Origin of the sequence: Gilliamella sp. CG13, assembly GCF_046635805.1 — a bacterium.
GTDB classification, from domain to species: Bacteria; Pseudomonadota; Gammaproteobacteria; order Enterobacterales; family Orbaceae; genus Gilliamella; species Gilliamella apicola_I.
The window spans coordinates 1-57,671 of the sequence record NZ_JBIDFM010000009.1; the positions used below are offsets into that span (position 1 = coordinate 1).

Here is a 57,671-nt window from a genome sequence, read left to right on the forward strand (position 1 = left end):
AGCCCTAATCGAAGGATGGCAACAATACTACTGTCAGGTCATTGCACCTCAAAATAACACACTGTTTATGTGTAATAAATAAATTACGCATCACCCTTTATTTAATATTAAATAATATAAGGCGTTATGATGATTACATCCTAATGATTAACGCAGTTTTATAACGTTATATCAAACTAGTTTTATACAATCACAATTGTTTTTACTTCGATTGGGTTAAAAAATTTTTAACCTACTTAATCCCTGTTTATGTGATTTAACAATGGATAATGTGAACAATCAATTCAACTAGATTTATCAATTTATTACAAATAATAAATCAACAACAGCATGGTTTTTATATTATCACCTTATCGTTAAACCCTATCTTCTTTTTTATGGAGTCATTATGCCAATCACGACTGTTTCTAAGCTTGAAATGACTGAAGTTAGACGTTTGATAGCGGAAATTCTGTCTTTACCTGAAACAATTATATTTGAGGAGGATAACATACCCGATGTCTCTCGTTTAGATAAATTCATCACTGTTCTTAATATGTCTCAAACCGAGATAGGCAAAGAAATTTTATATTACGGTGAAGATGAAGAAGAAGTGATATCGACACTAAAAGAAGCAACAATTACCGTCAAAGCATACGGTAAAGATGCCTATGAACAGCTATGCAAATTAACAGAATCAATGCAGTTCACGCCTGTTTGGCAAAAGTTAAAGAAATTAAGAATGGGGTATCTTCGATGCTCCGATATTGAAAACGTATCTACAACTTCTGCAGACAAAACCGTTCAACATGCACAAGTAGATCTTATTTTTTCCATCAATCCAATCGTTAAAACCAGCGTTAAACGCGGTGATAGCGTTAATTTTACATTCGAGGTTACTAAATGAGTTTACCATTAAGTCAAGTCGTAGATGCAACTCTACAACAATCGCCAAGAGGGGCACAAAAACGTGACCTAAGCGTTGTGGCTATTTTTACAAAAGATATGTGTGAAGAATTCAGCAATAAAGATACTCGTTATGTTGTTGTTTCAGATGCAACAACAGTTGCAAATTTATTTGGCACTGATTCTGATGCATATCAAGCTGCTTGCGCATTATTCTCTGCTCAACCTAAACCGAAAACGGCATTGATTGCTAAATATATGCAAGAGGGGGTTACCACTAAAGCGTTGAGTTCAAAAATTAATGGCTCTGCTTTAGCTGTCAGCTATATTCAATTTAAGAGTATTAAAGATGGTTATTTTTCTTTTTACTTTGGTGATGCTAAACATCAAATTACTGCTCTGGATTTTAGCAATGTATCAAGTATGAATGATGTTGCAACGGTAATCAACAATAAATTAAAAGATTTAAGTGTTTCAATCATTTATGATGCGGTTGGTAATCGATTTATTTTAGTTGCCGGAAAAGAAGGTAAAGGCGACAACTTTGGTTATGTATTTGATGCTCAATTGGATGGCACCTATATTGGTAAATTCACACACTTAGTTGATGGCAAAGCTTCATTAATCAAAGGTGAGGATGCAACAACTTATCGAAAAGAGTCACCAGCAGAAGCTTTAACAGCTTTGCAAAATCAGTATCAAAATTGGTATGGTGTGTATTTTGCAAATACTATTACAGATAGTGAATTAGTGGAAGCGCATGATTGGGTTGTTGCTCAAGGGGTTGAAAATGCCAAAGTATTAGCCTATACCGAAACTCGAGAAAAAAATATTGAATACAGTGATGATAATGTTTTAAAAACATTGTCAAAACGAAATAGCGGACGCTTGATGGTTCAATATAACAACAAAGGGAATAACCATGCTGCTGCTGAACTTATGGGCATTGCGTTAACCACCGTATGGACAGGTATTAATACCGCTAAAACAGTCAAATTTAAACAAGAAGCTAGTGTTACATCAGACGACAAAATCACTGTCAATGAAGCGATGAAATGTCGTCGTTTAGGTATCAATTTTTATACAGATTATGCTGGTGTTAATATGCTTGCAGAAGGCGTTATGGTTGGTGGGACATTCATTGATGAAACCACAGGACTAGATGCATTCATTAATGCAATTCAAGTACAAGCATTTAATGCGTTACAAGGTGAACCGACTAAAATTCCACAAACTGATAAAGGACAACAACGCTTAATCAGCAAGTTAAAAATTATTGGTGAGCAATTTGTCAATAACGGTTTTCTTGGCATGGGTAAATGGTCGCTTGGCGATATTGGTGAGCTGAAATTTGGCGATACGGTGAATGGATACTATTTCTATTCAGATTCTTTTGATACGCAAGACACGGCTGATCGTGAAGCGCGCAAAATGATGCCAATTAATTGCGCATTGAAACTTGCTGGTGCAGGTCACAGCGTTGATATTATTGTTCAATTTAATCGATAAGGATACACGATGTCTAATAAATCTTTTTCTTTAGAAGATGCTGTCTTAACAATAGATGGCTATGAAATAACAGGTTATGAAAATGCTCAAGATTCCATTAGTATTGCACCCATAGGCGATGATGGTGATATCACTTATGGTATCAATGGTGAAGGGGTGTTTGTTAACACTTGCAATAAAGGTGCTACTGTCACGATTAAAACATTACAGCACACTGAAACTAACGAAGTATTAAATCAATTACGACAAGCCCAAATTAATAATCCTACAAAAGCTAAAGGTAAGTTAATTACCTATAAAGATTTGCGTAATGGTGATGAATTTTTATTGACTGGATGTTGGTTTACCACGCCACCAACTATTGCACGTGGTACAGCTCACAATGGTTTAACATGGACACTTAAAGCAACGAAAGCTGAATTTAACATCAAAGGAGGTCAATAATGGAAAACAAAGATTATACTTTAGATAATGTTGTTTATACCTTTAAACAAGCAGATTTTTACAAAGCCAATAAATATCTCAAAAAACTCACAGCCCTCTTAAAGGGCTGTTTTTCTGTCGGTGATACTACATCAGGATTTGATATTGGACAGTTAGCTTCGAATATTGGTACTGAGCAATTTGAAGAAATTGAGCGATTTATCCTCGATTATGTCACAGCCACAGATGAAGCTGGAAAAAAGATACTATTCCAAAATCCAAGAGAAGCCAGTGAATTTTTTAATGCGCATAGAAGTCATTATTACCAAATCATCATTGAAGGATTGAAGTTCCATTTTTTGGCTTTTTTACCAAGTGGCCTATTATCCAATCTAAATACGCTCAGCTTGGAGGAGATAGCCAAGAAAGCGATATAGATTGGTTTATGTGGAGTGTTATTGTCAACAATTATGCAACACTCCACGAATTAAAAACTGTATATTCACTTGATGATGTTATCGATATGCACCATGTGATAGCAGAAGTTAGATTGGCTGAAAAGCCAAAGGAGAATTAAAGTGCATCTAGAGCAATATTTGATAAAAATTGGTGTTGATATCTCACAGGTAAACAATCTAACTAAAGTCACGACTTTTTTAGAAATCAGTGCAATGAAGTTATCTAACATTGGCAAAGTTATAAATACTACACTTAATAATGCGATTAACGATGCGAGTCAATCTAATGAAAAAGCGGCTGAGTCATCTGAAAAAGCTAAATCTAAATTTGATATTTTAAAACAAGCTTTAACAAGTATTACGGCTGCAGCCAAAAACTATGGGGAAAAAATGATTAGCGCTTTTAACAGCGCTATTGATAAAGCAGAAGAACTTGCTGGCAAAAAAAATCTCTTATTTTCGATTTCGAAAAGTGAACTGGCACAAGTAAAGAAATATAAGATCGAACTTGAGAAATCCGGTCTTGCGATTGATAGCATAAAAACAAAAATTGCTTTAGGATTATTACCAAGGGTAACTGATCTTGTAATAAGCTTTAATAAATGGCTCAAAGCTAACAAGGAATTGATTGCCAAAGGTATCAACGTTGTAATTAGTGTTGTTTCGAATTTTATTCAAGTTATAAAACATGCTTTTGAATTTATCGATATGATAATTTCTAAGACCATTGGTTGGGAAAATGCCATAATAGCCTTGAGTGTTGCTTGGGCAGTCTTAAATCGTGCTATGCTGTTTAGTCCGATTGGGCTAGTCATCGGTTTGATAGCTGGATTATTGTTGATCATTGATGATTTTATGGTTTTCTTAAAAGGTGGTAAGAGTCAATTTGCTCCATTTTGGCAAGCCTGTATCGACAACATCAAAAATGCAATAACTTGGTGGCAAAATTTAGATAAAAACTGGAAAAGTATTATTTTTGCCGTATTGGGCTATTTGCTTTTATTAGGCGGAAAAATAGCGTGGGTATCAGCTAAAGCTAAATTAATTACCTCAATCTCCAATGCTATTCTAAGTATTGGTAATGCTCTCAAAACGCTTGGAAATTTAGTTAAAATTATTAAAACAATTGGCAGTGCAATAAAAACACTGACGTCTATCATGATAGCTAATCCTATTCTGGCTATTATTACTGCTATCGCTTTGGCTGCTTATCTTATTTACGATAATTGGGATTTTCTTGTTTCCTTTTTTTCTGATTTTTGGAATAAAGTTACTAATTTCTTTAAAAATGGTATAAAAGATATACTCATGTACTTTGGTATGAGTGAAGAAAATGCCGAGAAAACGGTCAATGCAATAGGCGCTACCTTTGACGCAATTTTAGACTTAATTACGGCACCATTTAAGGCTGCTTGGGAATTGGTTAAAAGCTTATTTACAATTTGGACGGATGATAGCACTTCAACAACTGAGAAAATTGGTCAAACCTTTGAAGCAATAACTGATTTTATTACAGCGCCATTTAAAGCTGCTTGGGAATTTATAAAAGGATTATTTGAGATTTGGGGTGTTGATGTCACTTCTTTTATCGATAATTTAGGAAAAACGTTTTCTGGTATTCTTGACAGTATTACGCAACCTTTTAAAGATGGTTTGAAATGGATTGAAGACAAGTTTTTTGCTGTCATCGATAAGATGAAAAGTAAAATAAAAGGTGTACTTTCTTTTTTTGGTTTTGGTAGTGATAAAGATGAACAAGCTCAAGAAGAAAATCTTAAAGCCACGAATTATTCCGCAACCCAAAATCTTGCACTCGTGAGTACAGATGTAGCAAAAGCTGGAGGTTTATCTGCATTAAATAAAAACGTCAATAATAACAGTGAAATAATAATTCATAATACAATGAATGTAACTACACCTCAGAATGGTCTCGATCAAGTTTGCAATCTTGTCGACAATGCTGCGAGACGGATCAATGATAATACAGTTACAGCGATGGGGTCTAACTGATGTTTCAATCTATTTTAAACAAATCATCAAAAAATAGTGGGTTAATTGTTACTGACAATTTTGTGTTCAGTTTAGATATTAATACTGTCGAACAGCATACATCAAAATTAAAAGTCACAGAAAATCCCATTGAAAATGGGGCTAATATTGCCGATCATGCAGTTTTAGAACCAAAAGAGATTTCAATAAATGGTCTTATTGTAGGATATGAAAAAAACACTTTCTCGATTGACCATTTTTTAGGAATAGATTTATTCAATTACCCTTTGCCGATGCCAATCAAAACTTTTGCAGCACAAGCGGAAAACATGGTAAATCGTTTTGCATCACATTTTCAAACAAGCGCTGAAAGGTTGAATCAAGTCGTTGCCGATTTTCTACCTGAATATCAGTCTCCTATTATAAATAGCTTATTTTCAGATCGTATTGCAGACGCTTACGAAAAATTGCTGGCAATTCAACGGAGTGGTGAACCTGTTATCCTGCAAACTAATGCTAAGCAATATAATAATATGGTTCTAAGTTCTGTGGGTTTGACTCAACAAAAAAATACTTATGGTGAGTTTTCCTTAACGTTTCGAGAAATTTTTATCGTCGAAACGCAAATTGCAAGTGGTCTAAATCAAACGGTTAAAAAACAGAATCTTGGTAAAACACAACCACAGAAAATCGAAGAACTAAAATCTGTTCTTTATAAGATTTTTAGTTGGTTTATTAAGTAATGTAGATAACTTCAAAGCTAAAAAAGTGATTAGTTGTTGGTAAATAAAGAAAATTTGAGAGATTAAGTATGTATATAATTCAGACAACTTATGATGATGTGCTAGAACAAACCTTTACATTATACGATATGAATTTACGATTAACATTAAGATTCAATACGGTATTAGTCGGCTACCAATTTGATTTGTTTGATATTAACAATAATCAATATATTACAACCAATAAAGGACTGTCTGTAGGCAGTCCAGCGCTTATTGAATTTGACCTTCCTTTTGTTTTAGTCCTTTATGACAAATCAGGATTAGGAATTAATGCAATAACGAAAAATGACTTACATAATCGAATGCAATTATTAATTATGACAAAGGATGAATATCGTGAGACAATTCGGGCGAGTTTTAGAACTGAAAATAGGCAATCGTAAAGAAAGTATTGTATTGAACAATCTTAGAGTCACTTTCTCGGTCAACAAAACACTTACTTCCGATCCTAACACCGCTGAAATTTCAATATACAACCTCAACGATTCAAATCGTAATTTAATCAGCACGAAACAATATGATTATGTAGAATTATATGTTAGTTATCAGGATGATGTCTTACGGATGATTTTTTGTGGTGATATTTTAACGGTGGAAAATCAACTTTCCGAGCTGGATATTATCACGACCCTAAGGTGTGCTGATGGTCACAAAGCTTTTACAGAAAAAGTTATTATCAAAACATTAGAAAAAGGACAAACTGACAATGATTTTTTTAATGAAGCGTTAAAAAGTTTTGGTTTAAAAAAAGGCAATGTTAATCTTCCTAATAATAAAGCACTTCCTCGCGGAAAAGTTTTCATGTGTGATACTCGCGAACTTATGCACCAAATAGCAAATAATAATGATGCCGATTGGTCTATCCAAGATGACGAACTGATTGTTATCCCCAAAAATAAGGCTATTTCAAATCATGAAGGATTTGTTATTTCAAGAACGACGGGCATGATAGGAACGCCTAAAAAGACAGATAAAGGGTTAGAAATAACAACATTATGTAATCCGCATTATAAGATAGGTGCATTAATTCGAGTTGAATCTAAACTCACAGAACTTAATGGAGACTATAAAATTAATGCGTTACAACATAGTGGGGATCTATATGGAAATAACTGGCAAAGCAAATTACAGTGTATTTTTGGTAACTTCGAAAAAATTTGATTTGTTATCAATTTAGATATAGGATGAGCATCCCAATATAATTTATAAAAGGATGGAAAAATGAAAAAATTACTTGTACTTTTAATGTCTATAACTTTATTAACTGCTTGTGGCGATAAAAAGATTGATGCTTCAACACCTGAAAAATATCAAGAATCATTAGCTGAAGTTGTAAAAGACCTTAACTTCAGTGAAGCGCAATCTTTTACAGCAGCTTTGAGTAAAATTAATATGCAGGCGGCTACCGAAGCAAATTACGATAATAAGAAAATGGAAGAAATCATGAAGCAAAAACTTGATGGTAAAACTGTTTCCGAAGTGATTAAACTTGCTGAGCAAATTAATTAAACCTATTAATGCAATCAAATGAATATTCTTGATTAATATCTAAAAAAGATTGCAATTTTTGGGATCTGGTCATTTTTATTGTTATTGTACCATTGTTTAGATGTTTTAAGTAAAGCTTAGTAAAAACAAAGTTAAACGCTTAATCGAATCAAACATTTTACTGTAATATTAAAGTTAGCAGATATACGCTAACGTTCCCGAAGCTAAAGATTGCAATCTCAACGTAATTTTTTTATTTCCATTCGTTTCAAATATTTTCTAATCTATCAAATCAAAATTAAATTTCTGATATATTTCTATAAAACAATAAGTTATTTTAATTAAAATAATCATTATATCAGTCAATACTAGACAATTACTCTGTAACCAACAATAAATTAACCACCTGCCAAAGGTGGTTTTTTATTGGCTTAAATTCGTAGGTAAATTATGGTTGATACGCTATACCAAGCAATTGAAAATCAAATTAAACGTGCCCAATCAAATATTTATACGGCATTGCCTGCAAAGGTGATCAGTTTTGATGGTCATACAGTGCAATGTAAACCGATGATTAATAGAGTATTAGCAAATGGGGAAGAGATATCGATTCCGCCATTGGTTGATGTTCCTGCACAATTTCCTCACGCCGGCGGTTTTTGTATTACGGTGCCTATCAAAGCAGGTGATGAAGGTCTGGTGGTCTTTTCCAGTCGTTGCATTGATGGCTGGTTTGCATCGGGCGAAGCATCAAAACCGCTTGATAATCGTATGAATGACTTAAGCGATGGTTTTTTTATCGTTGGTTGTAACAGTGTACCTAACAAAATTCCAGATTTTTATCATGATGGCGTATCGATGCAAACAGATGACGGGCAAACTCATATTCGATTAACGGAAGGAACAATCTATATCAAAGGCAATATTGTACATGAAGGAAATAAGCAACAGTTTGGAAACTATGACCAAATTGGTAGTTTCAATCAATCTAATGGCAATACAATTAGTGCCGGCATAATCACTGCACAAGATGTCATAACAAACAAAGGAATTAGTTTGAATACTCATAGACATACAGGTGTGAAAAGCGGCGATGACACGACAGGAGAGCCAACATGAAAGTAAGAGAGCTAGACAATAATCATGATTGGACATTTGGGCAAGGTTTGGCTAATTATTTACATCAGTCAGATGCAATAGCCCAGTGTGTAAAAACTAAATTATTATCCTTAAAAAAAGATTGGTTTTTGGATCGCAATGACGGTATTGCCTGGTTTGATTATCTTGCTAAAAACCCAAATACTAAACAGTTGGAAATTGATATAAAAAAACAAATTTTCAACATTGAAGGTGTGATTAGTATTGATGAGTTCGATATTTTATTGGATAGCGAGACGCGTGAGTTTCTCATTCAAATTACCTACACAGATAAATTCAACAATTCTAATGAGGCTTCATTTAATGTTACAGATAACAGATAAAGGAATTGTTATTGATGATTTTGACACAATTAAAAATCGTTTAATAACAAGTTTTAAATCGATTTATGGTGAAAATGTCAATTTAGATAGTGATACGCCAGATGGGCAATTGCTCGGTTTATTTTCTCAGGAATTATCGAACATACATCAAGCAGTATCATTTATTATTCAGATGTTAGACCCTTATCAAGCGACTGGGCAGTGGTTGGAACAACGGGCAATGTATGCAGGATTAACCAGAATAACCGCATCATATTCATACATCGATGAAGTCATTTTTAATGGAATGCCAAACACATTGATTCCTCAAAACGCTATTTATGTTGATAAAAACAAAAATAAATGGGTAACAACTGAGCCAATAAAATTAAATGATTTAGGTAGTGCTCGTTCAAAATTTAGGTCGCTAGAGTTAGGTCATTATACCGTTAACGCAATGGATGAATTTACACCGAGCACTATTATCATCGGCATAGATAAAATTACTGCCAACACCCAAAGCTATGGCGGAGTTGATGAAGAAACTGATGCTCAACTATTAAAACGCTTTATGTTATCTCATTCAATCAATAATTATGATGATCGCCAAGGCATACAGTCTGCATTAATGAATATAACCGGTGTGACTAAATGCGTAGTATATGAAAACTATACGAATAAAACGGATGAAAAGGGAGTGCCTGCTCATTCATTTAATGCCGTGATCCTTGGTGGCGATGATGAACAAATAGCAGAGGTGATCACTAAAAAGAAAATTGGCGGTTGTGGACTATTTGGAAAAATTGAGACGATGTATTTATTAGATGAAATACCTCGAAAAGTTTACTTTGATAGACCAAGAAAAGTCGATATCAATGTCTCAATGACAATTGGTCGTTACAAATCTTTTAATGATATCAATTCAGAACAGATTAAAGCTAATTTAAAAAGTCTTGATTTTGGAATTGGTGAAAATGTGTATGCATCCCGTATTATTTCAAGCATTAACTTAGTTGACGGATTTTATATTAAAGAACTCGCTGTAAACAGTGCCAACATTGTCAATATCGATTATCGAGAGTATGCACAGATAACGCATATTGAGGTGCTAATAGATGAATAGAGAAAAATTCCTCATTTGGCAATATCGTACAAAACCCAAGGCATTAGGTACTATCAAAGCTATCAATAAAGAGACAGGTAACACGTTTAACAATGTCATTCAAATTGCTGATGTTCTCAGCATCAACGACGCGACAGGTTATGCACTTGATTTGATTGGTCGTCATGTTGGCGTCTCGCGCGTGTTACCGTCTGCTATCACCAAAGAATATTTTGGATGGTTAGAAGATAACACAGCATTATCATTTGATATTGGTGAATTTTATCGACATGGCGACGCTTTAACGGCATCTGTTGTATTAAATGATAGCGATTATCGTTTCTTTATTAAGGCAAAAATTACTAAAAATTATCAAAGTGGTGAAATATCAAACATTGTAAAATCAATTAAATTCGTGATTGGCAAACATGGAAATATTATTGATTCCCAAAATATGACAATGAACGTATTAGTTAACAGTGATCAACTCAATTCACTTACTTTGTATGCAATTAGTAAAATGGATATTTTAGCCCGACCTGTTGGTGTTATGTATCAATATATTGTTCTAATTAATAATGAACCGTTTGGATTTTCGCATGACAATGCATCATTCGGTTTTAATTTAGGCAAATTTGTTCGACTTCAAGAAATAGGAACTATTCAATGATTATACAAAAAAAACCAGATTATTTAATCTTTGCAGATTCAGCAAAAAAAGGGGAAGTTACGGATTTTCCTGATGTAAGTCGAGGCTGGGGAATCACCATCGATCAAACCGCATCAAAACCCCCACTTGAATGGATGAATGGCGCATTTAACCGTATTGATAAAAATATGCTGTATTTGCTGCAACAAGGCGTTCCGGAATGGAACGAACAAGTTTTGTATCCCGCTAATGCTATCATTAAATACAATGGTATCCTGTATACAGCGATTGTTAGTAATGATAATGCCCGCCCTTCAACAAACACAACTAAATGGAAAAAAACACAGGATGAAATTCCTAATGCTAGTATTACACAAAATGGTATTGTTAAGCTTAACTCTTCAGTAAACAGTACATCAGAAATAGAGGCTGCCACACCCAAAGCTATAAACTCTGCATATAATCATGCATCTAATGCTCATCAACGTATCACAGAAGTGCATGATATTGTGCACAATATAACTGATAAATTTAAGAATAACGAATTTGAAACAGAAGTATGGTCTCCAGATAAACGCTTCTTATTTGTGGTGCGTAATGACGGGATTGTTGGGATGTATAGCACATTAAAAAATGATTTTTCATGGTTTTTTAATCATGATGGAGCTTGTGTTGCATATATTGAAGCCCATAGAGTTGTCGGATTAGATAAGTTTGTAAATGATAGAGTAATACCTGTTGGAGTTCCATTACCATGGCCACATGAATATCCTCCATTTGGGTATTTTGCATGTAATGGTTCACAATTTGACAAGAATCAATTTCCGCTTTTAGCTGCAGCCTATCCATCTGGATTTTTGCCTGACTTACGAGGGCTATTTATTCGAGGTAAAGACAGTGGTCGAGGGCTCGATCCTAATCGTGTGATACTGAGCTTTCAGGATGACGCAATTAGAAATATTTGGGGAGCTGTATGGCCAATTTCTGAAACTTTTGGACAAAATGGCGCATCTGGTGCTGGTGCATTTAGTCCTTTTGAACATATTGCTAACGGCACACCAACTAAGGTAGATTGGGGAAATGCAGGAGGATTCAATTTTGATGCTTCACGTGTTGTTCCCGTTGCTCATGAAAACCGTCCTCGCAATATCGCATTTGAATATATAGTTAAAGCTGCTTAATTTAGGAGATGTATAATGAAATATAAATTACAACCAGAATCAGTAATTTTGGATAATAACGGGATTACAACAATCGCTGGGTGGACTGTTGTTTACAATGTCGATGCCAATACAGGAGAATTTCTTTCTGCTACTTATCAATATTTACCAGTAGGTGTTGGTTTACCTGCTTTTTCATATATTGATGCACCGAAAAGTGTTAATAATGAAAAAGCGATCGTTCGTCAAGGTAATAAATGGTCATATCCAAATGATTATCGAGGTCAAAAAATTTATTCTACTGAAACAGGTGTTGAATCGATAATGCAAAATATTGGGGAAATTCCAAACAATTACACGATGCTTAAACCTGAAAGTGAATTTGACGTATGGGATGGAAAAAACTGGCGACTTGATCACGATAAAAAGCATCAATATGAAGTCAAAAAAACAACAATTCGAAAGAACCAATTGATTGATGAAGCAACCAATCAGATCAGTTATTTACAAGATGCCGTAGATTCCCAAATTGCTACTGAACTAGAAATCATATCTTTAGCAGAATGGAAAAAATATCGGGTATTACTTAATCGAATAAATACTGATCTAGCGCCTGATATCACATTCCCTGAAAAGCCTAATAAATAAATTTAATCATTCAGGATAATTGTATTTATAGAAAATAATGCAGTTATCCTGAATTCCCTCAGCAATTTCTACCAAGTTCAATTTTCCATTTCTAATCGTTTTACCTATCGTAATTTCTCTTTCATACACGAAATATATCTTAATTATGTCCTCATTATAATAATCGACAAGATAGTAACATCACTCTTTTAACTCCATACTAATATATCTATAAACTATATATTACTTATTTACTAAATAATTCCATATTTTTAATCTAAGATTCAAAGTGAAAAAGTGTAGTAAAAAACGAGTTAAATTTTTTTATATCAAATTATTTGCAATACTATTTTAACAATTTAAAATAAACTAAAATGTGAACTCTTGATAAACCTTTTCGAATAAGGCTTTAGAATGGTACGCCCGGGTGGACTCGAACCACTGACCCCCACCATGTCAAGGTGATGCTCTAACCAACTGAGCTACGGGCGTAATTTTGAAACACGCAAATATTAGCTTTCAAATTGATTACAAGCAAGTAAAAAAATTATTTTTTGGTTGTTTTTTCAGCTGTTGAACATTTTTGACTATAAAAAACACAAAATTTGTTAGTTTTAAAACTATAACAAATCTAAATTGAAAACAAATATCAGTTCAAGGTGGTTTGTTGCTTTAAATTTAGCTATACTCGATAAATTAACAGCAGTGATTTATTTTTAGGTTAGCATGTCGATAAAAGATCAGATTGATACAGTTTTGCATAATGTTTTTGGTTATAAATCTTTCCGAAATCAACAAAAAGAAATTATCGAATCGATTATCGATGGGCGTGACACTTTAATTATTATTCCTACTGGTGGTGGAAAGTCGTTATGTTACCAAATCCCCGCTGTAATCCTACCCAAAACGGCAATCGTGATTTCACCCTTAATTTCATTGATGAAAGATCAGGTAGATCAATTAGCCGCAAATGGTATTCCTGCTGCTTATCTAAATGGTTCTCAATCGTCATCCGAACAGCAAAATGTCATTGAACAATACCTTAATCATTCTATTAAGCTTTTATATATCTCACCAGAAAGATTGGCATTAGCGTATTTTCAAAGTTTAATCGAACAAAATCCACCGTCTTTAATCGCAATTGATGAAGCACATTGTATTTCACAGTGGGGGCATGATTTTAGACCTGATTATCGGCAATTGGGACAACTTTCAGCACGTTTTCCTGGTGTGCCGATTGTTGCTTTAACGGCTACTGCCGATAAAATGACTCAAGCGGATATTATTACCCAATTAAATTTAGTGGATCCCTTAGTTGTCGTTCGTAGCTTTGATCGTCCAAATATCCGTTATACTGTTGTCGAAAAATATAATTTAACCGACCAAATTGTCTCATTCATTGAAACCCAAAAAGGGAATAGCGGCATTATTTATTGCGCTAGTCGTTCAAAAGTAGAAGATATGACTACCAGACTTGCTGCACGGGGATTTTCCGTTGCAGCTTATCATGCTGGACTGACTAATCAACAACGCCAACAAGCACAAGAAGCTTTTTTAAAAGATGATATACAAATCATTGTTGCAACCGTTGCTTTTGGGATGGGCATCAATAAACCAAATGTTCGTTTTGTTGTTCATGCCGATTGTCCACGCAGTATCGAGGCTTACTATCAAGAGACCGGGCGAGCAGGGCGTGACGGTGTGCCGGCTGAAGTTATGCTACTGTTTAATGCCAATGATCTGAGCTGGTACCGACAACAGATTAGTGAAAAAATGGAAGGACAACACAAAGATGTTGAATTCCATAAAATCGATGCAATGCAATCATTTGCCCAAAGTTTAACTTGCCGTCGTATCGTTTTACTCAACTATTTTGGTGAACAACGACACGAACCTTGTAATAACTGCGATATATGCCTTTATCCTCCTGAACATTATGATGGTTTAGTTGATGCGCAAAAAGTATTATCTTGTATATATCGTGTTGAGCAGCGCTATGGTGCGCAATATATTGCAGAGGTTTTACGAGGATCAAACCGATCGAAGATAAAAGAAAACGGACATGATCGTTTATCTGTTTATGGTATTGGAAAAGAACACTCCATTGATTATTGGCTTCATGTGATAAGGCAATTAATTTATCATGGCTATCTAATACAAAATATTGCTGCGTATAATACCCTACAATTAACAGAGCGTGCACGCCAAATATTGAAGGGTGAAATTGCATTATCCTTGGCTAAACCACGACTTGAAATTGTGAAGAAAAGTCGTTTAAATCGTTATGCAAGAGCAATAAATTTAACCACTATCTTATCTTATGAAGAGCGTATTTTATTTGGTTATCTTAAAAAATTACGTAAAGATATTGCCGATAGTGAAGATGTTCCACCTTATATTATTTTTAGTGATGCAACCTTACTCGAAATGGTACAAACGATGCCTGAAAGCAAACAACAATTACTCAATATTACTGGTGTTGGTAAAATTAAATTAGAAAAATATGGCAATCTTTTTCTTGATAAAATTAAAGAATTCATGATTAACAATATATAATATTAAAACTATTTAAAAATAAACTTAGCATAATAATTATTTTTATGATCCAACAGGAAAAGTTAAATAATTAACAACCAATAAAATGGAGCTTTTTATGTCAACAATGAATGATATGTCTCAAATGCTTGCATTAGTATTATTGCTACTAATTCTTTTTTTAGGCGATATCGTATCTACACGAACCAAAGCATGGGTGCCGTCAGTTTTTGTTTGTGCCGTGCTTTTCTTAGCAGGTTACTTCACTTTCTTCCCAAAAGATATTGTCGCTCGAGCAGGAATACCCAAAGTCGTTGCTGTCATGTTTATGTATCTGTTAGTCGTTAACATGGGAACTTTACTTTCAGTTAGAGAATTACTGCGCCAATGGAAAACTATCGTTATTTCACTGTCAGGCATTGTTGGAATCATCATTGTGGTTGTGATCGTTGGATACTTATTTTTTGACTACAATACAGTTATTGTTGCGATTCCACCTTTAGTGGGTGGGATCGTTTCCGCGATTATAATGGCAGGCGGAGCAACAAAAGCCGGTTTGCAAGATCTTGCCGTGTTCGCCATTATTATTTATGTCATGCAAGGTTTTATTGGTTATCCTCTCACTTCAATCATGCTTAAACGTGAAGGGCGCAGAGTGCTTAAACAGTATCATGAGGGTACATGGAATGCTTTAAATGATCCTAAGTCTACATCGAATAAACAAGAAACCGAATCTAATGATGAACATCCAATGCCAAAAATGTTTGCGACGTTTTCAGCACGGTATAACACAACCTATTTTATTTTTTTACGAATTGCGATTATTGGCTTTTTTGCTTATTACGTGGCGAAAGTCTTGGATCCTATTATTAGTATAAGTCCATTTGTACTTTGTCTATTATTCGGTGTAATTGCCGCATCGTGTGGTTTTCTTGAACGTCATCCTTTAAAAAAGGCGGGTGGTTTTGGTTTAGCTGTCATGGGACTTATGCTGTTTATTTTTGACACATTAAGTCAAGCTACACCTGACATGCTAGTAAGATTAATTACGCCTTTGGTTGTCTTTATATTAGCAGCTGTACTTGGTATGTTTATCTTTTCGCTTATTGCCGGAAAAATGCTAAACGTTAGTCGAGAAATGGCGTTTTCGATAGCACTAACAGCACTCTATGGGTTTCCTGCTGATTATATTATTACCAATGAAGTGATTAATAATTTGACCAAAAATGAAAAAGAAAAAGAGGTACTTACTCGTCATATGTTACCGCCTATGTTGATTGGTGGATTTATTTCAGTCACTATAGTGTCGGTTGTTTTAGCAGGCTTTATGGTCAATATGATAGTCGCCCCTGCAATACAGTAAATGATAAATGTCTACAAGTTTGATGACAACTAATCGGATAACAAGATTTAAGAACAGTTTTTCTAACTATCTTCTTAATATGTTTTCAATATCAAACGCATTAATTTTGATGGACTAAATAACAAGAACAAAGGTAGTAAAATGATAAATCAAGATATTAAAAAGATAGTACAACAAAATATAAAAGAAATGGTCGCTTTTCGCCGTGATTTGCATCGTCACCCAGAATTACCGTGGGAAGAGTTCAGAACGACAGATAAAATTGCAGAGCAGCTTGATAAAATTGGCATCCCTTATCGTCGTACTGAGCCAACCGGTATTATTGCCGATATCCAAGGCGGAAAACCAGGTAAAAGAATTTTATTGAGAGCTGATATCGATGCGTTACCGGTGCAAGAGTTAAACGACAATATTGATTACAAATCAACCATAAACGGTAAGATGCATGCTTGTGGACATGACACGCATGCAGCCATGCTACTGACTGCGGCAAAAGCGCTTTATGCAATACGTGATCAACTAAAAGGTAATGTAAGATTAGTTTTTCAGCCTGCTGAAGAGATCGCACAAGGTGCAAAAGGCATGATAAAACAAGGTGTATTAGATGATGTGGATACAGCCTTTGGTATGCATATCTGGTCACAAACACCTGTCGGAAAAGTATCCTGTGTGGTAGGTTCAAGTTTTGCTTCTGCCGATTTGCTCACTGTCCGATTCAAAGGAAAGGGCGGGCATGGCTCGATGCCTCACGACACGGTTGATGCTGTCATGGTGGCATCTTCATTTGTGATGAACATACAATCGATTGTCTCACGTGAAGTGTCTCCGCTTACCCCGGCGGTGGTCACCATAGGAAAAATGGATGTCGGCACTCGTTTCAATGTTATTGCGGAAAATGCGGTTTTAGAAGGTACAGTTCGCTGTTTTAGTGTTGAAGTGCGAAATAAAATTGAAGATGCTATTCGCCGTTATGCCAATCAAGTTGCTGCAATGTATCGTGCAACGGCTGAAGTAGAATACATTTATGGCACCTTACCCGTCATTAATGATGAACAATCTGCGCTATTAGCACAAAAAGTCATTGTTGAATCGTTTGGTGAAGAAGCCCTTTATTTCGAGCCACCAACAACTGGCGGCGAAGACTTCAGTTTTTATACTGAAAACATTCCTGGTGCATTTGCATTAGTGGGTTCGGGTAATCCTGAAAAAGATACACAGTGGCCACATCACCATGGTTGTTTTAATGTTGATGAAGACGGCATGATTATGGGCGCAGAATTTTACGCACAATATGCTTGGTCATATTTGAATCAATAATAAATATGAATAATCCAACCATTATGGAATCGAAATAATGGTTGAGATTTATCTACTCTGGATTCAAATTTTCAACTACAATGAATCTATATTAGTAAACACGCCCATATTTCTGAATAACTAACTACAACAAACTCAATTTATTCTTATCATTCATTTCTTATTAATAATCTATCTATTAAAAGCATTCCATTAAAATAAACGTCAATAATAAAAATTGACTGGATTTTCATTCAATAAAGTATTGTAAATTGTTTACTGTCATCTTAAAGACTAATTTTACGCTTTATGATATTATTGATGCCAAATTGATTAGTTATACGCAATGGTGAATATGAGTTATCAAGTTCTGGCACGCAAATGGCGACCAAAATCATTTACTGAAGTCGTAGGGCAACAGCATGTCCTCAAGATTCTATCAAATGCACTTTCGCTAGGTCGAGTTCATCATGCTTATCTATTTTCAGGCACGCGTGGTGTTGGCAAAACCTCCATTGCTCGCTTACTTGCTAAAGGCTTAAACTGCGAAAGTGGGATTACTGCCACGCCTTGTGGGGTATGTGATAATTGTCGTGATATTGAGCAAGGCAGATTTGTCGATCTTTTAGAAATTGATGCCGCTTCACGAACTAAAGTTGAAGATACACGTGAAATATTAGATAACATTCAATACTTGCCAACTAAAGGGCGCTTTAAAGTCTATTTAATTGACGAAGTGCACATGTTATCTCGCAGCAGTTTTAATGCCTTGCTAAAAACATTAGAAGAACCACCAGAACATGTCAAATTTTTGTTAGCAACAACCGATCCACAAAAGTTACCGATTACCATATTATCACGCTGTCTACATTTACATTTAAATGTGCTAGATACTTCGCTTATATCGGAACAGCTTTCTCACATTTTACAACTTGAAAAAATTGAATCTGAACCGAAGGCGATTCAGTTATTAGCCAAAGCGGCTAATGGTAGTATGCGAGATGCCTTAAGTTTAACCGATCAGGCTATTGCCTTAGGTAATGGCGTTGTTGATGCGCAATCAGTCAGTGTTATGTTAGGGACACTGGATAAAACAATTCCTTTTTTATTGGTTGAGGCACTTTATCAAAATGATGGCAATGCTTTGATGCAACAGATTGAAGCAGCTGCAACACAAGGCGTGGATTGGGATAACTTATTGGCTGAAACCATTACGCTTTTGCATCAAATCGCTTTATTACAAATTGTACCAACAGCATTGGGTGATTATACCGATAATGAAGAACGAATACGCTTTTTAGCACAATACATTGCGCCAAATGATATTCAGTTATTTTATCAAATATTATTAATGGGGCGAAAAGAATTAGCCTATTCACCCGATAAAAAAATAGGTGTTGAAATGAGCTTTCTAAGAGCATTAGCATTTCAACCAAAAACTAATGATAACAATAAGTTAGTGTCAAATACAAAGCCAACGGTTCAGGCACCGCAGCCATCAAAGCCTTTACCTATTCAAGCATCAGCTAGTAAGAGTGACATATCAAACGCCACATCTGACTCGATGAGTAATGTACCGCCCGTGACTGATATTCATCAAAAATCAGCATCTGGCACACCACAATCAGAGCACAATTTTCAACAAGATGAGTTAGAAAAGACATCACGTATTGAGAGTAACGCACAATCTGATATAAAACACTCTCAAAATAATCAGCAACAACCGGCTAAACACGATATGCCGATCCCAGATGATGTCTCTTCAATGACGAAAAGTATTTTAGAAATGCGGATGCAATTAATACAAGAGGAACAAAATAAAAAAAAGTCTGAACTGGTTGAAAAAAATCAACCAATTCAGGCGAGTATCAATGCATCATTAGCGCATGGCACAGACAAACGTTCACACGTAGAGTCAAATGAAAATAACTTAAATAAGCCTGATAAGGATGAAGAGCAAATTACCGCAGAAAATTATCAATGGCAGGCGTGTGGGCTGATTGAAACCAAAGATGAATTAATCATTGATACGAAAAGTTTTCGCGAATCATTAAATGGTGATAAAACACCTGAAATGATGAAAAAATTAATTGATGAAATGGCGCAAAAAGACGCATGGTGTGCCGAAATTGAGCAACTCGATATTGCGCCTTTAATTAAGCAAATTGCGATAAATTGCTCTATTGAACAAATAGATGATGAAAATATCGTTTTACATTTGCGATCAGCGGTAAAACATCTCATTAATGCATCAGCAAATATTTCAAAATTAGAAAAAGCAATGTCGAATTATCGACAAAAACCGTTAAAAATTAACGTTATTATTGATGATAATCAAACGATAAAAACACCTTTGGAAATGCGTGAAGATCTTTATCAACAAAAACTTGCGCAAGCTAAAGTGACAATTAATCAAGATCCAAAAGTGGCAATGATCTGCCAATATTTTGAAGCCAAGATTGATGAAACAAGTATTCGTCCTGTATAATTATGGACTAAATATATTTAACGAGGAATAATTATGTTTTCAGGTGGAAAAGGCGGTTTGGGTAATTTAATGAAACAAGCCCAGCAAATGCAAGCAAAAATGCAGCAAGCGCAAGAAGAAATCGCCAAATTAGAAGTAACAGGAGAGTCGGGTGCAGGAATTGTTAAAGTCACCATTAATGGCGCTCATAACTGTAAACGAGTTGAGTTAGATCCGTCATTATTGAATGAAGATGACAAAGAGATGTTAGAAGATCTTATTGCAGCAGCTTTTAATGATGCAACTCGCCGACTAGATGAAGCTCAGAAAGAGCGTATGGCTCAAGTTACAGGTGGAATGCAATTACCACCAGGTTTTAAAATGCCTTTTTAATTTAAGCAAATTATCATCTGTTTCTACTCACTATTTTGCCGAATTGGTCGGCAAAATTTTTCCTTTTATTGCCTGTCTATTTATACAGTTTTTCTTTATTATTTCAATTTCATCAGGTAAACTAAACAACAATAGTTTATACACTCGATATCAATGACAACATACACTTTACTCATTAATACTGTATTTGATTGAGTAATTATTCTTTTTTCATTGTTACATGTCATTGATAAATCTGATAACACTCAATATTAAGGATTAATTGTGATAGGTCGTTTACGCGGAATCATTATAGAAAAACAGCCACCCAAAGTGCTTATTGATGTGGGCGGTGTCGGTTACAATGTTTTTATGCCCATGACCTGTTTTTATGAATTACCCAACAATGGTCAAGAAGTTATCGTTTTAACACATCTGATTGTTCGTGAAGATGCCCAATTATTATATGGATTTAATCATGAACAAGAACGCGAATTGTTTCGTGAATTGATCAAAGTGAATGGCGTTGGACCAAAATTAGCATTGGCAATATTATCAGGAATGTCGGCTCAACAATTTATCGTGGCGGTTGAACAAGGTGAAATCAAAACGCTGGTTAAATTACCGGGCGTGGGGACTAAAACGGCAGAACGATTAATTGTGGAAATGAAAGATCGTGTTAAACGCTTTGGTGAAGAATTATCTGACTCAATGACCATTGTTGAAACTGGCAATATCAAAAAATCCTCAAATCAAATTGAAAGTGAAGCTGTTTCCGCCCTTATTGCTTTAGGCTATAAGCCACAAGAGGCCAGCCGTATAATCAGTAAAGTTATCAAGCCTGAAATGGATTGTGAAACGCTTATACGTGAAGCATTAAAATCAGCGTTATAAAAAGGTAAGCATTATGATTGAAGCGGATCGTTTAATAGCTCCACAAGCTCAAAAAGAAGAAGAGTCTCTAGATCGTGCAATTCGTCCAAAGTATCTGGATGAATATATCGGGCAACCTCATGTGCGTGAGCAAATGAAAATTTTTATTCAAGCTGCAAAACAGCGTAGTGATGCTCTCGATCATGTTCTTATCTTTGGCCCTCCCGGGCTGGGTAAAACGACCTTAGCAAATATTGTTGCTAATGAGATGAGTGTTAATTTGCGCACTACCTCTGGCCCAGTTTTAGAAAAAGCGGGTGATCTTGCTGCCATGTTAACTAATTTAGAGCCTAATGATGTCCTTTTTATCGATGAAATTCATCGATTATCGCCAGTCGTTGAAGAAATCTTATATCCGGCAATGGAAGATTATCAACTAGACATTATGATTGGTGAAGGTCCTGCTGCACGTTCAATAAAAATTGATCTTCCGCCTTTTACCCTTATTGGTGCGACAACAAGAGCTGGTTCATTAACATCGCCATTACGTGATCGCTTTGGAATCGTACAACGCCTTGAATTTTATCGTGTCGAAGATCTGGAATATATCGTTAGTCGAAGTGCCAAATTTTTGGGTATGGATTTATCCTGTGAAGGGGCTCATTTAATTGCTAAACGTTCACGAGGTACCCCTCGAATAGCTAACCGTTTGTTACGTCGAGTCAGAGATTATGCTGATGTAAAATCAAAAGGTATTATCGATGAAAAAATAGCGACCCAAGCACTCGATATGCTCGATGTCGATAATGAAGGTTTTGATTATATGGATCGCAAATTATTGCTAGCTATTATTGAAAAATTTATGGGTGGTCCGGTTGGTTTAGATAATATTGCTGCTGCAATTGGCGAAGAGCGAGAAACGATTGAAGATGTGCTTGAGCCTTTTTTAATTCAACAAGGTTATATTCAAAGAACACCAAGGGGCAGAATTGCAACACCGCATGCTTATCGGCATTTTGGCATTATTCACGAATAACGATTTTAATCAGTTTAAATTATTAATAGATCTCTAAATTAAATGGATTAAATACCGTCAATTGACGGTATCTTTTATTTTAAGTCATCCTAATTCTTTTTCGGTAAAAATCCCGCTAAATAAGTCAGTACTTAAATAACGTTCACCTGATGAAGGTAATATTACCACAATGGTTTTATTGCTATTCTCCGGTAAGTTAGCCAATCTATCAGCGGCAAAAACTGCTGCTCCTGAAGAGATTCCCGCCAAAATTCCCTCCTTTTCCATTAAAATGCGCGCAGTTTCGATCGCTTCTTCATTCGATACTTTTTCCACTAAATCAATTAAACTCAAATCCAGATTAGCAGGAATAAAACCCGCTCCGATACCTTGAATTTTATGTGGCCCTGGTTTAAGCGGTTCGCCAGCAAGTGCTTGAGTGATTACAGGTGACTGGCTTGGTTCGACCGCAACCGCCGTAATATTTCGACCTTGGGTATTTTTAATGTAACGTGTTACGCCTGTGAATGTTCCGCCTGTTCCTACCCCTGCGACAAAAATATCTATCTTTCCATCAGTATCAAGCCAAATTTCAGGCCCGGTTGTTTTTTCATGAATTTCGGGATTGGCTGGATTGCTAAATTGTTGTAGCATAATATTACGTTTGGGATTACTTGCTACCATTTCCTCAGCCTTTTCAATGGCGCCTTTCATTCCTTTTGACGCTTCTGTTAGAACTAAATTTGCACCTAATGCTTTCAACAATTTTCGTCGCTCAATGCTCATGCTTTCAGGCATGGTTAACGTTAATTTATAACCACGCGCTGCGGCAACGGCTGCTAATGCGATACCTGTGTTACCGCTGGTGGGTTCAATCAATTCAACATCCGGCGTTAATAAACCACGCTTCTCCGCATCCCAAATCATATTTGAAGCTATACGACATTTAACACTAAAACTGGGATTGCGTGACTCCACTTTAGCTAAAATATTACCATGACCAAAATGCTTTAAACGAACAAGAGGTGTATAACCAATAGTTTGAGAATTATCATCAAATATCTTACCCATGAATAAATCCTTATTAAAATATTAGAAAGGGATAGCATTGGAACATTATCGCTAATCATAGCTAATATTATAAATAGAACTCAAAAAGATGATACTAATTATTCATTATAACATTATGCATTTTAGCTATATCTTTGATCTAAGGAGTAATGCAATAAATCTAGACGCTGATTTAGCGATTATTTAAATGTTCATCGAAGTCAACAATATTCATTCCGTGTGCATTGGCATTTTTTTAATAAACACCGCTTTCCGTATCTAATTCCTGTTCAATGTTTTTGATCGCTTGTTCACACCGTTGAATACGATTATCCAGTGTTGCAATCTTGATTGGATCGATTGACTCAGCAGAAAGTAATAACTCATATTTCATTTCTTGCAAACGACGCAAATAATCTAAATGGCGACAATGTTTTTCAGAGAGTGTTTCTTGAATTGAAAGTTTAGATTCTTCTTTTTTACGAAGTTGATGCGTCGCTAATTCACGGGTGAGGGCGGTGATTTGATTAACTAACATTTCAGACAAATAGACAATTTGTTCATCTTTTTGATTCATCACATTATTGACTAAAGCTTGAAAAGTTTGTTTGATTTTTTCTAAATAAAAAGCGTTATCCGTATTGATTTTGGTGGTATTAAATAAGTGTTCATCAAAATAGTGTTCTTGATAATTTTGTTGTTCAGATATATTGACTTGTTGTTCAAGTATATCAATTTGTTTTTTTAGTGATGCCAGCCGTTTCTGCATTTATTTTGATCTTAATAATGAGTTTCAGAACTATCATCTTGAGCAAAGTAATTGCCAAAATGCTTTTTTGATAAAGTTATCAGCTTCATAAATGATTCGAAGGTTAATTTTTCGTTCGTTTCTTTATTTTCTACCAAAATTTTTTGTTCAATTAGTTTTGATTGAATATGATTATAGCAATCGACTAAATTGAGTGGTAACGGAGATTGTGAACGCTTGCCTAACCAATAGATACCCTGAACAGGTAAACTTAACGCAAACAAGATTGCGATAATCGTCACCGCTAATTGTGCTGGCATATAATATTGCCAAACAGCTAACGCAATAATTATTGGGGGTAAATACTTCTTCGCGGTTTTTATGTGGTTTATGATTTTTAATTCGGGAAATGAATACGAAAGTGCTTTATCTTTTGGACAAAGTTCCATATATCGTTGACCAGTCTTAAATGCCTTAACTAAATTCATAAATTTGTGATTCCTCGACATTCACCTATTATTGTCTTAAAATAGTGCCATCCAATTAGGGGCTTTCTTTATTTTATCTTAAAATGCAGAATATCAGAAGTCACCTTGTATATTCACATCGATTATTAAATCATGTGTAGAGTTACCAATTTTGATTGGTATATATCTTTTTATTCAATTTATAGGAATTACTATGTCGTCAAGTAACAATGTTCTTGTTCTAAATTGCGGAAGCTCATCTTTAAAATTTGCTATTATCAATCCTGAAAATGGCGATGAATTTTTATCTGGGTTAGCTGAATGTTTTAATCTTCCTGATGCACGCATTAAGTGGAAACTTGATGGAAGTAAAAACGAAGCATCTTTAGGCGCAGGAGCTGCACATAGCGAAGCAATTAAATTTATTGTTAATAGCATCTTCCCACAAAAACCAGAATTATTAGATAGTATTAAATCTATTGGGCATCGAATCGTTCACGGTGGCGAAAAATACACGCAATCAGTTGTAATTGATGATTCTGTTCTAAAAGGAATTGAAGAAGCAGCGGCATTTGCACCATTACATAATCCAGCGCATTTAATTGGTATTCGTGAAGCATTTGCAGCATTTCCTCATTTAAAAAATAAAAATGTGGCTGTATTCGATACGGCATTCCATACAACCATGCCAAAAGAAGCTTATTTATATGCAATTCCTAACGAATTATACACCAAACATGGTGTTCGCCGTTACGGTGCTCATGGTACAAGTCATTACTATGTTAGCCGTGAAGCGGCAAAATTATTAAATAAACCAGTTGATCAAACCAATGTGATCACTTGTCACTTAGGTAACGGTGCGTCAATCACAGCAGTTAAAAATGGTAAATGTGTTGAAACCTCAATGGGTCTAACTCCATTAGAAGGTTTAGTCATGGGAACTCGCAGTGGCGATATCGACCCTGCAATTATGTTCTTCTTACACGACAACTTAAAAATGTCTGTTGCTGATATCAATAACTTGTTAAATAAAAAATCAGGTTTATTAGGTTTAACTGGTGTAAGTAGCGATTGCCGTTATGTGACAGATCACTATGACACTGATGAAAATGCGAAAAATGCCCTAGATGTATTTGTACATCGTTTAGTCAAATACATTGGTGGATATGCAATGTTATTAGATGGTCGTTTAGATGCGATTATCTTTACAGGTGGTATCGGTGAAAATGCGGAAGAAGTTCGTCGTATGGCGCTTCAAAAATTATCAATTTTAGGATTTGAACTTGACCAAGAACGCAATTTAGCTGCTCGTTTTGGTAAAGGCGGCACAATCACTAAAGATGGTTCAGCAATTGCAATGGTTATTCCTACAAATGAAGAACTCGTCATTGCTCAAGATGCTGCGCGTCTAACTGCTTAAAAGACAAATAAAACCGCCTTTATGGCGGTTTGTTTTTATATTTAATAAAGAATTAAGAGGAAATTGATTATGTCTCGTACTATTATGCTAATCCCAACCGGAACAAACGTCGGGTTAACAGGTGTGAGTCTTGGTGTTATTCGAGCAATGGAGCGTCAAGGAATTAACTTAAATGTATTCAAACCTGTTGCTCAACCAAGAGCAGGTGGGGATGCGCCCGATAACACCACCACTTTAGTAAGCAGCAACACATCTATACCAGCATTAAAACCACTAAAAATGAGCCATGTAGAAAATCTATTAGGTTTAAATCAACAAGATGTGTTAATGGAAGAAATTGTCGCGTTATATGCTGAAAATACCAAAGGGGCCGATGTTGTTTTAGTTGAAGGTATTGTGCCTACCAGTGATTATCCTTTTGCTAACGAACTAAATAATAATATTGCTAAAACATTAGGTGCTGAGATTATTTTTGTTGTTAATATGGGTAAAGATACTCCAGAACAATTAAAAGAACGAATCGAAATTGCTCGTTCTAATTTTGGCGGTATTAAAAATGAAAAAATCGTAGGTGTTATTGTCAATAAAGTGAATGCCCCCGTTGAAGAACAAAGCCTTGCACGTCCAGATGTGGCAGAAATTTATCATACACCAAAATTTGATGATAAAAAAATCACAATCGACGATTTAAATGCGCACAGTCCTTTACCGGTACTTGGCTGCATTCCTTGGAATATGGATTTAAGTGCATGTCGTGCAATTGATATTGCCAAACATTTTGATGCAAAAATCATTAATGAAGGTGAGATCAAAAACCGCCGTATAAAACACATCTCATTTTGTTCTCGCAGTGTGCCAAATATTGTTAATCATTTACAACCAAATGCATTACTTGTCACATCAGCTGACCGTGTTGATGTTTTAGTTGCAATCAGTTTAGCCGCAATGAATGGTGTGGCAATTGGAGGGGTATTATTAACAGGTGGTTATGATATAGATGAAAAAATCTATAAATTATGTCAACCTGCATTTGATACAGGTTTACCGGTATTTACGGTAAAAACCAATACATTCCAAACTTCAATCTGTTTACAACAGTTTAATTTAGAAATTCCTGTTGATGATAAAGAGCGCATGGAAAACACACAAAACTTTGTTGCTGACCATATTGATAGCAATTGGATCAAGTCGCTAAACCAAGTAGTGAATTCTGTTCGTCGCTTATCTCCTCCTGCATTCCGTTATCAATTAACTGAACTTGCACGGAATGCGAAAAAAGTGGTGGTATTACCTGAAGGTGATGAACCAAGAACAGTTAAAGCAGCCGCTATTTGTGCAGAGCGTGGAATTGCAAAATGTGTGTTAATTGGTAATCCAGATGATGTGCGTAAAGTTGCTGCTTCACAGGGAGTGACATTGGGTGAAGGCGTTGAAATCGTCGATCCTGAAAATATTCGTGAAAAATATGTACCGCGTTTAGTTGAGTTACGTAAAAACAAAGGCATGACCGAAGTAATTGCGCGAGAACAATTGGCTGATAACGTTGTGCTTGGAACCATGATGCTTGAAGCAAACGAAGTTGACGGTTTAGTGTCTGGTGCAGTGCATACCACGGCAAATACAATTCGCCCACCATTGCAATTAATTAAAACGGCACCGGGTAGTTCTTTAGTTTCCTCAGTATTCTTTATGTTAATGCCTGACCAAGTATACATTTACGGTGACTGTGCAATTAATCCAGATCCGAATGCGCAAGAACTGGCTGAAATTGCGATTCAATCTGCTGATACTGCTATTGCCTTTGGTATTGAACCAAGAGTTGCAATGATCTCTTATTCAACCGGTAGTTCAGGTCAAGGTGCTGATGTTGAAAAAGTAAAAGAAGCAACTCGAATTGCTCAAGAAAAACGTCCAGATCTCATGATCGACGGGCCTTTACAGTATGATGCTGCTGTCATGCCTGATGTGGCTAAATCGAAAGCACCTAATTCTCAAGTTGCAGGTAAAGCAACCGTATTTATCTTCCCAGATCTTAATACGGGTAACACGACTTATAAAGCCGTACAACGTTCTGCTGATCTTGTTTCAATTGGTCCTATGCTTCAAGGTATGCGTAAACCAGTTAATGACTTGTCTCGTGGTGCATTAGTGGATGATATTGTTTATACCATTGCATTAACGGCGATCCAATCAGCGCAAGAACAAAATGCAAATAACTAATTTATATCGGTTATTTCAATATAAAAAAGAGGTGAGTAACATCACCTTTTTTTATATGCATTGATTTTTACCACACGCTTTTTTATCGACTCCATTAACGCTATTTCATTAATGTTATTTGATTGGTCAAAAAAAGTGTTTTAATTGACTATAATAAGAGTCAATACTCAGTTTTTTTAAATTAAATTTTACAATATAAAGGGGAGTAGAGACACAAGAATAAAATATAAAAACAATTCTAAGATAATTCATACTGTTTTAACAAAAAAATTTCAATTCACTCTTCATCTCATAACTGATTAAAAATTAATTAATGCCTTGAATTGATTATCAATCTTAATTATTTTTTTATAAAAAATAAATTGATGAATTTTTATCTTTTATGTAATACAATTGTATGTAAATGTTAACAAAGGTAAAGCTATATGAAAAGTCTTGAGCAAGACTTGATTAGAATTATTGCACCGAGTTTATATCATGACACCTCATGGAATGAAGCTGAGGTATTAGGGGCTATGATCTGGTTATGGAATCGAAACCCTGAATACAAAAAAGCGGAATTAAACTCCGCTTTAACCGTTTTGTTACCTATTATTCAGTCTAAAAATTTTGCTCTATTTATTCACAACAACCAACCGCTAGGTTATTTAAATTGGGCTTATCTCAATCGAGAACAAGAGCAACTCTATTTAAACAAAAAAAAGCCTTATATCAATTTTGTTCAATGCAATCAGCCAATGGAATCTACACGCTTGTGGATATTATCTTTTTTTTGCCCATTTGGACTGCATGAAGTGTTACTAACCAAATCGTTAGGAAAAAAAGTCCTAAAAAATAATCTTTGCTTTTTTGGCTATCACAAGTCAAAAACAGAAACAGTCGTTAAAAAAGTTCAGTGCTAATCATTAATATGCAGTTTAAATCTGTTTTTTCTCTATAGTTTCAGATGGTTCTTAATTAAATCGTTGTCATTCTCGATAGTAATTTGTTGTCGTACTTATTTTTTATCGTTAATTTGAAGGAAATTAATATGAACCAAATTTATCAAACGAAATTTAATGTTATCACGGGTACTACTATAGTGTGTTCTGAATTAGTACGACGAGCAAGTAAAGCAATGATAACATTAAGTGTTTTAGTTACCTCTGCTTCTTCGTTTGCTTTAGACTGTACCGCCAGTGCCGATGGCTCTTACTTGGTCGGTCAAAATAGCCCAAGCTGTAATAATATTAACGCAGCGACCGTTAACCAATCGGGTAATGCCAGTTTTTATATTCTCACTCGAAGCCGATTACATGAACAACTCAATGTCGGTGATACAACGCTTACCGCCAATGTAAACGGTGATTACACTGGTCTGGCTAATCAATATACCTATGGCGTGTCGGGCGGATCAATTAATGCAGGTAATTTAAATTTTACATTGAATAACAACGGTAACATGCTAGGTCTTGCCACTTATCACAATGTTAATCTGACTGCAAAAAATGTGGAATTAAATATCAATGATAACTATACGCGTGGTGGCAATTCAAGTGGTACGGTTGCTTCTTATGGTTTATTAGCTGGTTCGTCAGTTAATGCCGGTGAGAGAGATACGTATAATGGTAAATACAGTACCATCACAGTGGATAGTTTGAAAATTAATCAAACAGCAAAGGGGGGCAAAACCCAGCCAATTTTAAATAACGGTATTCGAGCAATTCAAGGAGCCTATGATAATTCAGGCGATGGTTCTGCAGGACAAGTTATTATCAATGATAATTTAGATATGACATTAACGGGAAATCGCTCAATCGGTATTTATGTTTCGGGCAATCCAACCAATCATGGGGTTGCAGAAAATAAAGGCCGAAACGGTCAGTTAACCCCAAAAGTAATTTTGAAAGGAGAGAAAAACACTATCATCATTAATAAAGGTAATGATAGCTCAAGGTTAAACTGGGATAGTGTGGGGATTAAACTGGGTAAAACTCGTAATACAGGTGAGGGGCCAGGTATTTTAGAATCACATGGGGAGTTGACTATTGATACCACTAACGCTTTAAATGGTAGTGGTATCAAAATGGTTAGGAATTCTTCATTAACAGCAAATTTTGATAATAGTAAAACGATCATTAAAACCAATGGTTATGCATTGGAAATTGGTACCCATGATGATGCGACTTCAAGTGGACAATTTGAACAAGCTGCATCACACAATATGAGTATCAGTTTAAATAATGCAATATTTACCACAACAGGAACAAGTGCTGATCCCGTAATTGAAGGTTCTGTTGCACGCAAAGATTTAATTTTTGTTGATCAAGGTCAACAAAATGTTAATTTTACAATTATGGGTGATGAAACAGATCTCCATGCTCATCAAGACGGCTATATTCTCAACGTCAGCGGTAATTACACTGCACCTAATTATCAATTTTTTTCTAATACGTATGATGCTAACGGTGTTGAACAAGGACATGATGACTATGAAGTTTCCTCTGTCAGCTTTTATGCTTATGGTAAAGGAAGTATGACTGGGTTAATTTCCAAAGGGCAAGTAAAAGAGAAGGAGGGTCAAATTCTTGATATAAATAAAGAACCAGGAGTTTGGTTAGATTTAGCTAATGACTTTCGTTGGAATTTGCAAAAAAAAGGTAATGATAATATATCAAAATTAAATACGATTCTAATTGAATCTGGTGGAACAATCAATGCAGCTTATAATGATGATGGTGGTAATGATTTTATCGTACAAGCTGATGTTTATAGCAATTCAGGCATTATTAATTTAGATAATTCCTCTCATCAAAAATATAATGATATATTAACTATCGATGGTAACTATACCGGATCTAATGATGCTCAAATAAGATTGAACACATCGTGGAATAATGCCAGCGATACTTATGCGATGAATTCACAATCTGATGTGTTAAAAATCACAGGTACTGCATCTGGTTGGACTAAAGTGATACCGATAGATGCGAATGGCACAGAAAACGTGATTGATGGTAATATAAGTCAAATTGACGCAGTGATAAATACTGTTCCCGTGATTTATGTAGGACAAAGTAAAAATGAACTTAATTTTCATGGTGAAGCGCACACAAACGGCGCGACTGAAATTCAACTAGCAAAACGTCAAACAGCTGATGGTGACGAATATTTCTGGACTATGCAAGCAGGTACGACACCACCACCACCGCCGCCGCCACCACCACCGCCGCCGCCACCACCACCGCCGCCGCCGCCACCACCGCCGACGCCAGAACCGCCGACGCCAGAGCCACCGACGCCAGAGCCACCGACGCCAGAGCCACCGACGCCACCGACGCCACCGACGCCGACGCCGACAATTAAACCTAAACCCATTTTTGCCAGTCCGGTAGCAGGATATGTTGCTATGGCGAGAGTCAATCAGGAACAAGGATTTTTAAGTATTGGTTCTTTACATGAACGTCGGGGAGAATACACCAATTTTGATTTAGCAAATTGTAATACTTGTGAAGAGTTTTTAAGTGAAACTTGGGGTAGGATTTTAGGCAAACACATAAAACAAGATGGTAAAGATCGATTAAATTTAGAGAGCGATATATATGGATTCCAATTTGGTCATGATTTGCTGAATAATGTAAGTGATGATGGAAGTCATAATTATACAGGTATCTATTTAACCTATAGCAAAGCGCATACCGACTTTTCCGATAAATATCGAGCTGTACATGGGATAATTGACCATAATAAACGAACAGGAAAAGGCAAATCAGAATCATTGAGCTTGGGATTAACCAATACTTATTTTTCAGTAGAGAATAACTATTTAGATTTAGTTGGACAGTTTTCCTATTTACGTAATAAATATGAAGCTCGTAATGGTAATAATCCACATACTCAAAATGGGTGGGCATTTGCCATTTCGGCTGAAGCTGGGCACACCTTTAAAATAAATCAGAATGATCTTGATAAAGACTATTGGATAGTTGAGCCTCAAGTTCAATTAGTGTACCAATATGTTGATTTAGATAGTTTTAAAGATAAATATCGTCGTGTTGATCAAAATAATCAGGATCTATTACGGGGTAGAATCGGTATTCGTTTGGGTAATAATAACCAAGCAACAGTTGAGCAGCATACCACATTCTATGCAATTGGTAATATTCTGCATGACTTTATCAAGCCAAGCCAAGTTACCATAGGTAGAGATAAACTGCGTGAAAATTATGCTCGTACATGGGGAGAATTGGGCGTTGGGTTAAAAACGCCTTTATTTGAAAAGACTTATCTTTATGGCGATGCTCGCTACGAACACGATTTTGGAAATACCAAACGGCAAGGTTATCGAGGAAATATCGGTATTGAACATAAATGGTAAGTGTAAATTAATAATGTAAATTATGATTTAGTTTCAAAGTGTTATCTATGTTACACTCATCTTATACGTAATGGCTTGTTTAGCATTACGTATATTTTTTATCTAACATAATAGTAAGTTACATAATAAAAAATATTGATTTTTTTAGACTTATTAATCAACTAAGTTTGCAGCAAGATAACTCAATAATCATAATGAATAGCTAAAAACAGCAAATACTTAAATTTTTAACTCAAGCTATTCTTCAATCAGTTCGGTTTTTTAAGAGTGTTAAAAGCATCGTCATAAAGTGCTTTTTATCCTCTTTTAATAATGAAAAAAATTCTTGATCCATTTGTTCAACTAAAGGAACGGTTTCATTTGCCTTATCAAGCCCTTTTTGCGTTAATACAATTGATTTTGCACGACTATCTTTGATTGAACAAGTGCGTTTAATGTAATCTTTTTTCTCTAAATTCTCTAATATTTGAGAAATAGTCATGACATCAATATTCGTTTTATGGGATAGAATAACTTGTGTTATCTCATCAGGATATTGAGATAAATAAGCTAGGGTCGCTAGCACAATAAATTGGGGATGTGTGATAGACTGTTTTTTTAAACAATTTTTTATATTTGTATGCCAGGACGAATAAGTTTTCATAAAAAGAAAACCAACAGAGTCTGAATCAGATTGGAATTGCGTCAAAAACTTATTGTCCTTTGCCATAACTTACCCTTCAACTAAACTATTTAATTTGTATGTTTTATCAATAATATCATCCGAAATCTGTTTAATAAAATTATAAGATGCATGAGTATCCATTTTCGGATCCGGTTTTAATGAAATTTCTGACTTCAATGCATATTGATTATGCGATAATTCAATAATTTGATGTGAAAAATAGAGTAAACCTATGTCAGGCATATCAAATTGTTCGGTAAATTCTTGTTCATTAATTATTTTAGATAACGTCACGTCCATTTCTGGCATATTTTGTAATTTAAAAATACCTTTAGAACCGGTTTTTAACTCGCCCGTGATACGAAAATCTTCAAGATCGGTTTCCCATAATTTTCTGAAATTAAGATCAGTATAGTATGGCCATATTTTAGATGGTGTAGCCTTTGTTGGTAGTACAAAAGAAATTGAAATAGTATTCATCGTTTTTTCCTCGTTTTGATAAGTCTGCATATTATAAGTATACTTATTAAATAAGTAAAGAAATTTTATTGTATTAAAAAAAATTATATTCATCATTAAAATCAGTTAGTTAATTCAAAAAGAAAATAATTAAGATCTGACTAATTCATATAAGGATTGTCGTTTTATTAACAAAATAAAATACCGTATCAGGATATATTGAAACTTGCAAAGGTAAAATATTTACAATTGTTTTTTTATTTAATCCGTTCAATTTAGTCGGTAAATGATACAATACCACCTTGATTTTGTAATAGACCATAGTTTAGGAACAAATTTGATGAAAAATGACATCCACCAGCAACGTATTTTAATTCTTGATTTTGGTTCACAAGTTACCCAATTAATTGCACGTCGGATTCGTGAAATTGGTGTTTATTGTGAGCTTTGGCCGTGGGATGTATCGGAAGAAAAAATTAAACAATTCAATCCTAAAGGGATTATTTTATCGGGTGGTCCAGAAAGTACGACAGCACAAAATAGCCCAAGAGCCCCCGAATATGTTTTTAACGCAGGTGTGCCTGTTTTAGGTATCTGTTATGGTATGCAAACTATGGCAATTCAAGTTGGTCAAGGTGGACAAGTCACCGGTTCAAATCAACGTGAGTTTGGTTATGCTAAAGTCGACATTATCGGACGCTCAAAATTAACTGACGGCATTTTAGATAGTACTAACAACGATGGTATAGATCAACTTGATGTCTGGATGAGTCATGGTGATAAAGTCACAACTTTACCGGATAGTTTTACGGTCATTGGTCGAACAGAAACCTGCCCATTTGCCATCATGGCTAATGATGAAAAGCAATTTTATGGCGTTCAGTTTCATCCCGAAGTCACTCATACAATAAAAGGGTTTGAATTGCTCCAACGGTTTGTAATCGATATTTGTCATTGTGAAAAACTATGGACACCATCTTCTATTATTACCGATGCAATTACCCGAATAAAAGAAAAAGTCGGCAAAGATAAAGTATTACTAGGGTTATCGGGTGGCGTTGACTCTTCTGTTACGGCATTATTACTCCATCAAGCCATTGGTGATCAGCTGACCTGTGTTTTTGTCGATCATGGTTTATTACGTTTGAACGAAGCGCAACAAGTTATGGACATGTTCGGTAATAAATTTGGGTTAAATATTATAGCCGTGAATGCCGAAGACCGCTTTTTAGCAGCCCTAAAAGGGGAGGCCGATCCCGAAGCTAAACGCAAGATTATAGGGCGTGAATTTGTCGCTGTGTTTGATGAAGAAGCGGCAAAACTCAAAGATGTGAAATGGTTAGCACAAGGTACTATTTATCCTGATGTGATCGAATCTGCGGCAGCTGATACCGGTAAAGCACATGTGATTAAATCGCATCATAATGTCGGTGGTTTGCCAGAAGAGATGAAAATGGGGTTAGTGGAACCACTACGAGAACTTTTTAAAGATGAAGTACGTAAAGTTGGGTTAGAGTTAGGTTTACCATATGACATGTTATATCGTCATCCATTCCCTGGACCGGGTTTAGGCGTTCGAGTACTTGGCGAAGTGAAAAAAGAGTATTGTGACTTACTCCGTCAAGCTGATGCGATCTTTATCGAAGAACTGTATAAAGCCGACCTATACCACAAAGTCAGCCAAGCTTTCACCGTATTTTTACCAGTACGTTCAGTCGGCGTAATGGGGGATGGACGTAAATACGACTGGGTTGTCTCGTTACGTGCAGTTGAGACTATCGACTTTATGACCGCTCACTGGGCACATCTGCCATATGACTTCTTAGGACGAGTATCAAATCGGATCATTAATGAAGTAAACGGAATATCTCGCGTTGTCTATGACATCAGCGGTAAACCGCCAGCGACGATTGAGTGGGAATAAAAAATAACTTAATATTCCAGCATAATCGAAATATCAGCGCTGATAAAGCGCTGTTTTTTGCTGTAGTATTTTCCAATCTGCTGATTAAAAACAGTATAACAGTCATTTGGGTAGAGAAATTGTCTTATTATCGTTGATGATTAAAAATGCGTGCTTAATGTTTAATAACAACCTTATCCTTTAAACCCAACCAAGATAAGGTTGTCATGTTTATTTCATAAAATGATCTAAAATAAACTATTTTTATTAACCGATTTTACTTTTTCTACATGGGACTCAATGACATCCCAATGTTCAACGATCTTATTGCCTTCGACACGATAAATATCACATACCTTATTCACGGTACCGTCTGGTAGGGAACATTTATAAAATACGTAAACCATATTCGCTTCACAACTGATGTTGACAATATCGAGTTTGGGTTTAGTTTTAATAAACTCTTTGAAAAATTTAATAAATCCTGCTTGACCATCTTCAACCTGAGGATTATGTTGAATATAGTTTTCTGATACATAATGAGGAATTTTATCCACATTACCGTTAATAAAAACATCTTGGTAGTAATTTTCGATCAATTCTTTATTTTTCATCATAGTTACCTTTTGTTAGAAAGACATACATTCTATTGAAATTAATGACTTATTAAGAAAAGAAGAAAATCTGAATAGCTATTGTGTATTAAAAAATGGATATGATAATGATAAAGACTGTAAATAATAAATGGCTGTTAGTGTTATACCACCTCCTTAATCAAATGTCACGATTTCTGTTTAAACTCGATTAGTCTAAAGTCGACCATATTAGGTCATTTTAATCTTACTGGGATAACTTAACACAATAACTAATTATATTTATCAATATAAAGCATTCGTCATAGGCATCAAAAAAGTCTAAAGGCTATCATAGTCTATCTATTAAAATGTATTGGATAAGTATATACTTAAACAAATGCTGTGTATTTGTGATATCAGTAATGTTTCATTTATGAAGGATTATCAAATATGATTTTAGGTAATATTAACCATTTAAATTTAGTCCCTTATTTGCCTGCCAAAATAAAGCAATCGATTGAATATATCAAAGATAATGTCAATCAAAATACGCCTATAGGGCGTTATGACATTGACGGTGATAAGATATTTTTTATGCTATCTGATAGTTCAACTCGTCACATTGATAAGGCTAACCCTGAATATCATCAAAAATATATTGATGTGCAAATTGTATTAGACGGTCAAGAGGGAATGGCGATTAATACTTTACCACCTTACACTAACAGGCTCGATGATCAACTTACTACTAACGATATTGCATTTGTTGAAACCCCTAAGGAAGAAACATTACTGGTTTTGCATTCAAACGATTTCATTGTTTTTTTTCCTAATGAAGTCCATAAACCTTTGTGTGCAATAAACAATAACATTAATACTGTTCGTAAAGTGGTCATTAAAATAGCCTTAGATCATCTTTAATTTAGGAATCATTGCGCTAAATTGAGATGAATTTAGCGCATATACTATGACATAGTTGCCAAAATTGCATCCAAGCAAATGAGTTTAATAAATAGTGAACATCTATTTTCAATGCTTACTTCGAAAAGTCGGTTAACTGGCACATTATGCTTAAATGTTCTGGCATTAACGGAGTACGATAAAACTCATTATGATATTTTGCTCATTGAATTTTATTGATAAATTTGTTAGCGTTAATAAAAGAACCGTAAAACCCATAAACTCATCAACGGTGAATTAGTACTATATTTCATCACTCATCACTGGTATAATATACAGTTAAATTTTCATTTGAATTGTACAAAAAACATACTTAAGAAGAGATCTATGTCAATTAAAGATATCGATATTCGAGGTGCGAGAACGCACAACTTAAAAAATATTAATGTCATTATTCCACGCGATAAACTTGTCGTTATTACAGGGCTTTCAGGTTCTGGTAAATCTTCATTAGCATTTGATACGCTTTATGCAGAAGGGCAACGGCGTTATGTCGAGTCATTATCCGCCTATGCACGACAGTTTTTATCATTAATGGAAAAACCCGATGTTGATCACATTGAAGGATTATCGCCAGCAATTTCAATTGAACAAAAATCTACATCACATAATCCACGTTCAACGGTCGGCACGATTACTGAAATTTATGATTACCTCAGGTTGCTTTTTGCCCGAATAGGAGAGCCTCGTTGTCCAAATCATAATTTACCGTTAGCAGCGCAAACCGTGTCGCAAATGGTCGATAGCATTATGGCATTACCGGCTGAAAATCGATATATGTTACTTGCACCAGTGGTGACCGAACGTAAAGGAGAGTTTGTTAAGCTTTTTGAACAGCTTTCTGCAAGCGGTTATATACGGGTAAGGGTAGACGGTGATGTCTATGATTTATCTGATCCACCACAACTTGAATTACAAAAGAAACATACTATTGAAGTTGTTGTCGATCGTTTTCGTATTCGTGATGATTTAAAACTACGTCTGGCAGAATCGATTGAAACAGCACTATCCATTACCAATGGTATAGTTAAAGTAGCTAATTTGGATGATCAAAAAGCTGAAGAAAAAATATTTTCGGCTAATTTTGCCTGCCCAATTTGTGGTTACAGCATTTCTGAGTTGGAACCTCGTTTATTTTCATTTAATAATCCAGCGGGTGCTTGTCCCGAATGTGATGGTTTAGGTGTTCAACAGTACTTTGATCCTAAACGCATTGTACAAATGCCTGAAGTTTCGTTAGCTGCGGGCGCAATAAAAGGCTGGGATCGTCGTAATTTTTACTATTTTCAGATGTTAAAATCTTTGGCGGATCACTATAAATTTGATATTGATAAGCCTTACGAAAAATTACCTGAAAAAATAAAAGATATTTTATTAAATGGTTCGGGTAGTACCGAAATTACCTTTGTTTATACTAATGATCGTGGTGATGTGGTTAAACGAAAACATACTTTTGAAGGTATCATAAATAACTTAACGCGTCGCTATAAAGAAACCGAATCACAAACGATTCGTGAAGAATTAGCTAAATACATCAGTAACCGCCCATGTCCATGTTGTCATGGATCAAGGTTATGTACAACAGCAAGACATGTATTTATTAACGATACAAATTTACCAACGATTAGTGATTTAAGTACTCAACAAGCAAAAGAATTTTTTGACAACTTAGTATTAACCGGCCAACGTGCCCAAATTGCAGAAAAAATTCTGAAAGAAATTAATGACCGATTACAGTTTTTAATTAATGTTGGACTTAATTATTTAACGTTATCACGTTCGGCAGAAACCTTATCCGGCGGTGAAGCGCAACGTATTCGCTTAGCCAGTCAAATCGGTGCCGGTTTAGTTGGCGTAATGTATGTACTTGATGAGCCTTCTATCGGTCTTCATCAGCGTGATAATACTCGCTTAATTGATACATTGACTCATTTACGTGATTTAGGTAATACCGTCATTGTGGTTGAACACGATGAAGAAGCGATTATGGCTGCCGATTACGTGATTGATATTGGTCCGGGGGCAGGGGTTCACGGGGGCGAAGTTGTGGCTCAAGGAACACCTAAACAAATCATGGAAAATAATGCATCGCTTACAGGAAAATATTTATCCGGTAAAGAAAAAATCGAAATCCCCGCAACACGTACTAAAGTTGATAAAAAACGGATGTTATCGCTCATCGGGGCAACGGGTAATAATCTTAAAGATGTCACGTTAAATATTCCGGTCGGACTGTTTACCTGTATCACAGGGGTATCGGGATCGGGCAAATCCACATTAATTAATGATACTTTATACCCACTCGCTCAAAATGAACTCAATGGCGCTGAAAAAAGTGATATTGCACCTTATAAATCCATTAAAGGTCTTAACTTTTTTGATAAAGTTATCGCGATAGATCAAAGCCCGATTGGACGAACACCACGTTCAAATCCTGCTACTTATACCGGATTTTTTACATCGATTCGTGAGCTTTATGCAGGAGTACCTGAAGCACGAGCCAGAGGGTATAATCCGGGGCGATTTAGCTTTAATGTAAAAGGTGGACGTTGTGAGGCTTGTCAAGGCGATGGCTTAATTAAAGTTGAAATGCACTTTTTACCTGATATTTATGTGCCATGTGATCAATGTCATGGTGCACGCTATAATCGTGAAACGCTTGAGATCAAATACAAAGGTAAATCTATTAACGAAATTTTAAATATGACCGTTGAAGAAGGGCGTGAATTTTTTGATGCGGTTCCAATGATATCTCGAAAATTACAAACCTTGATTGATGTTGGTTTGGCTTACATTACTATTGGTCAATCGGCAACGACATTATCGGGTGGGGAAGCTCAGCGAGTTAAATTAGCCAAAGAACTATCAAAACGTGACACAGGTAGTACGCTCTATATTTTAGATGAGCCAACGACTGGTTTGCATTTTGCCGATGTTAAACAATTACTTGCACAATTGCATACTTTACGTGATAAAGGTAATACTATTGTCGTCATTGAACATAATTTAGATGTCGTCAAAACCGCTGATTGGATCGTGGATCTTGGGCCAGAAGGGGGGAATGGTGGCGGTGAAATTATTGCCGAAGGTACACCAGAAGAGGTTGCAAAATCGAAAATATCTTACACGGGTCAATATTTAAAACCACTATTAGATAAACAAAAAAGAAAGTAAAATAGAGTCAATTTTGATTAAAGGATTAAAAAGGACGGGAGGCAACTCCCCACTTTTATTTATTTCTCTATTAATAAACATCGATAAAAAGTTCATTAATTGAATTAGTTTAACTTTTTATCGATATAATAATCAGAAAATAGGTACATCTAGGGAGGGGCTTTTGTCATTAGAAATCTTAGCGATGATCATCATCGCCTATCTTTGTGGTTCATTGTCAGGTGCTATGATAGTTAGTCATGCTATGAAATTGCCCAACCCCTTAACGCATGGCTCTCACAATCCTGGGGCAACCAATATCCTACGAATTAATGGTAAACTACCTGCTATTGTTGTCTTAATTTTTGATATGTTCAAAGGTACGCTACCTGTGTATCTGGCGTATCGAATAGGAATATCGCCCTTCTTTTTAGGTATTATTGGCATTTCTGCTTGTCTTGGGCATATTTTCCCCTGTTTTTTTCATTTTAAAGGTGGTAAAGGGGTTGCGACAGCATTAGGGATGATGGCTCCGATTGGACTTGATTTTACAGGATGTTTTATACTGACTTGGCTAATAACCTTATTGATAACGGGCTACTCATCAGTTGCAGCTATTATCGGGTTTCTTATGGCGCCATTTTATGTTTGGTTGTTTAAACCTGAGTTGACCTTACCGGTAACTATGCTTTCTTGCCTCATTATTGTTCGCCATAGTAGTAATATTATGCGTTTATTAAAAGGTGAAGAACCAAAAAGCTTAAAGCGATTAAAACTGTAATTTAATGGCATCAGTCGGATTCAGATCGGTTAACATAACAGTATTGACATGACGATAGCGATGAAAAATGAGTTGTTAACTTCACAAATTATTACTTGATGATTATCAGTTAGAAATTCGCCTAAAAAAGTATCAATCTCAATAAAATTCTCGAAAAAAGAACACGTACATTGATGATGATTGATTCTTCATCGAATTAATTGGTGTTATCACTTTCCTTTTAACTTATCCAAAAATAATCATCTTTTCAGTTTAATGGTATTGAGTATATTGCTCTTTGGATTCATCATTGACCAAAAATAACGTTGTATCACTGGCTAACACCGCGTTATGCAAACGTATTTTATCTTGTTCATTAAGCTGCTTAATACAAGCAACGACATAACTACACGTTTTATTTTGTAAGGCTTTTTCAATCGTTGATACCAGATTTTCATTTTTTATATTGGTGATATGGATTACTTTTTGCTTATCTAAACCGGCAAAGTTAACCCAAGATCGCTTTAACATCGGTCTATCGGATAACCAAAGCTGCCATTTTTTTGCTTTATTAAATGAACGTAATAACGGTCGCTGTTGTTGTAATACTTGCTGAAAAGGAGATTCAAACTCAAACGCCATAATTTGTTGTGATGATTGTTCAATAAGCATAATGACCTCTAACTGTATTAATATACAGTGTATATTAATACAGTATTTTAAGGTTGTAAATATTTTTTATGTTATGTTAGGCTAATCAATTATTAGGCTAACAAAACGATCAAGAACGAAAATATTGATAAGTCCAAATGCCTAAAAAAGTCATCAATACCGAGCCAACAACATGGATACCTATTGTCGCTAATGCCCATGTTACTCTGCCTTCCTGCAATAAATTAACAATTTCAGCCGAAAAAGTAGAAAAAGTTGATAAACCACCACAAAAACCCGTGACGATTAATAAACGCCATTCAGGGGAAAGATTAGAATGATTAAAAAAAGCGATGGCAAAACCAATAATATAGCCAGCAATTAAATTAGATAATAGTGTTCCGATTGGAATAGTAAAGGCAACCACATTAAATTTAAGTGATAAAAACCAGCGAAGTAAACCACCCGCTACAGAACCGAATGAAATGGCTAAAATAAGTTTTAGCATCAACAATCCTTAATAAAATTTGAGAAATGATCTTTACTCAGTGAATGAGAATGTCATTATAAAATGACTTAATGAATATTGACTAGTTTTTGTATAACAAATTCTAATAACGCTGCTTAAACACTGAGTTTCAATAGGGTATCAAAAAAATAGAGTTCTTAGGGTATATCTAATAGTACTTAACATAAGTTATTCAAATCAATCTTAACCGATTAAATTGATTTGTTAAGGAATGAATGATAAACATAGAAATTTATTATTAGATTACGATAAAATGGAGATCTCAAAAGATTCAAACGGAAATTATATGTTTACGGGTATTGTACAGGGTGTTGGTCAAATAATTGATATTAACGATCAAGATAAATTACGAACTTATAAAGTTAAACTTCCAAGTCAGCTAACGCAAAATATTGAAATTGGTGCTTCGATTGCGAATGATGGATGTTGTTTAACGGTAACAGATTTTGCAGATGATTGGGTCTCATTTGATATCATGCAAGAAACGCTAGCTTTAACCACATTAGGCGATAAAAAACTGAATGATTACGTTAATATTGAACGCAGTGCAAAATATGGCGATGAAGTCGGTGGACATATCATGTCTGGACACATCTCTTGTACAGCAACGATTGTTAATATTCAAAAAACGGCAACCAATTGCCAGATGCAACTCACACTACCAAAGCAGTTTATAAAGTATGTTTTATATAAAGGTTTTATCGGCATTGATGGCGCTAGTTTAACGGTGGGCGAAGTAGATGAAAATCGTTTTAAAATTCACCTTATTCCCGAAACATTAGCGATAACAACGTTTAAAAATAAAAAAGTTGGTGATAAAGTCAATATAGAAATTGATTCACAAACTCAAGCGATAGTTGATACGGTTGAGCGAGTATTAGCAACTAAGTTTAAATGAGGTTGAAATAGAACATTGTGATGTAAACTGCCGATTAGTCAATAAGTTAGTTATTTTATTCATTTAAAATATAAGGAGTAAACATGCGTCATTCTACCAAATTGAAACCCTTGTTTTACGGAGTATTATTGTTATTCACTAGTTACAGTTATGCATCTGAAATGCAGCTATCCAGTCCTGATTTAAATAAAAATGGTTTTACAGATCAATTTATTTATAATCAATTTGGTTGTCAGGGTAAAAACCTATCGCCTAGCATTGTATGGAATAATGTACCTAAAGAAGCAAAAAGTTTGGCATTAACCATGTATGATCCAGATGCGCCAACCGGATCAGGATGGTGGCATTGGACGGTTGTCAATATTCCGGTCGATGCGACAGCGTTAAAGCAATCAGCTGGTAATAATATTGATTTATTGCCTAAGGGAAGTCAGCAAGTTCGTAATGATTTTGGTACGGCAAATTATGGCGGACCTTGCCCACCAGAAAACTCTAATCACCGTTATCAATTTACACTCTATGCACTTGATATAGACAATATCAATGTTGATGATAAAACAACGCCAGCTTTAGTTGGTTTTATCATCAATTCGCATCAAATCGCTAAAGCATCCATTACCTTTAATTACGGTCGTTGATGAGAAAGTTACTCTTCAATATGAAGTCTTTTATTAGTGATTGAATATAAAAGCTTGATAATATCGAAATCAACTAATCAAACCCAAAGTATACAAAATCAACATTATTTGATTTTGTATACTTACTCAACGAAAAGTTTTATTTATCTTGCAGGAATTTAGCAATATTAGCAATATCGTTAGGCGTGGTTTGACAACAACCCCCAATTAATTTAGCACCAGATTCTATCCAGTTTGTTAACTGATTAGCAAATGTACAATTATGTTGCGGGTTAGGGTGCCATTGTTTGATTAAAGGATCATATACTTCGCCAGAATTTGGGTAAACGATTAATGGTTTTGATGTGAGTTTATTTAATATATTTAGTGACCTTGTCACTTTTTCTAATGCAATGCAATTGATGCCTACACTGGCAATTTGCTCAATATTATTTAAATATTCGACAACTAAAGATAACGGTGTTCCATCACTCAGATGCTGATCATCTTTTAACGTAAATGAAAACCAGCAACTTATTTTAGGAAATTGTTTAATCACCTTTGTTAATGCTTTTATTTCTGTAAAAGAAGGCAAGGTTTCACAAGCGAGTAAATCCACATTGGCATCGATAAGTGCTTTTATGCGGACATAATGAAATTCCATAAAGGCTTCTTCACTCAGTTGATAGGCTCCTGTATATTCGGAACCGTCAGCTAAATAGGCGCCATAAGGCCCAACAGACCCGGCAATGAGTAAAGGTTTAGGTTGGTCTAATTCGCTTAAATATTGTTGTTTAGCTTGTTGTGCAAGTTCAACACTTTTTTGTACTAACGCAATAGAATCATTGAGATTAATGCCTTTTTTAGCAAATCCTAAAGGTGTTGCTTGATAGCTTGCTGTAATGGCACAGTCTGCGCCAGCTTTAAAATAGTCAAAATGAACTTGCCGAATTAATTCAGGTTGCTCAAATAATACTTTTGCTGACCATAAACTATCATTTAAATCGCATCCACGACGTTGTAACTCGCTGGCAAGTGCACCGTCAACAATGATAAAGTTTTTTTGGTTTAATAAATTCTTAATCGGATTATTATTAATCATTTTGAGTAACTCGAGTGTGATACTTATGCGTCAAATGGTAAGCCATAAAACAAACAATGACAAAAGGGATGCCACAATATAGTGCTATTCGTTGCTCGGGATCAAAAGCCAGTCCAATACAGGCAATCACGCACAAAATTGTGCCTAAAATCGGGATTAAAGGGTAGTAGGGCGCTTTATATTTTAAATTAATAATTTGTTCTTGAGAAAGCTTTTGTCTAAAAAAGTAATGCGATACGCAAATACTTAACCAAACAGCTACCACCGCAAAACCTGAAATAGCTGTTAATGCGACAAAGACTGTATCGGGTGCAATCACACTGGAGAACAGTGCCAGTAATCCCCCTAACATACTCACTGTTATAGCGGTGGTTGGAATACCTTTAGTGGTTAATCTTGAAAAGCATTTTGGCAAAGTACCTTGATTTGATAACGACCATAACATTCGACCCGATGCATAAAGTCCTGAATTAGCCGCCGATAAAATGGCAGTTAAAATCACAAAGTTAAAGATATCGGCAGCATAAGGGATACCAATATTTTCAAAAACCATCACAAATGGACTCTTAATGACGCCTGCTTGTTCCATGGGCAATAAAGCCGCCAGTACAAAAATAGTGCCAACAAAAAAAATGATTAACCGTAAAATGGTTGTTTTTATGGCTAAAGGAATACTTTTTTCAGGCTGCTTAGTTTCACCCGCGGCAATACCGATTAGTTCTGTACCAGAAAAGGCAAAATTAACCGATACCATTGTCATGATGATAGGTGTCAATCCATGTGGAAACCAACCATTATCTGTAATATTGTGTAGAAATGGGGCTGGCATATCGTTTTTCATCGGTATAAAACCAAAAATAGCTGCGCTGCCCGCAATAATAAAAACTATAATCGTAATGACTTTAATTATTGAAAACCAAAATTCACTTTCCGCAAAAAATTGTGCAGTCACAATATTCAAAACAAATATAACTGCACAAAAAATTAAACACCAAACCCAAACAGAAATATCCGGAAACCAATACTGCATACACATCCCCGCAGCGGTTAGACTTGAACCCAATGCAACTGTCCAGGTTAGCCAATATAACCAAGCAACGGTATAGCCTGTAGCGGGGCTAATGAAACGTGAAGCATACGTATGAAAAGCACCGGTTTCGGGCATAGCAACCGCAAGTTCGCCAAGGCACAACATAACTAAAAAAACGACCAAAGCACCAATTAAATAGGCAATAATCGCTCCCACGGCTCCTGCGGTTGCAATAATATAACCGGTATTAAAAAATAATCCTGTGCCAATCACGCCACCTAACGATAACATAATTAAATGCCGAGTTTGCATAGTACGTTTAAATTGATTCTCAGGTGATTTAGATAGATGATTGTTCATAACATGGTATGTCCGCTAGCGTATTAAAAAATTATTTATTGTCTCAATTCACATCAAAAATGAGTGAAAAAATCGTCTTCACTATAAAATTTACCATTCACTTCTGCTTGATGTGTATCACTTGAATAGTTGGCATCTGAATATATCCCTTCCATTCCATTTTTTTCAAAAGTGAAAAGAATTGATTCATCTAACCACGATTTTATATCATTTCCTAATACTATTTTATCAATTTGTTCTTGTGTAACAACATTTTGTTGATAATTTTCAAATTGAGCTGCAATATAATTTATAACGTTAAATGGCATATCAAGTTTAAGTATGAATAGATTGATATTATCGTCCAAAGATAATCCACGAAAATCCTCATGACTAGTATAATCAACTAGCGAATCAACATTAATATCGCCGACATCAGTATGCCAATTAAATTTATAGGACATGCTCCTATTATCTTTATCAGGATTAACATCATAAGGATCGCTAAATTCTATTCCAAATCCAAATTCGCCTAATACAAACGACAGCATACTGATTCCATCCATGTTTATAAATTCATTATTCGAGGAGATAGAACCAAGGTTTTGGTTTCCATACGTTAATGAGCCTATTTTAAAGTCTATTGAATCATAATAATTCTCATCAGTTTGATTTACTGATTGATTAATTAATATTTGGTTTAATATGGCGGTTGCGTTGTCATTGAAAAAATTCTGGGATATAACTTTATTTATGGTTAAATTGTTATGTAATATTCCTTTTTTAAAATCACCATTTCTAACAGCTTTCACATCCTGAAAATTTAGCTCTTTTTTATATGTCGTAACATATTGATAATTTCTGTCAATAAGATCATAATTTTCTTCTGAATAATAAAGATTTTTCAACTCCAATACATAATTTAAAGAGCTATGACTGCTTTCGGGCTCGGTTTTGATAGAAACTTGATCAAGTTTCAAGGATAGGTTTCTGAATTCCGATGTTAATTCTAATTTGTCCCAGTGTGAATTTACGCTGACAGTTGAAAAATCTTTAGAAACATTGAAAAAGCACTCACCTTCAGTTAAGTACAAATTGTTTTCGCCAAACACATGATTGACTAGATTTATCTTAATAGGGTTATTTTTCAAATAAATACTGAACTCTTTTTGAAAACTTAAATTGGCATGACCAGTGATGAATGATTGGTTATTTGACCATTTCCAAAGCTCTGGAAATGCTTTTTCAGTCATTTGATAATCTATCATTGCGACTTGAGGTGTAAAATCACCTTTAGCGATATTGACGATAGGAAAAGGGCCGTGATAAATTGTAATATCATCACTAAAGAGGATATTTTTATCATTCTCAAGATCCGTTTGATTATCTACTGATTCGGTGATAGTTAGATGTAATTTCGTTGAGAATAGACCTTTATCATAATGGCTTTTGGTTATATTGATCTTACTCATATCCTTGCTGACATTAATTTTTTCACTGATTAATGACAGGGTATTATCAATTTCATTTTCAATTTTATTGCCAATGTACCAAATTGAACCTAAATATCCTATGCTTAAGAATGCAACTATTCCTATTGTAAATTTAATTTTTTTCATTGTTTTCCCATTATTTTTTATAATTATTAATTTGATTTTGATAAACCTAAAGCAACGCCTAGTTAACCTATCAAGCTAATTAGGCGTAACTAAAAAGAGTCTTAAAAAGAAAGAATTAGACGATTAAAATCATTTTTATTCATTTTTTGTCCATTGATTATCACGTCAGAATCACTCTGTTTTATTTTCAAATCCATATAGATACCTTGCTTATCTTCATCAATAGAAATAAGAGGATGATCTTTAATCTTAGATTTCGCGATCAAATTAATCATATATAATTTTCCAGCAATCATATCATCAGTCACATCCGTTTCATTGTAATTTTCCGTTTGTGCCCACATACGTGCTAATACTTTGAATGGAATCTGAATATTATAACTTAACATACGCTCGGGGGTGATATCATTATTATTGTCACCCGTTGATAAGTTGTTATCGACTATAGCTGATGTGTTGGCAATAATATCGCCTGCAGCATTATGCCAATTTAACAAACCATCCCATTGAATTTTTGAAAAGTCAGATGCATTTTGTTCAATAAATAAACTTTCAAACGGATTCTGTGTGTTAACCCCTTCAAAATTAAACTTAAACTCACCATGACCTAAATTTTGTTTGCCAAAATTGAACGATTCAATATTAGCCTCATAACTGCCCTCTGTGCTATTATTTGGATTAGATCGAACATCGTGCTTAAAGAATATATTATTAAGAACAAATGGCGCTTGTGGATTGAAACTTAAGACAGTTGTTTTCAATTTTTCTATGTTCATCTTGGATTGATAATTAGGTATATTAGCTCCATTGATCGGATCAAATGTTATTGTGTACTGAGCTGAACTACTTATATTATCAATATCTATTTGGAGTGGAAAACTTGATCGAGCGTTTATCGTTAAAGTATCAACGTTTGAGTTTAGATCAACGATATCATCTCCTTTATTTTCTAAGTTAATCTTAAGATTGCTCAATGAGATTGAACTATTCGGATCAAGTTTACATATTAATTTATCAAGCTTTACAGACATCGATGAGGTCAATTCATTTAAATCACTGGTGATGGTGATGTTGCCTTCTGAAATATCTATTCCTTCTTTAAACTGAGGCATGTCAATAGTATTCAAGGCTTTTGTGGTAATTTTTGTGACGACATAATCACTAAATTTAATCCCCATAGTGGCGGTAATAAAAGGTTTATCTCCTGCAAGTTTCCAAAGAGTTGGATTGTCTTTTTCAGTCATTTCATATTCAATCCATGCCAATTGGGGGACAAAGTTACCTTTAATTAATGCGGCCATAGGGAATGGACCATGATGGATAGTTATATCGTCATCAAAAACGGTTTTTGGTTCATTGACATCATATTCAATGCGGGGTTTTTCGGTTATAGTAAGGTGAAATTCGGATGTAAAAATATTTTTTTGATAATTGCTTGTTTTGATTGATATATCATATTGATTTTGGTAGCCATTAATCGTTTCATTAATGTTGATTAATTGACTATCTAATTCTTTCTCAATTTTATTGCCAACATACCATGAACTACCTACATATCCGATTGCTAATAGCGCTACAAAGCCGATAGCTAATTTACTTTTTTTCATTGGTTTTCTCTTTTAATTCATTGTTATTACATAAATTATGTGCTCATAATTCAGAGACGAGTAAAACTAAATTATTATCAATAAACTATCTTATTATGAATAAATAGTTTTATACGATTCTGACCTTTCAATTCTAATGGATTTCAGAACGATAAGCGAGTTTTTAAGTGATTTTATAAAATCACAATTTATTAGAGAAAATACTGATACTAATTTCATCGCATACTTAGCGATACAGATAAAAAAAGCATAGCTAATGGTCAAAATGAGTATGACCTTACTCATTAAGAAGGATAAAGAAAATGTTTGGTAGATAGGAATCAAAACATGATATTTATTCAGCTAACAAATAACGTTTTATATTAACTTCAAATTGACCGGCAATATTAATTTAGCTCTGCTCATTGCTATGTGGGTGGCATCTATACAGAGCAATGAGCTATTTATTAAACAATTTTCAAAATGTTGTGTGTTATGCTTGATGTGTGGAAAATTCAGTTAACAAGTTTTTGATATATTCAATACGCTCTACACGTTGTAAATCAGTTTTTTGTAATCTTAATCTATTATTGCCTTCTAAACGATAATTTTTAGGTTCTTTTTGAATGATTTCAATTAAATAATCAACTGAAATTTTATTATTACTACCAAATTCGATAAACCCACCTTTTTCACCAAATTCAATTTTAGTAATGCCTAATTGATTAGCATGAAAACGAATTTTAGTTGTTTCTAACAAAAAGAGAACTGCATCAGGTAATTGCCCAAAACGATCACGCATTTCAACTTGTATATCGGTCAATTCATCTAAATTATTGATACTCGCAATACGTTTATACAAAGATAAACGAGTATTAACATCCGGAATAAAATCGTCTGGAATCAATGTAGGTAAACGTAACTCAATTTCCGTTTGTTGACTGGTCAACAGTGATTCAAGCGTAGGTTCTTTTCCTTCTTTTAAGGATTTTACGGCATCTTCTAGTAGTTCAATATATAAATTAAACCCAATAGTTTCAATTTGACCACTTTGATCGCTTCCTAACAACTCGCCTGCACCTCGAATTTCCAGATCATGCGTTGCTAAAGCAAAACCTGCACCCAAATCTTCTAGGGTTGCGATAGCATCAAGACGTTTTTTTGCATCTTTACTCAATAATTTAGGATGTGGTGTTAATAAATAAGCATATGCTTGATGATACGAACGACCAACCCGACCACGCAACTGATGCAATTGCGCTAAACCAAATTTATCGGCACGCTCAATAATAATCGTATTAGCATTAGGAATATCGATACCGGTTTCAACAATGGTGGTACAAACTAAAATATTAAAACGTTGATGATGAAAATCATTCATCACTCGCTCTAAATCTCGTTCATGCATTTGACCATGACCAACGCCAATACGTGCTTCGGGCACTAATTCGGCTAGCTTTTCACTCACATTATTAATATCCGAGACATCATTATGTAAATAATAGATTTGACCACCACGCAAAATTTCACGCAGGATAGCTTCTCGAATCACTAAATCATCGTATTCTCTGACAAAGGTTTTCACTGCTAATCGGCGAGCAGGAGGCGTGGCAATGATAGAAAGATCACGCATGCCACTCATCGCCATATTCAATGTTCGAGGAATAGGGGTAGCAGTTAGGGTCAATATATCGATATTGGCTCGCATAGCTTTGATACGTTCTTTTTGACGAACACCAAAGCGATGCTCTTCATCAACAATCAATAGACCAAGATCCTTCCATTTTACATCTTCCTGCAATAATTTATGCGTGCCAATGACAATATCGACTTTACCTTCTGCAAGTGCATCAATGACAGCTCGTTGCTGTTTTGCGGTTTTAAAACGAGACAAACTTTCAATACGTATTGGCCAATTAGCAAAACGATTACAAAAACTTTCATAATGTTGTTGAGCAAGTAAGGTGGTTGGCACCAAAACTGCGGCTTGCTTTTGATTGACGACAGCTAAAAAAGCAGCGCGAATTGCAACTTCAGTTTTGCCAAAGCCGACATCCCCACAAACCAATCGATCCATAGCATAAGGTGAACACATATCCCCGATAACGGCGCCAATGGCATTTTGTTGATCTTCCGTTTCTTGATAAGGAAAGGCTTGGCAAAACAGTTCGTATTGTTCACGATCTTGCTTAAATTCAAATCCTGGTTTACTTTCACGCTCCGCATAAATATCTAACAATTCGGCAGCAACATCACGGACTTTTTCTGCTGCTTTTTGTCTGGCTTTGCTCCAAGCATCTGTCCCTAATTTATTTAAAGGCGCATTTTCTTCATCACCGCCAGAATAACGGCTGATCAGGTTAAGCGATGAAACAGGTACATAAAGTTTGGTATCATTTGCATAAAGCAAAATAAGATATTCAGCCGTAATACCGCCTGTTTCTAACGTTGTTAACCCAGCATAACGTCCTACACCGTGCTCTAAATGCACGACTGGTTTACCAGGGGTTAATTCGGCTAAACTACGAACTAAACTATCGGTATTAATAGCTTGTCTGTTCTCATTTTTACGACGGATAACACGTCGTCCTAACAGTTCATTTTCAGTAATAAAAGCAAAATGCTGTTGCTCATCAATGAAACCTTGTTCACCCGCACCGACCATGACACAAAAGCGGTTATCAACCGTTGCTTGCTGATCAAGCTGATTAATGCTGGTTGGATAAATACGAATTCGACCTAAAATCTCTTGTAATGCTTCTTTACGACCTTCTGATTCAACCGAAAAAATAATCTTGCCATTAAAGTTTTCAGTGAATTGATTAAACTGATGATAAGGGTCTTTCAATTGAATCTGAAAACCAATATCAGGCAAACTCATAAAAGGTAAATTGATATTTTTCGATGACTCATCCACCGTGTTATTCGATACAATCATCCTTGGATAATGTTTAAAATTAGCAAAGATTTCATCCGTTTTAGACCAAATAACCGCGGGTTCAAGTAAAGGACGCATAGGATCAACTTTGCGACTATCATAACGTTGATTAATATCTTGCCAATATTTATTGGCAAACTGCTCGATATTGACCGTATTAATAATTAGCGTATTATCTAAAAAATAAGAAAAAAGTGTCGTTAGCGGCTCACTAAAAAACAAGGCCTGCCAGTATTCAATCCCTGTTGGTAAGATATTTTTACTGACTTGCTGATAAATACTTTCAGGCTCTAATCTGACTTCAAATTTTGCACGCCATTGGCTACGAAACAATTCAATAGCCGCTTTATCAAAAGGAAACTCATGAGCTGGTAATAACTCAATTTCAACAATTTCTTCAAGCGTTCGTTGTGTTTCAGCATCAAACGTTCGGATACTATCAATTTCATCATCAAAAAAATCAATACGATAAGGTTTATCGTTACCCATAGGAAAAATATCAAAAAGTGCGCCTCGTGTGGCATACTCGCCATGTTCCATGACTTGGCTAACAGCGCGATAACCGGCATTTTCTAATTGCATTCGCAAATGTTCACGGCTAATTTGTAAGCCTTTCTTCATGATGAACACATGCCCACCTAAATAACTTTTTGGGCAAACTTTTTGCATTAACGTATTGATCGGTAAAATTAACGCGCCTTTGGTTAAATGTGCAAGATGATAAAGGCAAGATAAGCGTTCAGATACAATATCTTGATGAGGTGAAAAACTATCATAAGGCAAGGTTTCCCAATCAGGAAACGAAATAGCCGGAAAATGGCTAAATTGCTTCAGCTCTTCATAAATGCGGGTTGTTTGCTGCATATCATCGGTGACAATCACCACTAAACCGTTATGCGCAGCAATTGCATCGGCACATAGTTTCGATAATGAGGATCCCACCAGTTGTCCAAACTGTTTTACTTCACCGGGTTTTTGTGGAATAAGTGTTGAAATATTGAGTTTTTTAGACATGATAAATTTAATTGATATTGGTGCAAAAAGTATTAATACATTATAACGTAATTACTTGGATGTTTTCTATAACTGTTTAATCCTGTATGATAAACGTCTTCTATTTAACTTGCAAAACTTTGTCAAAAAGTTTCGGAAATGATAAACATTTATGTCAAAAATATTTCGTCCATTAGTGCTTTATATTGGGTTACGTTATGTATACGGTCAAAAGACTGATGGCTTTGGTCGCTTTGTTTCATGGTTATCGATGATAGGGATCATGCTTGGATCATTGGGATTAATTCTGGTGTTATCGGTCATGAATGGACTAGAAGATCAGATGCAAAATAGTGTGTTAAAGTTCTTACCGCAAGCACAAATCACCACACCACAAGGCAAAATCGTCATAGATAACACGGCATATGAACAATTTGGACAGATTAATGGCGTAAGTCGCATTACACCGTTAGTCACTAGCGACGTGGTATTGCAAAGTGAACAAAGTATCAATGTAAGTACCTTGATGGGTATCAATCCAGAAGATGATGATCCCATTCAAGATTATATTTATACCGGATCGATATCCGATCTACAGGCTGGGCAATATAATGTAATCTTAGGACAAACATTAGCCAATCAACTCGGCGTGACAGTAGGTAATACAATACGTTTAATGGTTACCGATGCTAGTCAGGTCACACCTGTGGGGCGTATACCATCACAACGTTTATTTACTGTTGTTGGACTATTTTCGGTTAACCATGACATTAACCAAACCTTAATTTACGTCAACCAAACCGATGCCCAAAAATTACTCCGTTACCCAGCTAATACAATTACCGGTTGGCGATTATTTTTGAAACACCCTTTACAAATTGCTGAAATTACGAATACTCCGCTACCGGAAGGACTTGAATTTAAAGATTGGCGAGCAAAACGGGGCGAATTATTTCAAGCAATAAAAATGGAAAAAAACGTCATGGGTTTACTGATTAGCCTTATCGTGATTGTTGCAGCATTCAATATTATTACGTCTTTAAGTTTATTGGTGATGGAAAAACAAGGTGAGGTTGCCATTTTAAAAACTCAAGGATTATCACGTTTTAAAATAATGCTAATTTTTATCATACAAGGCGCAAGTTCAGGGGTAATAGGTACACTACTAGGAAGCACTTTAGGACTTCTACTTGCTTGTAACTTGAATAACATCATGGAAACCTTAGATTTATCGCTTGCAGGTATAGAATTACCGACATTAATCGAACCTTCACAAATTGTTTTTATTATTATCGGATTACTCATGTTATCGCTAATATCAACCTTATATCCTGCTTATCGTGCTGCAACCATTCAACCTGCCGAGGCGCTACGTTATGAATAATACTCAGCCATTACTGACTGCTAAAAATCTCTATAAAACCTATAAAGAAGGGAAAATGGTGACTGAAGTCTTAAAAAATGTTTCATTTGATCTTCATCCTCAATCATTACTCGCTATTATAGGAAGTTCAGGTTCGGGTAAAAGTACACTATTACATCTACTGGGTGGATTGGACAAACCGACATCAGGTGAAATCATATTCAAATCACAACAGCTTAATCAATTATCAGAACAAGCAAAAGCAAAATTACGCAATCAAGACATCGGTTTTGTCTACCAGTTTCATCACCTTTTACCCGATTTTACTGCACTTGAAAATATCGCTATGCCACTCTTAATTGGTGGTGTATCGCCCAACGAAGCCAAAAAACGGGCGAAAGACATGTTAGCATCGGTTAATTTATCAAACCGAGCCGAACATCGTCCATCCGAACTATCGGGCGGTGAACGTCAACGTGTGGCAATAGGACGGGCATTAATTAATAACCCGTCTTTAGTCATGGCGGATGAACCCACCGGAAACTTGGATAAAACAACAGCGGATGCCATATTTGATTTGCTTATCAAACTCAATAAAGAACAAGGAACAGCTTTTTTGGTTGTTACTCATGATCTTGAATTGGCTAAAAAATTAGATAAACAATTGGTTATGAGTGACGGGCAGCTTTCTGAAAGCGGACATTAAAAAAGCGATTTAGTGGAAAACAAAATGAATCTATCCTTAATGACGGCAATAAAATTTCGTCAAGGTCGCCGTAAAAGTGGCATGGTATCGCTGATTTCGATTATCTCAACTTTAAGCATTGCAATTGGGATTGCCGCACTCATTATTGGCTTAAGTGCCATGAATGGCTTTGAATATGAATTAAAAAACCGAGTGTTATCGGTTGTTCCGCATGGACAGATATATTCTCAATATGGCAATTTAAATGACTGGCAGCATATCCAACAAGAGTTAGAAGAAGATAAAAATATTGTTTCAGCAGCACCATTTATCAGCTTTACAGGGCTTATCGAAAATGGAAGCAAGCTTGGTGCCGTTGAGGTACAAGGGGTTGATCCACAGCGCGAAAAAGCCATAAGTGCATTGCCAAAATATGTGTTGGATGATCGTTGGCAATATTTTAAAAACGATAGTCAGCAAATTATTATCGGATCGGGACTGGCAAAAAAACTGTCGGTAAAACAGGGTGCATGGATAACATTGTTAATTCCGGTATCAAGTGATAATAACCAACTCAAACCACCTAAACGTGTGCGTTTACAAGTGGTGGGTATTTTAGATTTAAGTGGTAGCTTAAGTAACAATGTTGCGTTAATCCCCTTATCAGACGCTCAAAAACTTTTAAATATTGGTGACAGTGTCACAGGTATAATGGTCAATGTTAATCAAGTTTATTTGGCTAAAAGCCTATTAGGCAGGGCGATACTAAATCTTGACGAAAACGTCACGTACACCAGTTGGGAAAACTCGTACGGTTTTATGTATCGAGACATTCAAATGATACGACAAATCATGTATTTAGCAATGATTGTGGTGATTGGTGTTGCCTGTTTCAATATTGTCTCGACATTAGTGATCGCTGTAAAAGATAAACAACGAGATATTGCAATTCTTAAAACACTGGGCGCAAATAATCGCCTAATTAAACATATCTTTATTTGGTATGGGGTCATTTCGGGCTTAATAGGCAGTTTACTTGGCGTTGTTTTAGGCGTTCTATCCGCTTGGCAGCTGTCAAATATTATGAAAGTAATTGAATCGCTGATCGGGCATAAAGTATTAAATGGAAATGTCTATTTTATTGACTTTTTACCTTCGAAAATTCATGCAACTGATGTGCTAATTGTATTTATTACCGCCATGCTATTAAGTTTAATCGCTAGTTATTATCCGGCTAAACGGGCATGTAAAATTGATCCGGCGAAAATATTAAACAGTTTTTAAAATGATAAATCAGGCGCTGATAGCACTAGTTATCAGCGCAACATAATGTGATTAATAATGATATTTTAAATTATCCGGTAATTCATAATGCACATACCCCATATAAATACACCAGATAGTCACGATAAATAATAAACAAATAAACAGTACTGTAAATTTACTTGAATACCCAAACCATTTTATCAATAACGACACGACTAAACCCAAACCAAAACCGGCAACAGCCCCCCCTAAATGCGCCATATTATTAATACCAGGAAGCAAGCCCAAACCAGCGGTAAGCACTAAGCTAATGATAATAGCATTGATGGGCATTTCTTTAAGATTGGCCCGATTAACCAAACTATAAGCCAATAATGCGGTAATAATTCCTAAAATTGCACCGGATGCCCCACAACTAATCACGGTACGATCAAGATTAGCAATATCACTGACTAAATTACTGATTAATCCAGAAAGGAAATAAATACCAATAAAGGCAAATTTTGGAAGGCGCTTTTCTAAAATGATGCCCACACTCCATAAGGCGATCATATTCATTAACAAGTGTGACAGGCTGACATGCATAAATAAGCTAGTGAACATGCGCCAATATTGCCCCGAAAAAGTCAATTGCGATACATCGGCGCCCCAATCAACCAAAAACAAGTTTTTTAAAGAATCAACAAAACTACGGCTATCACAAAGACGGGATATAACAAACCAAGCAATATTAATCACAATCAGTGAACTGGTTATTTTGGCTTGGCGTCCTAGATAAATTAAATTTTGTGAAATGGTCATGTAAACTTGTATCCTTATAAATAAATTGCATAAGTTATTTGATATTGACAACGTTTAAATAA

At 35.3% G+C, this 57,671-nt stretch carries 50 protein-coding genes and 1 tRNA gene (1 of these 51 running past the window's edge); 35 read left to right on the forward strand and 16 right to left on the reverse strand.

The window, feature by feature from the left end:
* The first annotated feature begins 388 nt into the window (after positions 1-388).
* The 15 genes from ACGH6R_RS10205 to ACGH6R_RS10275 all read left to right on the forward strand — a co-directional run bounded on the left by ACGH6R_RS10205 (position 389) and on the right by ACGH6R_RS10275 (position 12,556).
* Complete coding sequence (locus tag ACGH6R_RS10205) at positions 389-886, forward strand: LIC_12616 family protein (RefSeq protein ID WP_411590786.1); 498 nt, start codon at positions 389-391, stop codon at positions 884-886.
* Positions 883-2,394, forward strand: a complete 1,512-nt coding sequence (locus ACGH6R_RS10210; RefSeq protein WP_411599691.1) for a DUF3383 domain-containing protein — start codon at positions 883-885, stop codon at positions 2,392-2,394. Before ACGH6R_RS10205 ends, ACGH6R_RS10210 begins: the two co-directional genes overlap by 4 nt.
* A 9-nt stretch (positions 2,395-2,403) precedes the next feature.
* Positions 2,404-2,838: a phage protein gene (locus ACGH6R_RS10215; protein ID WP_065558727.1), complete on the forward strand. Its 435-nt coding sequence runs from the start codon at positions 2,404-2,406 to the stop codon at positions 2,836-2,838.
* Positions 2,838-3,254: a phage tail assembly chaperone gene (locus tag ACGH6R_RS10220; RefSeq protein ID WP_267380003.1), complete on the forward strand. Its 417-nt coding sequence runs from the start codon at positions 2,838-2,840 to the stop codon at positions 3,252-3,254. Before ACGH6R_RS10215 ends, ACGH6R_RS10220 begins: the two co-directional genes overlap by 1 nt.
* Before the next feature lie 141 nt (positions 3,255-3,395).
* Complete coding sequence (locus ACGH6R_RS10225) at positions 3,396-5,285, forward strand: hypothetical protein (protein WP_411599692.1); 1,890 nt, start codon at positions 3,396-3,398, stop codon at positions 5,283-5,285.
* Entirely contained in the window at positions 5,285-6,007 is a 723-nt protein-coding gene (locus ACGH6R_RS10230) for a phage baseplate protein (protein ID WP_411590779.1), read from the forward strand. The genes ACGH6R_RS10225 and ACGH6R_RS10230 overlap by 1 nt, the downstream gene beginning before the upstream one ends.
* 68 nt (positions 6,008-6,075) lie before the next feature.
* On the forward strand, positions 6,076-6,432 hold the full coding sequence (locus ACGH6R_RS10235) for a phage baseplate plug protein (RefSeq protein WP_267351846.1): 357 nt from the start codon (positions 6,076-6,078) through the stop codon (positions 6,430-6,432).
* Positions 6,386-7,210 (forward strand): phage protein, encoded by an 825-nt coding sequence (locus ACGH6R_RS10240; RefSeq protein ID WP_411599694.1) that lies wholly within the window; start codon positions 6,386-6,388, stop codon positions 7,208-7,210. Before ACGH6R_RS10235 ends, ACGH6R_RS10240 begins: the two co-directional genes overlap by 47 nt.
* Positions 7,211-7,270: 60 nt before the next feature.
* Positions 7,271-7,558, forward strand: coding sequence for a DUF6694 family lipoprotein (locus tag ACGH6R_RS10245; protein ID WP_267351849.1), 288 nt, complete (start codon positions 7,271-7,273; stop codon positions 7,556-7,558).
* A 429-nt stretch (positions 7,559-7,987) separates the two neighbouring features.
* Positions 7,988-8,656: a Gp138 family membrane-puncturing spike protein gene (locus tag ACGH6R_RS10250; protein ID WP_411599696.1), complete on the forward strand. Its 669-nt coding sequence runs from the start codon at positions 7,988-7,990 to the stop codon at positions 8,654-8,656.
* A complete protein-coding gene (locus ACGH6R_RS10255) occupies positions 8,653-9,018 on the forward strand; it encodes a hypothetical protein (RefSeq protein WP_267351853.1) in 366 nt (121 codons plus the stop codon). Before ACGH6R_RS10250 ends, ACGH6R_RS10255 begins: the two co-directional genes overlap by 4 nt.
* Positions 8,999-10,120 (forward strand): baseplate J/gp47 family protein, encoded by a 1,122-nt coding sequence (locus ACGH6R_RS10260; RefSeq protein WP_411599697.1) that lies wholly within the window; start codon positions 8,999-9,001, stop codon positions 10,118-10,120. The genes ACGH6R_RS10255 and ACGH6R_RS10260 overlap by 20 nt, the downstream gene beginning before the upstream one ends.
* Complete coding sequence (locus tag ACGH6R_RS10265) at positions 10,113-10,769, forward strand: DUF2612 domain-containing protein (protein ID WP_267360076.1); 657 nt, start codon at positions 10,113-10,115, stop codon at positions 10,767-10,769. The genes ACGH6R_RS10260 and ACGH6R_RS10265 overlap by 8 nt, the downstream gene beginning before the upstream one ends.
* Positions 10,766-11,929, forward strand: a complete 1,164-nt coding sequence (locus tag ACGH6R_RS10270) for a tail fiber protein (RefSeq protein WP_411599698.1) — start codon at positions 10,766-10,768, stop codon at positions 11,927-11,929. Before ACGH6R_RS10265 ends, ACGH6R_RS10270 begins: the two co-directional genes overlap by 4 nt.
* A gap of 15 nt (positions 11,930-11,944) precedes the next feature.
* A complete protein-coding gene (locus ACGH6R_RS10275) occupies positions 11,945-12,556 on the forward strand; it encodes a tail fiber assembly protein (protein ID WP_411599699.1) in 612 nt (203 codons plus the stop codon).
* Positions 12,557-12,950: 394 nt separating this feature from the next.
* On the opposite strand, the gene ACGH6R_RS10280 is transcribed toward ACGH6R_RS10275, so the two are convergent.
* A tRNA-Val gene (locus ACGH6R_RS10280) sits at positions 12,951-13,027 on the reverse strand.
* Positions 13,028-13,261: 234 nt separating this feature from the next.
* Here ACGH6R_RS10280 and recQ point away from each other — a divergent pair.
* From recQ to ruvB, 7 genes are all read left to right on the forward strand, one after another.
* Positions 13,262-15,091 carry a DNA helicase RecQ gene (gene recQ / locus ACGH6R_RS10285; protein ID WP_411599701.1) on the forward strand — a complete coding sequence of 610 codons (1,830 nt, stop codon included), beginning with the start codon at positions 13,262-13,264 and terminating at the stop codon, positions 15,089-15,091.
* 115 nt (positions 15,092-15,206) lie between these two features.
* Entirely contained in the window at positions 15,207-16,433 is a 1,227-nt protein-coding gene (locus ACGH6R_RS10290; RefSeq protein WP_411599731.1) for a hypothetical protein, read from the forward strand.
* Between the two features lie 141 nt (positions 16,434-16,574).
* Complete coding sequence (locus ACGH6R_RS10295; protein ID WP_411599702.1) at positions 16,575-17,750, forward strand: M20 family metallopeptidase; 1,176 nt, start codon at positions 16,575-16,577, stop codon at positions 17,748-17,750.
* Between the two features lie 334 nt (positions 17,751-18,084).
* Positions 18,085-20,217 carry a DNA polymerase III subunit gamma/tau gene (dnaX, locus tag ACGH6R_RS10300; RefSeq protein WP_411599704.1) on the forward strand — a complete coding sequence of 711 codons (2,133 nt, stop codon included), beginning with the start codon at positions 18,085-18,087 and terminating at the stop codon, positions 20,215-20,217.
* Between the two features lie 33 nt (positions 20,218-20,250).
* A complete protein-coding gene (locus ACGH6R_RS10305) occupies positions 20,251-20,589 on the forward strand; it encodes a YbaB/EbfC family nucleoid-associated protein (RefSeq protein ID WP_411599705.1) in 339 nt (112 codons plus the stop codon).
* Positions 20,590-20,853: 264 nt separating this feature from the next.
* A complete protein-coding gene (ruvA, locus tag ACGH6R_RS10310) occupies positions 20,854-21,462 on the forward strand; it encodes a Holliday junction branch migration protein RuvA (protein ID WP_065558172.1) in 609 nt (202 codons plus the stop codon).
* 13 nt (positions 21,463-21,475) lie between these two features.
* Complete coding sequence (gene ruvB / locus ACGH6R_RS10315) at positions 21,476-22,477, forward strand: Holliday junction branch migration DNA helicase RuvB (protein WP_267351879.1); 1,002 nt, start codon at positions 21,476-21,478, stop codon at positions 22,475-22,477.
* Positions 22,478-22,561: 84 nt separating this feature from the next.
* On the opposite strand, the gene cysK is transcribed toward ruvB, so the two are convergent.
* The 3 genes from cysK to yfbV all read right to left on the reverse strand — a co-directional run bounded on the left by cysK (position 22,562) and on the right by yfbV (position 24,742).
* Positions 22,562-23,527 carry a cysteine synthase A gene (gene cysK, locus ACGH6R_RS10320; RefSeq protein ID WP_267351881.1) on the reverse strand — a complete coding sequence of 322 codons (966 nt, stop codon included), beginning with the start codon at positions 23,525-23,527 and terminating at the stop codon, positions 22,562-22,564.
* A 235-nt stretch (positions 23,528-23,762) separates the two neighbouring features.
* Positions 23,763-24,275, reverse strand: a complete 513-nt coding sequence (priC, locus tag ACGH6R_RS10325; RefSeq protein WP_411599706.1) for a primosomal replication protein PriC — start codon at positions 24,273-24,275, stop codon at positions 23,763-23,765.
* A gap of 11 nt (positions 24,276-24,286) precedes the next feature.
* Positions 24,287-24,742 (reverse strand): terminus macrodomain insulation protein YfbV, encoded by a 456-nt coding sequence (gene yfbV, locus ACGH6R_RS10330; protein ID WP_411599708.1) that lies wholly within the window; start codon positions 24,740-24,742, stop codon positions 24,287-24,289.
* Between the two features lie 193 nt (positions 24,743-24,935).
* Here yfbV and ACGH6R_RS10335 point away from each other — a divergent pair, with 193 nt between their 5' ends.
* The 4 genes from ACGH6R_RS10335 to ACGH6R_RS10350 all read left to right on the forward strand — a co-directional run bounded on the left by ACGH6R_RS10335 (position 24,936) and on the right by ACGH6R_RS10350 (position 32,718).
* Positions 24,936-26,141, forward strand: a complete 1,206-nt coding sequence (locus ACGH6R_RS10335; protein ID WP_065558167.1) for an acetate kinase — start codon at positions 24,936-24,938, stop codon at positions 26,139-26,141.
* A 69-nt stretch (positions 26,142-26,210) separates the two neighbouring features.
* Entirely contained in the window at positions 26,211-28,361 is a 2,151-nt protein-coding gene (gene pta / locus ACGH6R_RS10340; protein WP_267351884.1) for a phosphate acetyltransferase, read from the forward strand.
* Between the two features lie 425 nt (positions 28,362-28,786).
* On the forward strand, positions 28,787-29,263 hold the full coding sequence (locus ACGH6R_RS10345) for a toxin-activating lysine-acyltransferase (protein WP_267360053.1): 477 nt from the start codon (positions 28,787-28,789) through the stop codon (positions 29,261-29,263).
* Between the two features lie 128 nt (positions 29,264-29,391).
* A complete protein-coding gene (locus ACGH6R_RS10350; protein WP_411599710.1) occupies positions 29,392-32,718 on the forward strand; it encodes an autotransporter outer membrane beta-barrel domain-containing protein in 3,327 nt (1,108 codons plus the stop codon).
* 244 nt (positions 32,719-32,962) lie between these two features.
* Here ACGH6R_RS10350 and ACGH6R_RS10355 read toward each other — a convergent pair whose 3' ends face one another.
* Positions 32,963-33,427 (reverse strand): MarR family winged helix-turn-helix transcriptional regulator, encoded by a 465-nt coding sequence (locus ACGH6R_RS10355; protein ID WP_267351887.1) that lies wholly within the window; start codon positions 33,425-33,427, stop codon positions 32,963-32,965.
* Positions 33,428-33,430: 3 nt separating this feature from the next.
* A complete protein-coding gene (locus ACGH6R_RS10360; RefSeq protein WP_267351888.1) occupies positions 33,431-33,862 on the reverse strand; it encodes a hypothetical protein in 432 nt (143 codons plus the stop codon).
* Between the two features lie 319 nt (positions 33,863-34,181).
* Here ACGH6R_RS10360 and guaA point away from each other — a divergent pair, with 319 nt between their 5' ends.
* Complete coding sequence (gene guaA / locus ACGH6R_RS10365; RefSeq protein ID WP_267351889.1) at positions 34,182-35,765, forward strand: glutamine-hydrolyzing GMP synthase; 1,584 nt, start codon at positions 34,182-34,184, stop codon at positions 35,763-35,765.
* A gap of 227 nt (positions 35,766-35,992) precedes the next feature.
* Here the strand turns inward: guaA and ACGH6R_RS10370 are convergent, their stop codons facing one another.
* Positions 35,993-36,358, reverse strand: coding sequence for a nuclear transport factor 2 family protein (locus ACGH6R_RS10370; protein ID WP_411597383.1), 366 nt, complete (start codon positions 36,356-36,358; stop codon positions 35,993-35,995).
* Positions 36,359-36,769: 411 nt separating this feature from the next.
* Between ACGH6R_RS10370 and ACGH6R_RS10375 the strand changes: the two genes are divergently transcribed.
* The 3 genes from ACGH6R_RS10375 (at position 36,770) to plsY (ending at position 41,213) form a co-directional block, all read left to right on the forward strand.
* Positions 36,770-37,240: a YhcH/YjgK/YiaL family protein gene (locus tag ACGH6R_RS10375; protein ID WP_267351891.1), complete on the forward strand. Its 471-nt coding sequence runs from the start codon at positions 36,770-36,772 to the stop codon at positions 37,238-37,240.
* A 372-nt stretch (positions 37,241-37,612) separates the two neighbouring features.
* Positions 37,613-40,453, forward strand: coding sequence for an excinuclease ABC subunit UvrA (gene uvrA / locus ACGH6R_RS10380; protein WP_411599733.1), 2,841 nt, complete (start codon positions 37,613-37,615; stop codon positions 40,451-40,453).
* Between the two features lie 163 nt (positions 40,454-40,616).
* Positions 40,617-41,213 (forward strand): glycerol-3-phosphate 1-O-acyltransferase PlsY, encoded by a 597-nt coding sequence (gene plsY / locus ACGH6R_RS10385; protein WP_267351893.1) that lies wholly within the window; start codon positions 40,617-40,619, stop codon positions 41,211-41,213.
* A gap of 252 nt (positions 41,214-41,465) precedes the next feature.
* Here plsY and ACGH6R_RS10390 read toward each other — a convergent pair whose 3' ends face one another.
* On the reverse strand, positions 41,466-41,864 hold the full coding sequence (locus ACGH6R_RS10390) for a cell division inhibitor SulA (protein ID WP_267351895.1): 399 nt from the start codon (positions 41,862-41,864) through the stop codon (positions 41,466-41,468).
* A gap of 109 nt (positions 41,865-41,973) precedes the next feature.
* Positions 41,974-42,351, reverse strand: a complete 378-nt coding sequence (crcB, locus tag ACGH6R_RS10395) for a fluoride efflux transporter CrcB (RefSeq protein WP_267351896.1) — start codon at positions 42,349-42,351, stop codon at positions 41,974-41,976.
* Between the two features lie 307 nt (positions 42,352-42,658).
* On the opposite strand from crcB, the gene ACGH6R_RS10400 reads away from it, so the two are divergent.
* The gene (locus ACGH6R_RS10400) at positions 42,659-43,270 is read left to right on the forward strand and encodes a riboflavin synthase subunit alpha (RefSeq protein ID WP_411599712.1); all 612 of its coding nucleotides are present in this window, start codon (positions 42,659-42,661) and stop codon (positions 43,268-43,270) included.
* 83 nt (positions 43,271-43,353) lie between these two features.
* Positions 43,354-43,908 carry a YbhB/YbcL family Raf kinase inhibitor-like protein gene (locus tag ACGH6R_RS10405; RefSeq protein ID WP_411599713.1) on the forward strand — a complete coding sequence of 185 codons (555 nt, stop codon included), beginning with the start codon at positions 43,354-43,356 and terminating at the stop codon, positions 43,906-43,908.
* Positions 43,909-44,047: 139 nt separating this feature from the next.
* Here ACGH6R_RS10405 and mmuM read toward each other — a convergent pair whose 3' ends face one another.
* The 5 genes from mmuM to mfd form a co-directional block, all read right to left on the reverse strand.
* Entirely contained in the window at positions 44,048-44,989 is a 942-nt protein-coding gene (gene mmuM / locus ACGH6R_RS10410) for a homocysteine S-methyltransferase (RefSeq protein WP_411599715.1), read from the reverse strand.
* A complete protein-coding gene (mmuP, locus tag ACGH6R_RS10415; RefSeq protein WP_411599717.1) occupies positions 44,982-46,379 on the reverse strand; it encodes an S-methylmethionine permease in 1,398 nt (465 codons plus the stop codon). The genes mmuM and mmuP overlap by 8 nt, the downstream gene beginning before the upstream one ends.
* Positions 46,380-46,432: 53 nt before the next feature.
* Complete coding sequence (locus ACGH6R_RS10420; RefSeq protein WP_411599719.1) at positions 46,433-47,977, reverse strand: DUF945 family protein; 1,545 nt, start codon at positions 47,975-47,977, stop codon at positions 46,433-46,435.
* Positions 47,978-48,078: 101 nt separating this feature from the next.
* Positions 48,079-49,584: a DUF945 family protein gene (locus ACGH6R_RS10425; RefSeq protein WP_411599720.1), complete on the reverse strand. Its 1,506-nt coding sequence runs from the start codon at positions 49,582-49,584 to the stop codon at positions 48,079-48,081.
* Between the two features lie 472 nt (positions 49,585-50,056).
* A complete protein-coding gene (gene mfd, locus ACGH6R_RS10430; RefSeq protein WP_267351908.1) occupies positions 50,057-53,515 on the reverse strand; it encodes a transcription-repair coupling factor in 3,459 nt (1,152 codons plus the stop codon).
* A 160-nt stretch (positions 53,516-53,675) separates the two neighbouring features.
* Here mfd and lolC point away from each other — a divergent pair, with 160 nt between their 5' ends.
* The 3 genes from lolC to lolE are packed head-to-tail and all read left to right on the forward strand — an operon-like array spanning position 53,676 to position 56,826.
* Positions 53,676-54,878 (forward strand): lipoprotein-releasing ABC transporter permease subunit LolC, encoded by a 1,203-nt coding sequence (lolC, locus tag ACGH6R_RS10435; protein WP_411599735.1) that lies wholly within the window; start codon positions 53,676-53,678, stop codon positions 54,876-54,878.
* Positions 54,871-55,563: a lipoprotein-releasing ABC transporter ATP-binding protein LolD gene (gene lolD, locus ACGH6R_RS10440; protein WP_267380115.1), complete on the forward strand. Its 693-nt coding sequence runs from the start codon at positions 54,871-54,873 to the stop codon at positions 55,561-55,563. The genes lolC and lolD overlap by 8 nt, the downstream gene beginning before the upstream one ends.
* 24 nt (positions 55,564-55,587) lie before the next feature.
* Complete coding sequence (gene lolE / locus ACGH6R_RS10445; protein ID WP_411590735.1) at positions 55,588-56,826, forward strand: lipoprotein-releasing ABC transporter permease subunit LolE; 1,239 nt, start codon at positions 55,588-55,590, stop codon at positions 56,824-56,826.
* Between the two features lie 51 nt (positions 56,827-56,877).
* On the opposite strand, the gene ACGH6R_RS10450 is transcribed toward lolE, so the two are convergent.
* Both ACGH6R_RS10450 and ACGH6R_RS10455 read right to left on the reverse strand, forming a co-directional pair.
* Positions 56,878-57,609: a rhomboid family intramembrane serine protease gene (locus ACGH6R_RS10450; RefSeq protein ID WP_411599722.1), complete on the reverse strand. Its 732-nt coding sequence runs from the start codon at positions 57,607-57,609 to the stop codon at positions 56,878-56,880.
* A 54-nt stretch (positions 57,610-57,663) separates the two neighbouring features.
* Positions 57,664-57,671, reverse strand: the end of a protein-coding gene (locus ACGH6R_RS10455; RefSeq protein WP_411599724.1) for an N-acetyltransferase family protein. Its footprint extends 487 nt past the window's final position; 8 of the gene's 495 nt are visible here — the last part of the coding sequence; its start codon lies beyond the right edge, outside the window — the gene reads right to left on this strand; its stop codon occupies positions 57,664-57,666.

Excerpts from the sequence above, each read along its gene's own strand:
- ACGH6R_RS10205 (WP_411590786.1), top strand. The coding sequence starts at position 389 with ATGCCAATCACGACTGTTTCTAAGCTTGAAATGACTGAAGTTAGACGT.
- ACGH6R_RS10210 (WP_411599691.1), top strand. The coding sequence starts at position 883 with ATGAGTTTACCATTAAGTCAAGTCGTAGATGCAACTCTACAACAATCG.
- ACGH6R_RS10215 (WP_065558727.1), top strand. The coding sequence starts at position 2,404 with ATGTCTAATAAATCTTTTTCTTTAGAAGATGCTGTCTTAACAATAGAT.
- ACGH6R_RS10220 (WP_267380003.1), top strand. The coding sequence starts at position 2,838 with ATGGAAAACAAAGATTATACTTTAGATAATGTTGTTTATACCTTTAAA.
- ACGH6R_RS10230 (WP_411590779.1), top strand. The coding sequence starts at position 5,285 with ATGTTTCAATCTATTTTAAACAAATCATCAAAAAATAGTGGGTTAATT.
- ACGH6R_RS10235 (WP_267351846.1), top strand. The coding sequence starts at position 6,076 with ATGTATATAATTCAGACAACTTATGATGATGTGCTAGAACAAACCTTT.
- ACGH6R_RS10245 (WP_267351849.1), top strand. The coding sequence starts at position 7,271 with ATGAAAAAATTACTTGTACTTTTAATGTCTATAACTTTATTAACTGCT.
- ACGH6R_RS10250 (WP_411599696.1), top strand. The coding sequence starts at position 7,988 with ATGGTTGATACGCTATACCAAGCAATTGAAAATCAAATTAAACGTGCC.
- ACGH6R_RS10255 (WP_267351853.1), top strand. The coding sequence starts at position 8,653 with ATGAAAGTAAGAGAGCTAGACAATAATCATGATTGGACATTTGGGCAA.
- ACGH6R_RS10260 (WP_411599697.1), top strand. The coding sequence starts at position 8,999 with ATGTTACAGATAACAGATAAAGGAATTGTTATTGATGATTTTGACACA.
- ACGH6R_RS10265 (WP_267360076.1), top strand. The coding sequence starts at position 10,113 with ATGAATAGAGAAAAATTCCTCATTTGGCAATATCGTACAAAACCCAAG.
- ACGH6R_RS10270 (WP_411599698.1), top strand. The coding sequence starts at position 10,766 with ATGATTATACAAAAAAAACCAGATTATTTAATCTTTGCAGATTCAGCA.
- ACGH6R_RS10275 (WP_411599699.1), top strand. The coding sequence starts at position 11,945 with ATGAAATATAAATTACAACCAGAATCAGTAATTTTGGATAATAACGGG.
- recQ (WP_411599701.1), top strand. The coding sequence starts at position 13,262 with ATGTCGATAAAAGATCAGATTGATACAGTTTTGCATAATGTTTTTGGT.
- ACGH6R_RS10290 (WP_411599731.1), top strand. The coding sequence starts at position 15,207 with ATGTCTCAAATGCTTGCATTAGTATTATTGCTACTAATTCTTTTTTTA.
- ACGH6R_RS10295 (WP_411599702.1), top strand. The coding sequence starts at position 16,575 with ATGATAAATCAAGATATTAAAAAGATAGTACAACAAAATATAAAAGAA.
- dnaX (WP_411599704.1), top strand. The coding sequence starts at position 18,085 with ATGAGTTATCAAGTTCTGGCACGCAAATGGCGACCAAAATCATTTACT.
- ACGH6R_RS10305 (WP_411599705.1), top strand. The coding sequence starts at position 20,251 with ATGTTTTCAGGTGGAAAAGGCGGTTTGGGTAATTTAATGAAACAAGCC.
- ruvB (WP_267351879.1), top strand. The coding sequence starts at position 21,476 with ATGATTGAAGCGGATCGTTTAATAGCTCCACAAGCTCAAAAAGAAGAA.
- cysK (WP_267351881.1), bottom strand. The coding sequence starts at position 23,527 with ATGGGTAAGATATTTGATGATAATTCTCAAACTATTGGTTATACACCT.
- priC (WP_411599706.1), bottom strand. The coding sequence starts at position 24,275 with ATGCAGAAACGGCTGGCATCACTAAAAAAACAAATTGATATACTTGAA.
- yfbV (WP_411599708.1), bottom strand. The coding sequence starts at position 24,742 with ATGAATTTAGTTAAGGCATTTAAGACTGGTCAACGATATATGGAACTT.
- ACGH6R_RS10335 (WP_065558167.1), top strand. The coding sequence starts at position 24,936 with ATGTCGTCAAGTAACAATGTTCTTGTTCTAAATTGCGGAAGCTCATCT.
- pta (WP_267351884.1), top strand. The coding sequence starts at position 26,211 with ATGTCTCGTACTATTATGCTAATCCCAACCGGAACAAACGTCGGGTTA.
- ACGH6R_RS10345 (WP_267360053.1), top strand. The coding sequence starts at position 28,787 with ATGAAAAGTCTTGAGCAAGACTTGATTAGAATTATTGCACCGAGTTTA.
- ACGH6R_RS10350 (WP_411599710.1), top strand. The coding sequence starts at position 29,392 with ATGAACCAAATTTATCAAACGAAATTTAATGTTATCACGGGTACTACT.
- ACGH6R_RS10355 (WP_267351887.1), bottom strand. The coding sequence starts at position 33,427 with ATGGCAAAGGACAATAAGTTTTTGACGCAATTCCAATCTGATTCAGAC.
- ACGH6R_RS10360 (WP_267351888.1), bottom strand. The coding sequence starts at position 33,862 with ATGAATACTATTTCAATTTCTTTTGTACTACCAACAAAGGCTACACCA.
- guaA (WP_267351889.1), top strand. The coding sequence starts at position 34,182 with ATGAAAAATGACATCCACCAGCAACGTATTTTAATTCTTGATTTTGGT.
- ACGH6R_RS10370 (WP_411597383.1), bottom strand. The coding sequence starts at position 36,358 with ATGAAAAATAAAGAATTGATCGAAAATTACTACCAAGATGTTTTTATT.
- ACGH6R_RS10375 (WP_267351891.1), top strand. The coding sequence starts at position 36,770 with ATGATTTTAGGTAATATTAACCATTTAAATTTAGTCCCTTATTTGCCT.
- ACGH6R_RS10390 (WP_267351895.1), bottom strand. The coding sequence starts at position 41,864 with ATGCTTATTGAACAATCATCACAACAAATTATGGCGTTTGAGTTTGAA.
- crcB (WP_267351896.1), bottom strand. The coding sequence starts at position 42,351 with ATGCTAAAACTTATTTTAGCCATTTCATTCGGTTCTGTAGCGGGTGGT.
- ACGH6R_RS10400 (WP_411599712.1), top strand. The coding sequence starts at position 42,659 with ATGTTTACGGGTATTGTACAGGGTGTTGGTCAAATAATTGATATTAAC.
- ACGH6R_RS10405 (WP_411599713.1), top strand. The coding sequence starts at position 43,354 with ATGCGTCATTCTACCAAATTGAAACCCTTGTTTTACGGAGTATTATTG.
- mmuM (WP_411599715.1), bottom strand. The coding sequence starts at position 44,989 with ATGATTAATAATAATCCGATTAAGAATTTATTAAACCAAAAAAACTTT.
- mmuP (WP_411599717.1), bottom strand. The coding sequence starts at position 46,379 with ATGAACAATCATCTATCTAAATCACCTGAGAATCAATTTAAACGTACT.
- ACGH6R_RS10420 (WP_411599719.1), bottom strand. The coding sequence starts at position 47,977 with ATGAAAAAAATTAAATTTACAATAGGAATAGTTGCATTCTTAAGCATA.
- ACGH6R_RS10425 (WP_411599720.1), bottom strand. The coding sequence starts at position 49,584 with ATGAAAAAAAGTAAATTAGCTATCGGCTTTGTAGCGCTATTAGCAATC.
- mfd (WP_267351908.1), bottom strand. The coding sequence starts at position 53,515 with ATGTCTAAAAAACTCAATATTTCAACACTTATTCCACAAAAACCCGGT.
- lolD (WP_267380115.1), top strand. The coding sequence starts at position 54,871 with ATGAATAATACTCAGCCATTACTGACTGCTAAAAATCTCTATAAAACC.
- lolE (WP_411590735.1), top strand. The coding sequence starts at position 55,588 with ATGAATCTATCCTTAATGACGGCAATAAAATTTCGTCAAGGTCGCCGT.
- ACGH6R_RS10450 (WP_411599722.1), bottom strand. The coding sequence starts at position 57,609 with ATGACCATTTCACAAAATTTAATTTATCTAGGACGCCAAGCCAAAATA.